Genomic DNA, 40,853 nt, shown 5'->3' with positions numbered 1-40,853 from the left:
GGCAGAACCTGATGTTCTGCGAAGACGCCGCCCGCCGCCTGCACAGCGCCCTGTTGCTACAGCCCGAACTCAGCGCCTTCCAGCTGCGCGTGGTGCATGCGGAAAGTCTGCACGCCCATGATGCGGTGGCCTCCAGTCGCTGGAACTGGAGCCCGGCATGATCCACTGCCACAACCTGCAATGGGGCCCTGCCGGCCACCCGCTGACCCCGCCATTGAATCTGCACCTGGCGCGCGCCAGCCTGACGGGCGTGATCGGCGCTAACGGCTGCGGCAAAAGCAGCCTGCTTAAGGTGATTGCCGGCATCCAGCAGCCGCTGCGTGGCGATATCGAACTCGCAGTGCCGCGCCTGGGCGGGGTGGCTTATCTGGTGCAACAGCAGGCGCTGGACCGGCAATTCCCGATTAAATTGCACGATTTGGTCAGCGCCGGCTTATGGCGCAGCCCGCTCAATCGCCAGCAGCGTCAGGCATGCCTGCAGCAAGCCCTGGCCGACTGGGGCCTGCTGGATTTGCAACAGCACAGCCTGCAAGCGCTGTCCGGCGGCGAATTGCAGCGCGCCCTGCTCGCCCGCCTGAGCCTGACCGATGCGCAGGTTCTCTTGCTCGATGAGCCGGAGGCTGCCCTGGATAAACAGGGCCTGAGCCTGCTTTGGCAGCACATCCAACGCTGGCAGGAACAGGGCCGCACGCAGATCGTGGTCAGCCACGCCATCAGCAACATGAGCCAGCACCTGGATAACGCCCTGCTGGTATCGCGCAGCGGCTGCATTTTTGCGCCGACCCACGAGCTGATGGGCCAGCGCTCGCCTCTGGAGCAGGTGGCGTGAGCCTGGAGCTGCTCTGGAACCCCTTTGTCGAGTTCGCCTTTATGCGCCGTGCGCTGATTGGCGGTGTGGCGCTGGCCGTGAGTGCCGCACCACTGGGGGTATTTCTGGTGTTGCGGCGTTTGAGCCTGATGGGTGATGCCATCGCCCACGGCATTTTGCCCGGCGCCGCCGTGGGTTTCTGGCTATTTGGCCTGAGCCTGCCGGCGCTGACCTTCGGCGGCTTGGTCGCGGGCCTGGGCATGGCGGGCCTAGCGGCATGGATAACCCGGCGCACCGGCCTGGGTGAAGACGCCAGCCTGGCCGCCATTTACCCGATTTCCCTGGCCAGCGGCGTATTGCTACTGGGCTTGGCCGGCAACAAACTCGATCTGCTGCACCTGCTGTTCGGCTCGGTGCTGGCCGTGGACCCGCCAACCCTGAATGGCATGCTGCTGGTCTCCATCGGCAGCCTAATGCTACTCGCCCTGATCTACCGCTGGTTGCTGCTGGACAGCCTCGATCCGCTGTTTCTCGCCGGCGTCAGCCGCTTCGGGCCGTTGGCCTACGGGCTGTTTCTCGGCCTGGTGGTGCTCAACCTGGTGGTCGGCTTTCAGGCCATCGGTGCGCTGATGGTGGTTGGCCTGATGATGCTGCCGGCCGCCGCCGCACGCTTCTGGAGCCGTCATCTGCCGCGCATGTTGCTGCTGGCCGCACTTATCGGCGCGCTCTGCGTCTGGCTCGGCCTGCTGCTGTCCTACTACGCCAACCTGCCCAGCGGCCCGTGCATCGTGCTGCTCGCCGGCCTGGCCTATATCTGCTCCGTACTGCTCGGGCCGCTGAATGGCCTGCTGCGCCGCCAAGCCGGTTTATCTGCCGCCCATTGAGGAACCACCATGCGCACCCTGATTGCCCTGCTGACCTTGAGTTTTGCCCTCCTCGCACACGCCGAGGACAAACTCAAGGTTGTTACCAGTTTTAGCATTTTGGCCGATATTACCCAGCAAATAGCCGGAGATAAGCTAGAAGTTCGCAACCTGGTCGGTGCCGATGCCGACGCGCACGTCTACCAGCCCAGCGCGGAAGACGCCAAAGCAGTGTTCGCGGCCGACCTGATTATCGCCAATGGCCTGGGCTTCGAGCCCTGGCTGGCGCGCCTGATGGCCAGCAGCGAGGCGCCCGGCACACGCATCGACGCCAGCGCCGGAGTGCTGCCGCTGATGCTCGATGAAGACGGCGAAAAGGTCCCCGACCCGCATGCCTGGCAGAACCTGGCCAATGCCGAAATCTATGTGCAGAACATCGCCAAAGCCCTGGGCCAGGCCGACCCGCAAAATGCCGCGCATTACAACGCCGGGCGCGATGCCTACCTGGCGCAGATCCGTAGCCTGCTGGTCGAAGCCCGCGCCGGCCTGGGCCTGCTGCCGCCTACGCAGCGCAATATCGTCACCAGCCATGACGCCTTCGCCTACCTGGGCCAGGCCTACGGCCTGAAATTTGTCGCGCCGCAGGGCTTGAGCACGGCGGACGAGCCATCGGCAGCGGAAGTGGCCGCACTGATCCGGCAGATCCGCGCCGAGGGCATCAAGGCGGTGTTTGTGGAAAACATCCGCGACCCACGGCTGATCCAGCAGATCGCCAACGAGGCCGGCGCCAAGGTCGGCGGCACCCTCTACTCCGATGCCCTGGCCAGCGAGGGGTCGGCCAGCACCTACCTGGGCATGTTCAAGCACAACCTCGACACCCTGCTGGCCGCGCTCAAGCCATAAACCTCTGGCTGCATGGGAACAGGCCAGGCTGGGCGACAGTCGTCCGCTAAACAACCCATTGAAGCGTTATCCTGCACGCCCACACCACCAAGGAAGCCCATGAGCCTTAGCAAACGCGAGCAAAGCCGGATCGAACGGACACTGGTCGCGACCCTCACCGACGCCTGCGAAGCCGCCAAGGCAGAAATTGTCGGCTTGCAATGGCTGACCCATGACGTCGATTACCAGCGCTTCCCCGACAGCCTGCGGGTGATCTGGGTCTTCGCCAGCCAGGCCGACCAGGACGCCGCCATCGCCAAGGGGCAGGATCGCCTGATGCAGGCACTCACCGCTGCCGCCTTGCAGGCAGCGGCGATTGCACTCGACACACCGGCGGCCCATGTGCATTTCGACAACGAACAACAGTGCCTGCGAATCGACGGCGGCAACTGGCAACAACGCCTGGCGCGCCAGCGTTCGAGCAAGCGCTAAAGCATGGCCAAGGAGATCGAGAACCCCTGCACGTCGCTCTGTCAGTTGAGCGGCGACCTGTGCCTGAGCTGTGGACGCAGCAAGACCGAGATCAAGCAGTGGAAGCGCATGAAGCGCCCGGAGAAGATGGCCGCCGTACAACGCGCCAGCCAACGCCTGAAAAGTCTGAATAAGAGAAACCCCTGACCTCGCGCGGTAATCCACAGCGACTCAATCACCTTGAGCAAGACATAGCCGCGACACGGTATGCGGCCGCAGAACCGAGCATAAAAGCCGCGGGGCAACGTTCATCTTTACCGAAGCCAGCCAGGTGGCCCAGGGGTTTTTTGCCAGCCAGGGATTTTCTGCGGAGCAGGCACAGACGGTGACGCGCGGCGCTGTTATTTTGCCGCTCATGCTGATGCACAAAACCCTGGAGCGGCGATGAATACCCTGACGATAATCGTACTGGCCGCCGTGGTGCTGGCCGCCTGCGCCCTGGCGCTGTGGAGCTGGTACAACCAGCGCAAGCTGGAGAAGCTGGATGAACGGATCAACCGGCAGAGCGAGCTCATCGAACAGCTCGACAGCGTGCTGGACAACCCACAGCTCAGCGAAGCCGAGCAGTTGGCGAAAAGCGAGGCCTTGCTGGCCAAGCTGCAGGAAACTCGCAAGCCTTAGGGCCGCAAATCTGTAGGCATGGCCGGCTCCTACAAACCGATGGCTAAGGGCGCTCCACGACAAATGATCTGTGACCCGACACCAGTGCCGAGGATTGGTCGCGAGCAGACGACGCGATTCCACCCTTGGGAGGAGCCAGCTTGCGGCGATCTGGCGACATTTGCAGATCAAAAGCAGCGCCAGCCCCACCCAGAATCCCGCCCCTTGCATAGCCACGCCTTGAACAGCAGGCCGTTAAAACGCGCTGTGTTGTTTACCGCCTGCGAACAGCACTAGCGGGCTTCCTACAGCCGTAGGAGCGGCCTTGGCCGCGATGTTTTTCTAGTGACCTGAATCGCGGGCAAGGCCGTTTCGACAAGGGCCGAGCATTACGCACTCAACATAGCCGTGGCGATCCAGCCATCGGGTCATCCTCGCAGCCGCTAAACCCTAGCCGGCACAGCCGGTAACGTCAGCAGGGCGGACAGCACCCGGCAATCGCCGTATCCTCTAGTGCCTGTTACTGCGAGGCCACCCATGCAGATCGAGTTACTGGAGATCCGCGACCACCTGCAGCGTTTTCCGCCCTTCGATGCGCTGCCCGACGACAGCCTCGACGCCATCGCCCGCCAGGTCGAGGTGGCCTACTTCAAGGCCGGCACAGACATCCTCCTGTACGGCGCGGCCATCCATGAACTGCACTACGTGCGCAGCGGCGCGGTGGAAATCTACCGGCGCAGCGGCGAGCTGTACAACCGCCTGAGCGAGGGCGATATCTTCGGCCAGGCCGGCCTGCTGCGCAGCAACAAGGTGCGCTTTCCGGCACGAGCGATTGAAGACAGCCTGATCTACTTTATCCCCGCCACCCTGTTCGCCCAGCTGTGCGAAGCGCACGACGGCTTTGCCGAGTTCGTCGAGGCCGAAGGCCAGTCGCGGCTCAAGTCGGCGGTGGAAAGCCAGGGCCAGGCCAGCGAACTGGTTCAGCTCAAGGTCAGCAAGCTGATCTCGCGCCAGCCGGTCTGCGTCAGTCTGGACACCCCGGTGCAACAGGCGGCCCAGCTGATGACCGAGCAAAGCGTGTCCTCCCTGGTGATTGTCGACGGCGACGCCGCCAGCGCCGCCATGGTCGGCATCCTCACCGACCGCGACCTGCGCACCCGCGTGCTCGCCGCGGGACTTGCGAGCAGTACGCCGGTGAGTCAGGTGATGTCGCCCAATCCCGTCACTATCCAGGCCGATGACAGCGTGTTCGCCGCCATGTTGTCCATGCTGCGCCACAACATCCACCACTTGCCGGTGGTACAGCGGCGCCGACCCATCGGCCTGATCAGCCTGAGCGATATCATTCGCCACGAGTCACAGAGCAGCCTGTACCTGGTCAACTCGATCTTCAACCAGCCCGATGTCGCCGGCCTGCAAAGCCTGCTGCCCGACCTGCGCGGCACCTTCGTGCGCATGGTCAACCAGCAGGCCACCGCGCATATGGTCGGCAGCGCCATGGCCGGCATCGGCCGCGCCTTTACCCAGCGCCTGCTGGAACTGGCCGAGCAAAAACTCGGCCCGCCGCCGGTGCCCTACTGCTTTATGGTCGCCGGCTCCATGGCCCGCGATGAACAGTTGCTGGTCAGCGATCAGGACAACGCCTTGGTGCTCGATGACCGCTTCGACCCGGCGCAGCACGACGCCTACTTCGCCGCCCTCGCGCAATTCGTCAGCGACGGCCTGGCCGCCTGCGGTTACAGCTACTGCAAGGGCGGCATCATGGCCAGCAACGCCCAGTGGCGGCAGCCGCTGAGCGTCTGGCGCGGCTACTTCAGCCAGTGGATCGACAACCCCAAGGCGCAAACCCTGCTGCACAGCTGCATCTTCTTCGACCTCGACGGCGTGTATGGCGAGATCGAACTGGTGGAAAACCTCAAAGACCTGCTCGCGCAGAAAGCCAGCAGCAACCCCGCCTTCCTCGCCGCCCTGGCGCGCAACGCGCTCAATCGCACGCCGCCGCTGGGCTTCTTCCGCACCTTTGTGATGGAAACCGACGGCCAGCAGAAGCACATCATCAACCTCAAAGGCCGTGGCACCGCGCCGCTCACCGACCTGATCCGCGTGCATGCCCTGGCCTGCGGCAGCAAGGCGCAGAACTCCCTGGAGCGCCTCGACGCCATCGGCAAAACCAAACTGCTGCAGCCCGAAGCCCTTAGCCAGCTGCGCTACGCCCTGGAATTTCTCAGCCTGGTACGTGCCCGCCACCAGGCCATGGCGGCGGCCGACGGCGCGCAGCCGAACAACTACATCGAGCCGAAAAAAGTCTCCGCCAGTGATCGGCACAACCTCAAGGAAGCCTTTGGCGTGCTCAGCAACGCGCAGAAATTCCTGCGCTTTCGCTACCCCGCGCAACCGAGCAAAAACCTGTGACGGCGCCCGCCACGCCACTGGACTGGGCCGCTCGTTTTAGCCAACTCGCCGCCAACGCCCGCGACCCGCGCCTGCACGCCTTCTACCAGGCCGGCTGCGTAAGCGCCGACACCCCGCTGGAGCAGGTGCCGCTGCTGGCCCTGGACGTGGAAACCACCGGCCTGGATGCCAACCAGCACGCCATCGTCAGCCTCGGCCTGCTGCCCTTTAGCCTGCAACGCATCCGCTGCGGCGCGGCGCGTTACTGGGTGGTCAAACCGGCCAGCGAGCTGAGCGGCGCATCGGTGACCTTCCACCACATCACCCACTCGGACATCCGCCACGCGCCGCGCCTGGGGCAGATCCTCGACGAGCTGCTGACCGCCATGGCCGGCAAGGTGATGGTGGTGCACTACCGCCACATCGAGCGCAGCTTTCTCGACCAGGCGCTGCGTCAGCAGCTGGGTGAGGGGTTACAGTTCCCGGTGATCGACACCATGCAGCTGGAGGCGCGCCTGTATCCCAAGCGCCAACCGGGCTGGCTGGGCCGCTTGTTGGGCCGCCAGCCGCTGTCGATCCGGTTGGCCGACAGCCGCCTGCGCTACAACCTGCCGCTGTACCAGGCGCACCATGCGTTGACCGATGCGCTGGCGACCGCCGAGCTGCTGCAGGCGCAGGTGGCGACGTGCTATGCGGCGGATACGCCGGTGGGGGAGTTGTGGAGTTGAGGGGCGCTATCCCTGCCGGTGTTCGGCATTGCATCGCGGGGCTGATATTTCTGGCACCGTAGGATGGGTTGAGCATCGCGATACCCATCATTACCCGGCTATTACATAGGTGCTCGGCACACCACCGTATGCGCTGATGTTTCGTGTTGCGCCCCCTCGGGCGCCTCACTTTTCTTTGCCCGTGCAAAGAAAAGTAAGCAAAAGAAACACGCCCCTGCATCCGGGTTTCGCTTCGCTCAACTTCCCTCCCTCCGGTGCCGCTCCGGGGGCCGGCTTACAAGGGCCATCCCTGGCCCTTTAAGCCTCTCGCCGCATCCCTGCGGCTCGTCCCCCTACACAACACCTCCGCTCGGCCTCCTGACGGGGATTTGGTGCGCGGCTGATGTTTCTGTACTGACTGGGAAAGGCAAAAGCGAGGCCTGATTGCGTAATGGACAGCCTCGGCTCGAATGAATTAGCTTCTGGCTCAGGCATGCCAGCATTTCGCCAGTAGCTGGGGCTTACCGTCCGCCATGTCGCGTTTACCTATACTGGTGCTTTCGCGTTGCTGCGAACACCTTTAAGGCAAGCGCAGACTTAACCGACGACCAAGAAGTTTATTCGACAGATCTCACGACATGCGTGTCGCAAAATTAATAGTTAGGTTTAAGGCATATCCATGGAATTAAAACAGAACCCATTTTCGTTTTATGACTTTCTAGGCTATTTCACGCCTGGAGCACTGTTTCTGTATTCCTGCCTTGCAGCCTATCAGCACGCACAATCGCAATCCGCATCTTTAGAAAGTATCGCAAACTCCATCGGTCTAGAAAAAGCGGAAGCCTACGTACCTTTTGTATTACTGGCTTACACTTTCGGCCACATATTAAGTTTCATATCATCTGTTACCATTGAGAGATACTCTTTATGGGCAATGGGTTATCCATCTAAATATCTATTAGGTGTCAAGGGCTCCGGTTATTTTTCATTCTCAAGCAATAAAAACCTTCGCCTAGCAATTCGACTGTTAGTTTTCGTAATAATACTGCCAGTGTCACTAATGGACTTCTTCATTGGAAAATTTCTTGGCCTCAGAGAACTATATGCCAAACCACTTGATGCAATGTTGGCAAATTTAATAAAGGACAAAATCTATGCCCTAATGAAATCAAAGGGCGGACTAAAGGCACCAGAAAAACATGGAAAGGCAAGTGATACCGACTTCTTTCATTACGCCTATCACTACGCAGTCGAGCATGCTCCGAATCATTTACCGAAAATGCAAAATTACGTCGCCCTGTATGGTTTCTTAAGAACATTGACCCTGCTTTCTATTTTGTTCTTCTGGGCAATGGTTTGGCACGCAATAGAGCAAAGAACTCCACCGCTAACAGCCAGCGCTACACTCTTGCTCTTGTCAATGCTCTGCTATCTACTGTTTATGGCTTTTGTTAAATTCTATCGCCGATTTTCATTAGAAGCCTTAATGGCAGCCTCAGTTGTATATCAAGAAAAAACCTAATTATTTGTTAAAACCGTTCGCTTTGCGAGAGGGAAAATATGACTGATTTCCACGAAAAATCTCTCGACCACGCTTGGCGCTATTTTGAATTACATGCAAATCAGCGCATGACTGTATTTAACTTCTTTCTTGTCGCCACAGGGTTAATATCTGCAGGAATAGCAGCATCATTGCAAAGCGATAAGAACTTAACTTTGCTTGGCGTTTTCCTTGGCATTCTATTAGCATTTATCTCGTTCATATTCTGGAAGCTTGACCAACGAGTTTGCTCGCTCATGAAAAGTGCAGAGTTAGCCATGGCGTCACTAGAGTCCGTATTTCCAATAGACACCGTACATCTGTTTAAGGGTGAGTCCGCACTAACTAATGAGGCGTGCTCAACTGGCAATTCGTGGATACGCCACTGGACTTATGGCCAATCATTCAGAGTAACCTTTTGGACAACCGGTATATTTGGCGCATCGTCTGCACTATTTTCAATATTTAGTTTGCTTGGCTTATTGCAGTGAAATTTTTCATTTAGCGTAAAGTTAACAAATTTATTTCACGATATCAAACAAACACACATGCTCTTTTCCGCTCGTTTTTAGTTATTTCCAGCTCAGATACATCGCACTTCCAGCCGCGCGCCAAATCCCCCGTCAGAAGGCCGAGCGCAGGCACTGCGTAGGGGGACGAGCCGCATGGATGCGGCGAGAGGCGTAATGGGCCAGGGATGGCCCATGTACGCCGGCCCCCGGAGCAGTGCCGGAGGGAGGGAAGTCGAGCGCAGCGAGACCCGGATGCCGGGGTGCCCTTCTTTTTGGTTACTTTTTCTTGGGCAAGCAAGAAAAAGTGACGCGCCCGAGGGGGCGCAACACAAGCCATCAGCGCACACGGTGCAATGCCGAACACCGATGGCAAAGCAAAGCATCGCGGCCATGGGCCGCTCCTACAGGCGCCAGCCCATACAAACCCCGGGCATAAAAAAGCGCGCCCGAAGGCGCGCTCTTGTACTACCCAAAAGCAATGGTCAGCGCGGTTCGCTTATCAAGCCTTTGACGATGGAAATACAGCCCAGCAACAGCACGATGGTAAACGGCAACCCCGTCGACACCGCCATGGCCTGCAGGGCCACCAGGCCGCCGCCGAGCAGCAGGGCGATGGCGATGATGCCTTCGATAATCACCCAGAACACCCGCTGCGGCACGGGCGCGTTGACCTTGCCGCCGGCGGTGATGGTGTCGATCACCAGGGAACCGGAGTCCGACGAGGTGACGAAGAACACGATCACCAGCACGATGCCGATAAACGAGCTGATCTCGGCCAACGGCAGTTCCGCCAGCATGGCGAACAGCTTCAGCTCCAGGGCGGCGTCCTGCACGCCGGTAAAGCCATCACCAACCAGCTGACTGATACCGGTGCCACCGAAAGCGGTCATCCACAGCACCGACACCAGCGACGGCACCAGCAGCACGGCGATCAAAAACTCGCGCACGGTACGGCCACGGCTGACGCGGGCGATAAACATGCCCACGAACGGCGACCAGCTGATCCACCAGGCCCAGTAGAAGGCCGTCCAGCCTTGGCTGAAGTTGGCGTCTTCACGGGCAATCGGGTTGGACAGCGCCGGCAGGTGCTGCAGGTACGCGCCGAGGTTGTCGAAGAAGCCGGTGAGGATGGCCAGCGTCGGCCCGGCGATGATCACGAACAGCAGCAGCAAGATGGCCAGGCCCATGTTCAGCTCGGACAGGCGTTTGACCCCTTTATCCAGGCCAGCCAGCACCGACAGCAGGGCGATGGCGGTAATGCCGATAATCAGCAGCACCTTGCTGGTGTCCGTGGCAGCGATGCCAAACAGTTTGTCCAGGCCGGCTGCTGCCTGTTCCGCACCCAGGCCCAGGGAGGTGGCCAGGCCAAACAGGGTAGCGAACACCGCGAGGATGTCGATCACATGCCCCGGCCAGCCCCACACGCGCTCACCGAGAATCGGGTAAAAAATCGAGCGGATCGACAGCGGCAGGCCCTTGTTGAAGGAGAACAGCGCCAGCGCCAGGGCGACGATGGCGTAGATCGCCCAGGGGTGCAGGCCCCAGTGGAAGATGGTCGCGGCCATGCCCAAACGCGCCGCGGCTTCGGCATCACCGGCAGCTGCGCCCAGTGGGGCCCAGTCGGTACGCACACCGTCCGCACCGACGCTGACCCCGCCCATGGCGGATGAGAAGTGCGACATCGGCTCGGCCACGCCGTAGAACATCAGGCCGATGCCCATACCGGCGGCGAACAACATGGAGAACCAGCCGACGTAACTGTAGTCCGCCGTGGCATCCATGCCGCCGAGGCGTACCTTGCCCAGCGGCGAGATGATCAGGCCGAGGCAGAGCAGCACGAAGATGTTTGCCGAACCGAGGAAGAACCAGGCCAGGTTGCTGGTAAGCCAGCCACGCATGGCGCTGAATAAGGGCTCGACCTGGTTTTGCAGGGCCAGGGTTAGCACCACAAACAGCACGATGGTCAGTGCCGAGATGCTGAAAACCTTGCCGTGGATGTCGAGGGGAAACAAAAACTGTCCCTTGATATTGTCCTGACCGATGACGTAGTCGGTGTCGATCAGATTGGCCTCGCCCGAAGGGGCGGGGATGCCGTCCAGAATTGCCGCTTCTGGTTGCGGGGTCGTGTCAGACGAAGGGTCTTTTCCCATATGGAATGCTCCTTTGGCGTGTGGCACGCATTACGCGCACGAGGACGGATTGCCCTACTCGTACAGCCGCCCGAACCGGCGACTGCGGGGCATAGGGTAACAGCCATAGCCCCTGCGTGCAGGCGCAAGGCCAGTATTGGCGGCCATTGCAGCCCGCGACGCGGTGGTTATTTGGTCTATTGGGTCAGATTTTCTCGGCACTTTGCCTCCCGCAAGGCGAGGCAATTAGCTATGGTTGGCCTACGGCCTGCTCGGGGTCGCTGTTCGAGATATCGCTGATGAGAGCATTGCTGACGCTGCTGGCCTGCCTGCCTTTTACCCTGGCCTCGCTGACACAGGCCGAGACCTTCAAGGTCGGGGTCGAGCTGCAGCCCTACTTGCCTTACTCCAACGTGCAGGATGGCCAATACCTGGGCTATGGCCGCGACCTGCTCGACGCCTTTGCGGCGCACCAGGGCCATGAATTTATCTACCAGCCGCTGCCGGTGCGGCGCCTGCTCAACGACTTCCTCAACGGCCGGGTGGATTTCAAATACCCGGACAACCCGCGCTGGAACGCCGACCTGAAACAAGGCCACAGCCTGAATTACAGCCAGGCAGCGGCGGCGGCCATCGACGGCGTACTGGTCAAGCCGCAGTTTCTCGGCAAGGGTAAAGAGCGCCTACGTCGCCTCGGTACGCAGCGCGGCTTTACCCCCTGGCCGTATCTGGATGAGATCAAGGCCGGCAAGATTCTGCTGATCCAGGCCAATCAGATCGACTCGCTGCTGGCCATGGCCATGAGCGACCGGGTCGACGGCGTTTACCTCAACCCGCAAGTGGTGCGTCACCAGCTGTACAACAACGCGGAAAACGGTCTGGTATTCGACCCCAGCCTGCCTTATCAGGATGACCACTACTTCCTCTCGAGCATCCAGCACCCCGAGGTGATCGCGCAGTTCGACGCCTTCCTCAGCAGCCAGGCCGCGCTGGTGCAAACGCTAAAAGAACGCCACGGCATCAGCGACCCGCTTAACGGCTATTAGGGCTGCGGCACTGCCCCCTGGCCGGCCAAACCACGGTGCTGGTTACGTCGCTCACTTAACACCCGTGAGCGGCGCTTCTTGGCCCAGATAACGATGCCGGTCAGCGACAGCATGGCCACTGCCAACCCCAGCAGCGAGACCAGAATGCGCCCCGGCATGCCGAGAATCCGCCCGGAATGCAGGGGGAACTGCGCCTGCATAAAAATATCCCCGGCACTGCCTGTGCCTGGAATCTGCGTGCCTGCCAGCGCGCCGCTCTGGCCGTCCAGGTACAACCAGGGATTGCCCAAGCCGCCGTCGCCGTGATCGTTTTCGGCGGTGTAGAAGCCCACGCCGTAGACATCGAATTCCGGCGAATAGAACACCCCGCCCGGCGGTTTATCCAATCCCAGCCGCGTCGCTTCGGCGGCTGCCAGGCTGACGGCCTCGGCGCGGCTGATGCCCGGTTGCTGCTGCTGATCGAGGCTGACCGGGGTACGGCTGGCGAACGGGCTGGGGGTCAGCGGCGAAAACAGCTCAACCAGCGGCCGGGTTACCTGCACGTTGAGGTTCATCGACACCGAGGTGACCGCCAGTATCAGCAGCAAGCCCCAGATCCACACCCCGCCGGAGCGGTGCAGGTCGAAATTGAGCTTGTAGCCGCCCTGCTGCCAGCGAAAGGCGAAGGACTTGCGCCAGGCGCGCCAGCTGGGAAACGACAGCCACAGGGCGATAAAGCAATCCAGGGTCCAGACGATGGCGACAATACCGAACAACAGAATGCCCAGCTCCATGCCGAAACCGTCGGGGATATGCAGGCTGTAGTGCAGCTTGTAGAGGAACGGCATGAGGTTTTCACGGCTCAGCGACACCGCGCCCCACATGCGCCGCCCCTGCTCCTCGCCAGTCACCGGGTCGAGCACAACCTGGTTGAAATCAAGCTCATAGGCCTTGCCAGTGACCGGATCGAGGCGCGGGTTGACGCTGACGCCGAAGGCGTGACCGGGCTCGGTATACAGCGGCATAAAGCCGACTTGCAGACGCGGATCACGCGCCTCCAGCTGCGCCGCCAGGGCTTGCGGCGTTTGCACCGACCCCTCGCTGCGGGCCTCGAACAGCTGTGGATTAAGCCATTCGTCGATCTCGTGATCCCAGGAAATTACCGCCCCGGTCAGCCCGGAGACAAACAGGAACACGGCAATAAACAGGCCGAACCAACGGTGCAGAACTACAAAAGCGGAACGCATGGCTTTTCTCGTCAAGGTACAGCCAGATGCCGGTAGCCTCGCGGCACCGGCACCGGCGCTTTTTAGTATTTCCAGCTGACTGTCATGCTGGCGTTACGCGGCGCACCGTAATACGCCTGAGTCCAGTAGAGGCTGCTCAGGTACTTCTCGTCGGTGAGGTTGTTGAGGTTGGCCGAAACGCTCCAGTTCGGATCGATGTCGTAACTGGCCATCAGGTTGACCAGGGCATAGGCGTCCTGCTCGGCGCTGCCGTTGTGGATATCGTCCTGCCAATTGAGGCTGGCACCGACCTTGACCCGCTCAAGCTGCGGAATACGGTAGGTGAGAGACGAGCGCAGCATATGCTTGGGCGCATAAGTGCGGCCGTGCTTGTGTTGTTCGTCCTGGATATCGACGAAGGTGTAACCGGCCATCGCCTGCAGGCCGGACAGCAGCTCGCCGGAGACTTCCACCTCATAGCCTTCGCTGAGGTAATTGGCGGCGTTGAACACCTGCTGGCCAGCGACGAAACCACCCGACTCCGGAACATTCGCCTGCTGGGTACGGAACGTTGCGACAGTCAGGTTGAGCTTGCCATCAAGCAATTCGCCCTTGATACCGGCTTCATAGCTCTTGCCTTGCAGGGGCTCCAGGCGGTCGCCATTACGGTCAAGCTTAGCCTGAGGGTCAAAGATTTCGGTGTAACTGACGTACAACGAGTATTGCTCGTTGAGGTCGTAAACCAGGCCGGCATAAGGCGTGATATCACGGTCTTCACGGGAGCGCGGGCGGTTATAGCTTTCCCCCTCGCTCTCATGATCGATCGCCCGAGCGCCGAGAATCAGCGTTAGAGGCTCGGCAAGGCTCAGACGCGCCGCCGAGTACAGGCTTTTCTGCGTGTCTGTAAAGGCGCTGCCGCCAATGGCGGCGTCGAACGCCGGCTCAGGATAGTCACCATTCCAATCTTGCAATGGGGGAAGCGCGGTACCGATGCCCTGGCCATAGTGGGATACATCCTGCAACTTGGATTTCGCCCAGGAGCCACCGAGCACCAGCTCATGTTCACGCCCGCCGAGTGCAAAAGGCCCACTGAGATTAAGGTCAACAATCGACTGAGTGTTCTTGTCCTCGTACAACGAGGGATAGGAAAACAAGCCCAGACCCGTGCTGCGATCCGGCGTGCCGTACACGTAGAACAGCTTGGCATCCCCCTCTTTCTCTACCCGGGTGAGCGTGCCCTTGGCCTGCCAGCCATTGGCGAAACGATGGCTTAATTCAGCGAAGGTGCGCTGCTCCTGGTTGTCCCAATAGGACCAGTCGCTGGCAGTGCTGGTGGAGCGGGAAAACTTAGTTGGCGAGCCGTCTGTGTAGGTCAACGGTAGCGCGCCCCACATCGGGCTATTGGCATCGCTCTCCTGCAGGGTATGACCGAGGCTGAACAGCGTGCTGTCACTGAGATCGAAATCGACCACAGCGTGGAAGATGTTCTTTTCCCGCGAATAGCGATCCAGATAGGAATTCTTATTCTCGTGGGCATAGACCGCACGGCCACGGATATTGCCCGCGTCGGTCAGCGCGCCAGACACATCGGCGTCGATACGCCGCTTATCCCAAGAGCCTCCCGTCAGGTCAACGCGCGCCTGGGGTGCCAGGGTCGGTCGTTTGCGCACGAAGTTGACGGTGGCGGACGGATTGCCGGTGCCGCTCATCAAGCCATTAGCGCCCCGTACCACCTCGATGCGTTCAAAAGGTGCAGTGTCGATGCTGCCATCGAGGTTCCCATAAACGAAGGGCATGCCGATGCCGTCGTACTGGAAATTAGTGATGTCAAAACCGCGGGCAGTGAAGTAGGTGCGGTCGGTCTCCACCTCTTCCACCGAGACCCCGGTGGTGTACTTCAGCGCGTCATTGACGCTGTCGAGCTTGAAATCTTCCAGCTGCGCGCCAGTGATGGTGGAAATCGATTGCGGCGTCTGCCGTGGGGTCAGTTCCAGCTTGGTGGCGGCGCTGCTCGGCTGCGCCTTATAGCTGTCGGGCTGGGCATCGTCGGTACTGCCGACGACGGTCTGGGCATCGAGTTGCACCGCCGTGTCTGTAGCGGCCAGGGCGTGATTGAAACTGCAGGCGGCGGCAATGGCCACGGCTAGACGGGTCTTTCTGGACAACACAAGGACTCTCCCCAATGCGAAAATCGAATGCCCTGCAGGGGCGTCCGTGCTTGCAGGAGGTGCTTAGCAGCATGCGCAGCGGTAATCGAAACACGCCGACGCAAATGCTAATAATTATCGATTGAATTTTCGCAGCAATTTGCCGCCCTCGTCAACGCTATTGAGGTTTATTATCGTTTGGTAGTCATTCACACTTCCCTGCTGCTTGCGCAGACTGGTATCTGCCTGCCACCAATCACTGCGGCCGCAGCCCGCCGCAATCGGCCGCCACCCAGCGCGCATGGCTCTGCATGCTGCTGTTCTGGCCATCGAAGGTGCCGTTGAGCGTTGAGGTGAATTCCTTGTCGCTGAGAAAACGCGTCTCCCCTTCGCCCATACCGTTGGGGCAGCTGAAGCGGAATTTCCACCGCTCGGCGCTGCGTTCGGTGACTTGATTGCTGCAGCCGGACTCGGGGTCTTGCAGGGGGATCTGCTGGGCCTTGATCTGCGCCGCGCTCATGCAGATGCGCACACCCTGATCGCCCAGTTGCACGCCCTGCTGGGCCAGCATCTGCTCCATCATCTGGCGTTGCTCGGGCGGCAGATTTTTCATCTGTTCGAGCATTTGCGCCATCCCCGGCACCGCCTGGCCGCCGACCTGCATAGAGTGCGAGCTGATTTCCCAGAGACCGGGCTGGATATCCAGCGCGCTTGCCAGGGCGGGCAGCAGGCAAAGGCTGAGTACCAGGGGTTTGCCAAGGACGCGGCGCATGGGCGGCTCCTGCAATAAGTCGGCGACCCTGCAAGCGTAGACCGCTGCATACAGCTGTGCGCCTGATGGGTTACGCCGCGCCGGAGCGTGCGGCAGAACCCCTGAATCTGCCGCGCGGCTAACCCATCCTACGGGGTGACTTCCTCCTGATAGATGCGCAGGCCGCGCGCCTGGTAGTTGGCCAATGCGCTGGGGTGATCCAGGCTACAGGTATGCACCCAGACCTTGGTGGTGCCCGGCCAGGCCCAGGCGCACTGCAGCGCGTGAGTGAGCAATGGGCCGCCAAAGCCCTGGCCGAAGAAGGCCTCGGCCAGGCCGAAATAGAGAATCTCCACCGCGCCGTCGGCATCGCGCAGCAGCTCGTAATACCCGGCGATGGCGCCCTGGTGATAGGCCACCCAGGTGCGGTGATTGGGCTGTTCGATCAGCGCGCGCCACTGCGCGTCCGTCCAGCTGAGTTTGTCGGTCCACTGCCAGGGCTCGCCGACCAGCTGGTAGAGAAAGCGGTTGAGCTGAAACTGCTTGTGCTGGCATTCCACCACGCTCAGCTCGGCCGGCAGTGGCTTGGCAAGAATCTGCTCGGGGTGCTGCATAGCCAGGTAATAGGTGATGGTGCGCATAACAGCCTGCCTGTCAGTCAATCTGCTGAAACTAACCGTTACGGCAAATGAACAAAACCCCCACCGGCTGCGCCAAATGGGGGTTCTCCTCTACAACAACCAGGGCTTGTGGCCCGGGAGCAGACGCAGCCTTAGCCGTCGTCCTGGCCTGCCGCCGCAGCGGCCGGGGAGCGTTGCTCACAGCTCCAGAGTTCCAACGCCGGCTGGCTCGCTTGTGGCGGGCCGAGCCATTCACTCATGGAGTGGCAACGCTGGTTGAAACACAGTTGATAATCCCCTGCCTCGGGGGTTCGCCCCAAACGCAGTGGCTGCAAGGGCGGTAGCTGACGCTGGTAATGCCAGCTGCCCTCGCGCAGTTCGGCGCCGTGTGGAATCTCCATACCGGCCCCGGAACCCTTGACCCGCGCCTCGCCGAGCAGCAACCCCGCAGGCGTGACGCGGTAATCCTCTTCCCAACGAATCTTCTCAATCGTGTGCGTCCAGGCCAGGGTAAAGCTGGCCGTGGGCACTTCTGCCCATACCGCGCCGGCCAAGCCCAGGCACAAGCCGATCACGCCGTGGCCACCTGAGCACGATGGGCACGCCAGACATGCTGGGCAATAAACAGCGCCGCCAGGGCGAAGCCGATTTCGTCGCTCATCGGTGTGGCCAGAATCAGGCTGGCGCCGGCAGCAAAGCCCAGCGCGCGCTCCCACCAGCTCAGCTTGGCCTGCAGGTAACCGGTAAACACCACGCCCCAGATGCCGATGGCCAACAGCGCCTTGAGTACCACATAGAGGGTGGCCAACAGGCTATCGCCCTGCAGCATCAGCGCCGGCTCATACACCGCCATAAAGGGCACAACAAAGCCGGCCACGGCGATGCGAATCGCCCACAGGCTGATCTTCAGGCCGCTCTCCTTGGCAATCGGTGCTGCGGCGAAACAGGCCAGCGCTACCGGCGGGGTGAGGTCGGCCATGATGCCGAAATAGAACACGAACATATGCGAGACGATCAGCGGCACGCCCAGCTCCAGCAGCGCCGGCGCGGCAATCGAGCTGGTGATGATGTAGTTGGGAATGGTCGGGATACCCATGCCCAGCACCAGGCAGGTGAGCATGGTGAGAATCAGCGAGAGGAACAGGTTGTCCTGGCCAATGGCGAGGATATAGCCGGCAAAGGTGGACGCCACCCCGGTCAGCGACACCACACCGATGATCACCCCCACCAGGGCGCAGGCGATGCCCACCGGCACCGCATGCCGTGCACCTTCCACCAGCGCGTGCAGGCAGATGGTCAGGGTGTCGCGGCCGCCTTTGATAAACCAGCACAGCGCCACCAACAGCGCGACCACGCCGAACACCACGCCGATGCCGAGCTGGAAGAAGCCGGCGCAGAGCACGCCCAGGGCAATCCAGAAGGCGAAGCGCATGACCTTGGATGACACCCGCAGGATGATCGCCGAGCCGAGAATCACAATCGCGGTCAGGGCCAGACCGACCATCCCGGAGAACAGCGGCGTGCGCCCGGAGAACAGCAGGTAGATCAGGATAAACAGCGGAATCAGCAGGTACCAGCGCTGCTTCACCGCGGCCCAGGGGTTCGGGCACTGGTCCTTCGGCAGGCCTTGCAGGTTGGCGCGCTTGGCTTCCAGGTGGACCATCCAGAACACCGAGCCGAAGTACAGCAGCGCCGGAATCAGCGCGGCCTTGGCCACCTCGAAGAACGGCACGTTGATCGTCTCGGCCATGATAAAGGCCACCGCGCCCATGATCGGCGGCATGATCTGGCTGCCCATCGACGAGGTCGCTTCCACGCCGCCAGCAAACGCCGGCTTGTAGCCGAAGCGCTTCATCAGCGGGATGGTGAACTGGCCGGTGGTGACCACATTGGCCACCCCCGAGCCGGTAATAGTGCCCATCAGCGCCGACGACACCACCGAGACCTTGGCCGGGCCACCGAGCTTGTGGCCGAACAGGCCCATGGCGAAATCGGTGAACAGCTTGATCATCCCGGCCTGTTCAAGGAAGGCGCCGAACAGGATAAACAGGAAGATATAGGTGGCCGATACATAGGTCGGCGTGCCGTACAGCCCCTCGGTGCCGAAGGCCAGCTGGTTGACCAGCTGATCGATGGCGTAGCCACGGTGCATCAGGTCGCCCGGCAGGTACTGACCGAACAGGCCGTAGGCGAGAAACAGCGCGCAGATAAAGGGCAGGGCGATGCCCATCACCCGCCGTGCGGCCTCGAATACCAGCACGATCAGCACCAGGCCGACGAGCATGTCGCTGCTGCTCAGGTCACCGGAACGCTGAATCAGATCGGCTTCGAAATACCACTGGTAGAGCGCCGTGGCCATGCCGGCCAGGCCCAGTAGCCAGGCCATTGGCTGCCAGGGCTGGCCCTTGCCACGGGCGGGAAAGCAGAGAAACACCACCAGCAGCAGAAAGCCCACATGCACGGCACGCAGAATCTGGCTGGAGACCGGGTGGAAGGCCGCGGTGATGATCTGGAACGTCGAGAACAGCAGCGCGACATAAAACAGCGCTTTCGGCCAATCGCTGGGACTGCCGGCGAGGCCCTGGTTTTGCTCACTCATAAAGGTCACACCCTGGTTACAACGTCGATAGCACAAGAGTCGCCAACAAAACCTGCCGTGTTCTGCACGCCGGTTTTATTCGCAGCTCTAAAAAATAGAGGGGTTGGGTAGGATGGGTTGAGCGCAGCGATACCCATGCTGTATGGGCACTCGCCTTCGGCATCGCTTGATGGGTTACGCCGCTACGCGGCCCATCCTACGACTTTCACCAGGCCCAAACCGTGCTGCATGGGTATCGCGATGCTCAACCCATCCTACGTGGCCAACCCTTCAGCAGCCTTACAGTGCGCCGGCTTCCTGGTAGAAGCGCTCGGCACCCGGATGCAGCGGGATCGGCAGGCCCTTGGCAGCGCCTTCCAGCTGGATGTCCTTGGCCGCCGAGTGGGCGTTGCCCAGGCGCTCGAGGTTGTCGAACATCAGTTTGGTCATCTGGTAGGCCACTTCCTCGGACACCCCGTCGTGGCTGACCAGGATATTGTTGATGGCCACGGTCGCTACATCGCTGTCCTGACCGTCGTAGGTGCCGGCTGGGATCGCGGCAGCCTGGTAGGCGGCGTTGTCGATCTTCGCGGTGATCTCCGCCGGGATGGCGACGAAGGTGATCGGCAGGGTCGCGGCCAGGTCGCGAATCGCCGCCATGCCCAGGCCCGAAGACTGCAGGGTGGCATCCAGCTGACGGTTCTTGATCAGCTCGACCGACTCGGCGTACGGCAGAAACTCCACCTTGCCCATGTCTTCATAGCTCAGGCCAGCGGCCTTGAAGATCGCGCGAGCGTTGAGTTCGGTGCCGGATTTCGGCGCACCGACGGAGATGCGCTTGCCCTTCAGGTCCGCCAGGGTGGTGATGCCGGATTCCTTGCTGGCGACGATCTGGATGTAGTTCGGGTAGGTGCCGGCAATCGCCCGCAGCTTTTTCAGCGGCGCCTTGAAGCCGGCGTCTTCCACGCCATTCCAGGCATCGGCCACGGAGTCGCCTAGGGCCAGGGCCAGCTCACCACGACCGGCTTGCAGCAGGTTGAGGTTTTCCACCGAGGCTTTGGTCGCTTGTACCGAGGTCTTCGAACCTTCGATGCCGTTGCTGTACAGCTGCGACAGGCCCACACCAATCGGGTAGTACACACCGCTGGTGCCGCCGGTAAGGATATTGATAAAGGTCGGTGCGGCGAGTACCGCAGTGCTCGCGGTAAAGGCTGCGGCAGCAGCAAACAGGCTGAAACGTTTGGTCATTCGCATGGAAGCATCTCCGTCGTTGTTATGGCTTTATGCAGAGGTTTTCACTGTAGACGCTGCGCGCCACCTGAATGGCAATGCAGCGCCGGGACTAACGCAATGGCGAAAAGGCGCAGAGGCTCGCGCGCGGCCTGAGCCGAGCGCACAAGAGATGGGTGGTTGATGCCGGACGCGGCAAGCGCGCAGATGCTGCTGGGCAGTGCATGGGGTTCACCTCTTGTCTTTCTTATAGAGGCCAAGGCAATCGAGTGCCTGGCTGACAAGAGCTATAGCAGATGCCGTGCCAGCGAGGGAAAAGCCCGGACTAGAGCCTTTACTCCAAGCAGCACTGCCAGCCTGGCGGCTGTAGTGAGCGGAAATCCGCCAGTGAAAAAACTCAGATAAGCGAAATTCCGCCGACTAACTCTCACTCGTCATCAGCACTGCCGGCCGGCCGATAGCTGCTGCGCTGCAAACCGTGGCGCTGCATCTTCTCGTTAAGGGTGCGGCGCGGCAGCTGCAGCAGCGCCATCACCTCGGCGATATTGCCCTGGCAGTGCTGCAGGGCACGGTGCAGGCATTGCGCCTCGAAGGCCTCCATCTGCTCGGCCAGCGATTGCACCGGCAACCCCTCGCCACGCTCCACTTCGCCACTCAAGCCCAGCGCATGGCGTTCGGCGGCGTTGATCAGCTCGCGCACGTTGCCCGGCCAATCGTGCGCGAGTAGCCGGGTCAGCTCGCTGGGCGCCAGGCTCGGCATCTCGCGGCCATGGCGTTGCGCGGCCTGGTTGGCGAAGTGCTCGAACAGCAGCGGTATGTCTTCACGGCGTTCGCGCAACGGCGGAATACGCAAGGTGGCGACATTCAGCCGGTAGTAGAGGTCTTCGCGGAAACGCCCGGCCTTGACCTCATCGAGCAGGTCCGGCTTGACCGCACTGATCACCCGCAGGTCGACCTGAATGCTGCGGTTGGAACCCAGGCGCTCCAGGGTTTTCTCCTGCAATACGCGCAGCAGTTTGACCTGCTGGGCCAGCGGCAGGCTTTCCACCTCGTCGAGAAACAGCGTGCCGCCGTCGGCATGTTCGATGCGACCGATGCGCTTGCCCTGGGCGCCGGTAAAGGCGCCACTTTCATGGCCGAACAGCTCGCTCTCGAACAGCTGCTCGGGAATCGCCGCACAGTTCAGCGCGACAAAGGGCTTGCCGGCGCGGTTGCTAAAATCATGCAGACAGCGGGCAACGCGCTCCTTGCCGCTGCCGGTGTCGCCGCGCAGGAGGATATTCACCGAGGTGCCGGCCAGTTCGAGGATCTGCCGGCGCAGGGTTTCCATCGGCTTTGATACGCCGAGCAGCTGCGCCTCGATATGGTCCTTGCGGGCGAACTGCTGACGCAGCTGGCGGTTCTCACAAACCAGGCGGCGCTTGTCCAGGGCGCGGCGCACGCTGTCGAGCAGGCGTTCGGGGGTAAAGGGCTTTTCGATAAAGTCATAGGCGCCCTGGCGCAGCGCCTGCACCGCCATCGGCACATCGCCATGCCCGGTGATGAGAATCACCGGCAGGTCGCGGTCACGCTCCAGCACGCTGTCGAGCAGCTGCAAGCCATCGGTGCCGGGCATGCGCACGTCGCTGATGATGATGCCGGGGTAATCACGCTCGACCAGCGCCAGCGCGGCCTGCGCCGTGGCGCAGCTGTGCACGCTGAAGCCGGACAGCTCCAGCCACTGCTGCACCGCCTCGCGGATCGCCGCCTCATCGTCGACGACTATTACCTGCCCGCTCATATCACCTCCTGATCAATCGGCGGCAGTGTAGCCCGGATAAAATCCGGGAAATAACCCGCACTACGCATTCGGCGCTGCCGGCAGGCGCAGGTTAAAGATCGCGCCCTGCTCGCCATTGGCCGCCTCCAGGCTGCCGCCCAGTTCGCGAACGATACCGTAAGACACCGCTAAGCCAAGTCCCAACCCAGCGCCCACCGGCTTGGTGGTAAAGAACGGCTCAAACACATGGCCCAACGCCTCGCTGGCAATGCCGCCGCCGCTGTCGGCGATGCTCAGCAGGCACTGCTCGGCCTGGCGTTCGATACGGATCTGCAGCTGCCGCACGGTGCTGTCCGCCATGGCATCCAGCGCGTTGTTCAGCAGATTGAGCAACACCTGCTCCAGGCGAATGGCATCGCCCAGCACCCGCGCCTCGGTGTCGATCTCGCTGTGCAGCTGCACCTGTTCGCTGCGCAGGCGTGGCGCCAGCAGTTGCAGGGCCTGCTCCAGCACATCGCTCAAACGCAGACGCTCGCTGAGGCCCGCCGGGCTTTTGCGGGCAAAGGTTTTCAGGTGGCCGGTGAGCCCGGCAATGCGTTGCAACAGGCTATCGATACGTTGCAGCCCTTCGCGCACATCGTCCTGGCGGCCGCTGTCGAGCAACAGGCGCAGGCTGCCCAGCTGCATCTGCATGGCGGTCAGCGGCTGGTTGATTTCATGGGCCATGGCCGCCGACATCTGCCCCAGCGCGGCCATTTTCGCCGCATGCACCAGGCCTTCCTGGGCCTCGCGCAGCTCGGCGGTACGCAGCGCCACTTCACGCTCCAGGCGCTCACGAATACCAGCCTGCAACCGCTGAGTCTTTTGCCGCTGGGCCAGGTAGAGCAGCAGAAACGCCAGGGTCATCCACACCCCGGCGGCGGCCAGGCGGTAGCTACGCACGCTGTCGACCAGGGTTTTCGGTTCGTGCAGCAGGTGCAGGGTCCAGCCTTCGTCGTCGAGGGGCTGGCGCTGCCAGAGGTAGTCACGCGAGCCATCCGGGCCCTCGACCCGGCGCCACTGGCTGGCGCTGTCGATCTGCCGGCGCAGCGTGCTGGGTAGCGGTTGCAGCGCCTGTTCGGCGTACTTGCGCACCTCCACCAGCTCGGCGCGGGCCTGTTCGCTCAGGCTGTCGAGGGCGAGAAAACGCCAGGCCGGGCGGTTGCTGAGGATCACCACCGAGTAGCTGTCCGCCACCAGCAGCACGCCGGGCTGGCTGGCCCATTCGCGCTGCAACTCTTCCAGCTCCAGCTTGACCACCAGCACGCCGAGCACCGTGCCGTCGTCATCGCGCACCGCATGGGAGAGGAAATAACCGGGGATGCCGGTGGTCACCCCCACGGCAAAATAACGCCCAGAGGACTGGCGCACGGCATCCTGAAAATACGGGCGGAAGGCGTAGTTGTTGCCGACAAAACTGCTCCAGTCACGCCAGTTACTGGCCACCAGGGTTTCGCCTTTATCATTGAGCAGGTACAGCACGTTGGAGCCAGCGGCGCTGTTGAGTTGTTCCAACCGTTCATTGAGTGTGCTGCGCAGCAGGCTGTCGGTCGGCGCGCGCAGCAGCGACTTGATATCACTGTCCAGCGCCAGCACTTCGGGCACCGAGCGGAAGCGCTCGACCAGGGTATGGATCGACTGCGCATACAGCTGCAGCTGACCCCGGGCTTCGATGCTGCGCTCCTGCCAGGCGCGCTGCTCGGCATAACGCCCGGCCAGCCAGATGCTCGCCAGCAGGCCGAGCAGAATCAGCAGGACGATCAGGGCAACGCGGTAACGCAGCAGAAAGGCAGACATGCGCGGCTCGCAACGGGGTGGAGCCGGCATGGTAAGACAAAGCACCGCGCCGTGCAGAGCGCAGCAGCCGACTGTTTGAACAAGCGTCCCCGGCCGCTATAGTCTCGGCTTGGCTACACGGCGATTACGCCAGGGACGCATGATGAGCACTGAGCAACAGGCCACCACCCCACGCTTCTGGCGCGACCCGGCGCTGCCCTTTGTGGAAACGCGCGAAGCCCTCGATGGCCGCCTGCTGTGCTACGCCAAGCATTCCCATGAGTGCTTTTCGATTGGCACCATCACCCGGGGCCGCAGCACCTACCTCAATGAAAAGGCGCGTGAGCAGGTCGCCGCCGGCACGCTGGTGCTGATGAACCCAGGTGACGTGCATGCCTGCAACCCCGTGGATGGGCAGCCCTGGTCGTATCGCATGTTCTACATCGACAGCGCCTGGCTGAGCGAGCTGCAACAGCAGCTGGGCTTCAGCCACAACCAGCCACTGCAGCCCTTCTCCGCCATCCTCAGCCGCGACTCTGCGTTGTTCAACGGCCTCAACCAGCTGTACGACCTGCTCAACGATGCATCGGTCGATCACCTGCGCAAAGAGTGCGCTCTGCTCGACTATTTCAGCACCCTGCAACAGCGCCTGGCCCCCGCGCCGGCTCCGATCCGCGAGGACAACCCGCGCATTCGTCTGGCGGCAGAATTTATCCGTGCGCACTGCACCCAGACGCTCAAGCTGGAAGACATCTGCAGCGCCGCCGAGCTATCGCCCTCGTACCTGATTCGCAGTTTCCGCCAGCACTACGGCATGACCCCGCATGCCTACCTACTCAACTGCCGCGTGCAAGTGGCCCAGGCCGGGCTGAAGCGTGGCGAGTCGATTGCCGAGGTGGCGCTGGACGCCGGCTTTGCCGATCAGGCGCACTTGCAGCGCACCTTCAAACAGCTGCTCGCCGCCACCCCCGGACAATACCGCCGCGCCTGATCAGACCAGCAGATAAACCGCCGACAGCACCAGCAGCAAGGCCAGGCCGCGATTGAACCGGCGCAGGTACAGCGGATTCTCCAGATACTGGCGCAGGTAAACCCCGGCCAGTGCCCAGCAACTGATCGACAAATAACAGATCACGAAATACAGCGCCGCGAACTGCGCAACCCGCCACAGATCGCCATCCGCCGCATAGGCGCCCATCCCCGCCATCGAGGCCAGCCAGGCCTTGGGGTTGAGCCACTGCATCAGCGCGCCCTTGAACAGCGACGGGCGCTGCTGGGCGTCATTGTCACTGAGCTGCCCGTCAGCCCGGGCCAGACCGTAGGCCATGTACAGCAGAAAGGCGACGCCAAACCAGGCCACCCCGTGCGTCAGCGCCGGCCACTGCTGCAACAGCTGCTGCAAGCCCAGGCCCATGGCCAGCAACAGCGCGGTAAAGCCGAACGTCGCCCCCGTGACATGGCGCATGCTGCTACGCAGCCCATGGCTCGCGCCAGCACTGAGGGCGAGCAGATTGACCGGGCCGGGAGAAATCGAGGCAGCGAGAGCAAAACCCGCCATGGAGTAAAACAGCGTATTCATCACACACCTGTCAGCACAACCAAAGGAGGTGCCAGGCTGACAGGCAAGCGGCGCAGGGTATTGAAGGAAACTGCCCTGTCATAGTCTTCCCGACAGGGCAGAACAATCAGCGCGAGAGGTGATCCACCCGCTGCAGCAGCCCGTCCGTCAGCCACTGGCGCAACCAGCTCACCGCCTGCACCGGTGCCTGCTCGCCCAAATTCGCCAGCTCGCCGCACAGCTCGGCGAAGCTCCAGCCGTGCGCGGTCATGCCCTGCAACGCAGCGGCTTCATCGGCCGCCAGGCTGCGGTAGCGGGTGATCAGCTGATCGCGCCAGACCACACAGGTCTCTGTCGCAACCAGGGGCTGGCTGCCGGGGAAATCACCCTGCTCCTTGCACGCGCGCCAGAGCGCCAGGCTGTTATGCCGGCACGCCAGCCACTGCACGCTCGGCAGCAGACGGACCTGCAGGGTCGGCCAGTCTTCGGCCGGCAGTTCGGCCATCTGCGTCAGGCTCAGGGGCTGGCCTTCCGCTGCATCGAAGGCCAGGGTAAAGGCCCACTCCAGTCGCGCCAGCTCACTGAGTGGTGCGGCCTGAGCGGGCACCAGATAGCCATCGACAAAGTCTGCCAACTGCGCGCCGAGCCAGCGCAGGCTGTAGTGCTGCGAGGGGTGCGCGGCGAGATAGGCCAGGGCCAGGGCATCGAATTCCTCGTCACCGAGCCAGCCGTGTAGCGCCGGGTAATCACCGCGCAAGGCTTCCAGCAGGCGTGCGCGGTAGGCGTTGTGGTAAATCGCCAGGCCCTGTTCGGCACTCAGCGCCGCGCTGCCCAACAGGCTGGCCTGCAGCGCCGGGTTGGCCTGGGCATCGGGGTTGAGCAGGTAGGCCTGGACCTGCGCCTGCCAGTCACTCAGGCGCATTGCGCTGTGCCTTGCAGCGCCTGGGCGGCAAACCGGCGGGCAGTGTTCAACTCGTCGAGCAGTACATCCAGATCGGGAAAATGATCGTCGCGCTCCAGCAGCGTGGACACCGGGCCGAGGTGCTGCAGGGTGCGTTGATAGAGCTGCCAGACCGGATCACTGACCGGCTGATCATGGGTGTCGATCAGGTAGCTGCCGTAATCGCTGTGGCCGGCCAGGTGCAGCTGACGGATGCGCTGCTTGGGCAGGCTGCTGATAAAGGTCCAGGCATCGAAGCCATGGTTGCGCGCACTGACGTAAACGTTGTTGACGTCCAGCAACAGCTCGCAGCCGCTCAACTCGCTGAGCGCGGCGAGGAACTGCCATTCGCTGAATTGATCATCGGCGCAGCGCAGGTAGCTGGAGACGTTTTCCAGCACCAGCGGTCGCTCGATCACGTCCTGCACCTGACGCACCCGCGCGGCCACATGCTGCAGGCTCTCCTCGGTATAAGGCAGCGGCAGCAGGTCGTGCAGCTGGTGGGCATTGCCACGGCTCCAGCACAGGTGATCGGAGATCCACGCCGGATTTACCCGCGCGGCCAGCTGTTTGAGGCTGTTTAGATAATCCAGATCCAACTGATGCGGGCCGCCAATCGACAGCGACACGCCATGCATCACCAGCGGGTAGTGCTCGCCGATGGCATCCAGGTAGTAGAGGGCCTTGCCGCCCTCCACCAGATAATTTTCCGAGACGATTTCGAACCAGTCGATCGCCGGCCGTTGTTCGAGAATGGCTTGGTAGTAGGTGCTGCGCAGGCCCAGGCCAAAGCCCAGATTGCCGCGTTGAGCATTCATTGCTGACTCCTTGCTCGGTGATGCGGGGCAACCGCACGGCGGCCGCCCCGGCTCACTTACTCGCCGACAGTGCCTTTGGCGGCATTGCACTCAGCCAGGGTCATCGACTTGAAGCCTTGACCTTTGCAAGCGCCCTGGCCTTTGCAGCTGTTTTCGGCGGTCTTGCAGTCATTCTGGCCTTTGCAGGACGTGACGCCGTAGCAATGTACTTTGGCTTCTTCGGCCACGGCTACGGTGCTTGAGAGAGCGGCAAACAGGCTGGCAGCAGCGAAGGCGATAGCAGCACCAGTAGCAGCGGTGGATTTCATGGTCATGTGCGTATCCTCGGGTGATCTGGGTTGGCCGGGCAAAAGGATTTTCGCGTGCCGGCATTCAACTAGAGCCGCGAGACAAGCGCGCGTTACAGGCCGCATGAAAATATTTGCCGACGCTGCCTTAGCCCTGATCAATGCGCAGTTCAGGCACCGCGCGGCCGGCCACCAGACGCTCATCGACCAGACGGATCAGCTCGGCTTCATCGCGCACGCGGAACCACTCGCCGGCCGGGTAGAGGCTGGCCGTCGGCCCCAGATCGCAGGGGAACTGGCACTGCGTACGGGTGATATGCACCCCGCCTGCGCACTCCAGCTTGCCGGCGGCCTTGAGCCGTTGCCGCAGGGTTTTCCACAGTTCCAGCGCGCCACGCCGGGTGCAGCGCGGGCCGTTGCACAGCAGCAGGCGCTGGGCGTGCGGCGGAATCTGCGACCAGGCGTGATGCTCCGCTATCGGCCTCACACCGACGCAGGGCAGGTGCAATTCAGCGCGCTCGATCAACGCGCAGGCCGCTTCCACCGGCAAGCCTTCGGCCAGGCCAATCGCACTGGCGACAAACAGCTGCTCGGGGTTGGCCTGCTGGCACAGTTCGCTGCGCAGCCAATCGAGGTGCGGGCTGCTGCTCGCAGGCTCCAGGTCGATCACCAGCAGCGGCCGTTCAGCTTCGGCCACACGCTGCCAGAGCGGCGCATAGCCTGCGCTGGTGTCGACGATATCGGCCAGCGCCGCCGCACCACGCAGCTCGGCCAAACGCCGGCGAAACAGCTCGGCAAACGCGCCCTCGGTCAGGTCAGGGCCGACAAACAGAATGCGGGCGTAAGGCGAAACGGGCGTGGTCATGGCGGCCTCCAAAGCGGGGCGGCAGTCTAACAGGCGAGGTTTTCCGTTGGGCAACCCAGCCATCCCGTAGGGTGGGTTAGGCGCATAGAACAGATCGTAAACCAGCGGCATTGTCCGATGCGCCGTAACCCACCGTGGCAGGCTCAACCGCTATTCGATGGGTTGCGCGCTGCTCAGGACTCATTGGCTGTCCGCCTGACCGTCGATTGGCAGCACCTCGACCAGCGCTTCGAGGCTGACAAACTCACGCGCCACCGCCGGCAACTCGGGCCGGCGCAGCAACAGCACCGGCAATCCCAACTCCCGCGCCACCTGCAGTTTCGGCTCGGTGGACTGGCTGCCGCTGTTTTTGCTGATCAGCACATCGCTGCCCAGGCGGGCGAATAGAGCGCGTTCCTCGTCCAGCGCAAACGGCCCGCGGGCGCCGATAATCTCGGCACGCGGCACGCCTTGCTGGGCCGTCAGACAGCGCACGGTCCAATGCTGATGCGGGGGAATCTCGTGCAAATGCTCCAGTGGCTCGCGGCCGAGGGTAAACAGCGGGCGGCGGAAATTCTTCAGGGCTTCGACCAAACCAGCCCAGTTATCCACTTCGCGCCAGTCATCGCCCTCGCCGGCCTGCCAACCGGGGCGGCGCAGGGCCCAGCAGGCAACCCCGCTCAGCTCGGCGGCGCGGGCGGCATTGGTGCTGATCTGCGCGGCATAGGGGTGGGTCAGATCGAGCAGCAGTTCGATGCCCTGCTCGCGGATAAACCGCGCCAAACCCTCCGCTCCGCCAAAACCGCCGACGCGCACCTGACAGGCCAGGTCATCCGGCACCCGGCCCAGCCCGGCCAGGCTGTAGATCGCGTCTGGCCCCAGACGCCGTGCCAGACGTAACGCCTCGCGGGTGCCGCCCAATAGCAGAATGCGCGGGCTCACGGCTTGCGCACCGCCAGCATTGTGATCGGCAAGGCGCTGCGCCAGGTGTCGAAGCCGCCCAACGGCTGCGCCTGGGCCACGGCGATACGAGTCAGCTCGCCGCCCACCTGTTCGCGCCAGGCCACCAGCGCCGTTTCGCTTTGCAGGGTCACGGCATTGGCCAGCAAACGCCCGCCCGGCTTGAGGCTGGCCCAGCACTGCTCCAGCACGCCGGGGACGGTCACCCCGCCGCCGATAAAGATCGCATCCGGTGCGGCCAGTCCGCTCAGTGCTTCGGGCGCACGGCCGGCGACCAGTTGCAGGCCCGGTACGCCGAGGGCATCGCGGTTGTGCTGGATATGTGCCTGACGACCGGCATCGGCCTCAATGGCCAGCGCCCGGCAGCTGGGGTGCGCGCGCATCCATTCGATGCCGATGGAGCCGCAACCCGCGCCGACATCCCAGAGCAGCTCGCCCGGTTGCGGGGCCAGGCGCGCCAGGGTGATGGCGCGCACGTCGCGCTTGGTCAGCTGGCCGTCGTGCTGATAGGCGTCATCCGGCAAACCTGGCGTGAGCGGCAGCAAGCGCGCCTCGGCGCCCGCCACACAGTCAATTGCCAGCAGATTGAGGTCGACGACGCGTGGCAACGCCCAGTCACTGGCCAGGCCATCAATCCGCCGCTCCTGAACACCGCCCAGATGCTCCAGCAGGGTCAAACGGCTGGGGCCAAAACCGCGTTCACGTAGCAACTCGGCCACGGCCGCCGGGCTGTCGCCGTCATTGCTCAACAGCAGTAACCGCGCGCCAGGGAAAATCTGCGCCTGCAGCGCCGCCAACGGCCGCGCCACCAGCGACAGCACCGTCACCTCCTGCAACGGCCAACCCATACGAGCAGCGGCCAGGGACACCGAAGAAGGAGACGAAAACACCCGCAATTCCTCGGCTGGCAGCTGCCGCGCCAGGCTCGCACCCACGCCATAGAACAACGGGTCACCACTGGCCAGCACACACACCGGCATACCGCGCCGCGCCAGTAACGGCTCCAGGCTAAAGGGGCTCGGCCACAGCTCATGCTGCCCCGGTAGATCGCTGGGCAACAGCGCCAACTGCCGTGGGCTGCCAACAATCCACTGCGCCTCGCCCAGCGCCTGGCGCGCCGCCTCACCCAGGCCGGCATAGCCGTCTTCACCAATGCCCATCAGGGTTAACCAGGCCGTCATGCGCTTTCCTCAAACCGTCATCATCGCGCCGCCCGACCAGCTGGCTGTCGTGCCTGCGCGCAAAGCGGGCATAATAGCGCCTTCGTCGGTGCCCGCCGTCATTGTGCATAGGGCCTAAGAGGGAATCCGGAGCGATCCACTGATCGTGACCGAGCTGCCCCCGCAACTGTAAACAGCGAGTCTGCCGCATCTGCGCCACTGGGAAACCGGGAAGGCCGCAGCAGATGATGACCTGTTAGCCAGGAGACCTGCCGACGACGCTAGTCGCGAGTGCCAACATCGGGCGGGGTGTACCGATGCCATGAAATCCCCTGTGGGCGGATTTCGCTGGTTCGGTCGCCGCGTCTTTGTTGCTGGTGAAACCGTTGCGCGACCTTGCCACCACTGTCGAGATACCTGCCCCACGCCCCGAAAAACCGGGATCGGCGTGCCCCGGCCTGCTGCGTATCGTTCCGGCGCTGGACGGCGGCATCTGCCGGGTCAAGCTGGCCGGCGGCGTGCTTAGCAGCCAACAGGCACGGGCCATCGCCGAGGCCGCCAAGCGCTGCGCCAGCGGCGTGCTGGAGCTGACCAACCGCAGCAATCTGCAGATTCGCGGCGTATTGCCCGGCCAGCAGGCCGAGTTGATTGAACGCCTGCTGGCTGCCGACCTGGGCCCGAGCAACCCGGCCGCCGACGATGTGCGCAACCTGCTGCTCAGCCCCGCCGCCGGCCTCGATCCGCAGGCCCTGCTCGATACCCGCCCGCTGGCCGCCGCGCTGCTTGAGCTGCTGCAAACCACCCCGGGGCTGCATGGGCTGTCGGCCAAGTTCGCCATTCAGCTGGACGGCGGCGAAGCCCTGGCGATGCTCGAACACCCCCACGATATCTGGCTAAGCGCCCTGCCCGGATCGCCGGCACGATTAGCCTTTGGCCTGGCGGGTTGCCCGGGTGACCGGCCGCTGGGTGTGATCGACGCAAAGCAAGCCGTGCCGCTGGTGGAGCAACTGCTCAGGTTGTTCCTCGATCTGGCCGGCAGCGAGCACAGCCGGATGCGCCAACTGTTAAGCGCGATTCCCGCCAGCCAACTGCTGCAACAGCTGAAAACGCGCCTGCCCTTTGCCGTGCAAGCGCCGCCGACCGATTGGCAACGCAAACCAGTCAACCCACGCGCGCCGATGGGCATTTATCCACAGCAGCAAAGCGGCCTGTGCATGATTGCCGCCGCCGCGCGCCTGGGCCGAATCGACGCGTTGCAACTCAACGCCCTGGCGGCTCTGGCCGAGCAATATGGTGATGCCAGCCTGCGTCTGACGCCCTGGCAGGGTCTGTTGCTGCCGAATATCCCCGAACACTCGGCAGACAACCTGCTGCACGCGCTGGCCGAGCTGGGCTTGCTGATCGATGCCCATGAGCCGCTTAGCCAGCTGATCGCCTGTACCGGCTCCAGCGCCTGCGGCAAGGGCCTGAGCGACAGCAAGGCCGATGCCCTGCGCCTGGCCGAGCGCCTGCGCGTCAGCGGCGCGCGGCCACAGGTGCATCTGAGCGCCTGCCCACGCTCCTGCGCCGCCGCGCACACCGCGCCCTTTACCCTGCTGGCCAGCAGCGCCGGGCATTACCAGCTTTATCAACGCACGCCCGAGGCGGCCGGTTTCGGTCAACTGCTGGCCAGCGCCATGACTATCGACGAAGCCGGCGACTGGTTCGCCGCCCACTGCGCAACAGGAAACAGTGATGCTTGAGTACATCCGCGACGGCCAGGAAATCTACCGCCAATCCTTCGCCACCATCCGCGCCGAGGCTGACCTGTCGGCGATCCCCGCCGATCTGGAAAAACTCGCGGTGCGGGTTATCCACGCCTGCGGCATGGTCGATGTGGTGCAGGATTTGCGCTTCTCCCCCGGCGCCGGGGCTGCCGGCCGCGCTGCGCTGGCCAAGGGCGCGGCGATTCTCTGCGATGCGCGCATGGTCGCCGAAGGCATCACCCGCCCGCGCCTGGCCGCCAATAACCCGGTGATCTGCACCCTGCATAACGAGGGCGTGATTGAGCAGGCCCGCGCACTGGGCAATACCCGCTCGGCAGTCGCCTTGGAACATTGGCGCGAGCACCTGCAAGGCAGCGTGGTGGTGATCGGCAATGCGCCCACTGCGCTGTTTTACCTGCTGGAAATGCTCGACGCCGGCGCGCCGAAGCCGGCGCTGATTATCGGCATGCCGGTGGGCTTTATCGGCGCGGCGGAATCCAAGGACGCCCTGGCTGAAGGCAGCCACGGCGTGCCCTATGTGATAGTGCGCGGCCGCCGCGGCGGCAGCGCCATGGCGGTGGCGGCGGTCAACGCCCTGGCCACGGAGGTGGAGTGATGAGTGTGGAAAAAGGCCGCCTGCTCGGCATCGGCGTCGGCCCCGGCGACCCGGAGCTGATCACCCTCAAGGCCCTGCGCCTGCTGCAATCGGCCGATGTGGTCGGCTACTTCGTGGCCAAGGCCAAAGCCAACAAGGGCCAGGGCGGCAACGCCTTCGGCATTATCGAGCAGCACCTCAGCGACGCGCAGCAGCGCCTGCCGCTGGTGTACCCGGTGACCACGGAGAAACTCGCCGCGCCGCTCAGCTATGAAGATGTGATCAGCGACTTCTACGACACCTGCGCGGTGCAGATCGCCGCCCGGCTCGACGCCGGCCAGGATGTGGCGGTGATCTGCGAAGGCGACCCGTTCTTCTACGGCTCCTATATGTACCTGCACGACCGCCTGGCCGCGCAGTACCAGGTGGAAGTGGTGCCCGGCGTGTGCTCCATGCTCGGCTGCGCCTCGGTGCTCGGCACCCCGCTGGTGTACCGCAACCAGAGCTTGAGCGTGCTATCCGGCGTGCTGCCGGAAGCTGAACTTAAGCAGCGTCTAAAAGATGCAGAGGCCGCCGTGGTGATGAAGCTGGGGCGCAACTTCGAGAAAGTCCGCCGCGTGCTGCAGGAGCTGGGCATCGACGGCCGCGCCCATTACGTCGAGCGCGCGACCATGGGCAACCAACGCATCGTGCCGCTGGATGAAGTAGAGCCGATGTCCTCGCCCTACTTCTCGATGATCGTGATCCCCGGCGAGAAATGGCGCGGTTAACCGGCAGCTCGAACCCACTGTAGGAGCGGGCTTGCCCGCGATACGCAAGCGGCCACGGCGCTAATCGCCACGCTTAAACGATTGATCGCGGCCAAGGCCGCTTCTACGCCAACCACGGAACAGCTTATGACCGCCGCCCCCGCCATCCTTATTCTCGGCCCCTCTGCCCTGCCCTGCGCGCGGCGTATCCAGGCGCTCTATCCCCAGGCCGAGATTCATGGCCTGAGTGGCCGGGTCGATGGCGTTGAGCGGGGTTATGACGACTTCGGCGACACCCTGCGCGCGCTCTACCGCGCCGGTACGCCGCTGATCGTGCTGTGCGCCGCCGGCATAGTGATTCGCAGCCTGGCCAGCGTGCTCGGCGAGAAAGACCGCGAGCCGCCGGTGCTGGCCGTGGCCGAGGATGGCAGCGCGGTGGTGCCGCTGCTCGGCGGCCTCGGCGGGGTCAACCGTATGGCGCGGGAGCTTGCCGCGCACTTGCAGGTCGCCGCGGCGATCACCACCAGCGGTGAACTGCGTTTCGGCACCTGTCTGCTGGAGCCGCCGGCCGGCTATGTGCTGGCCGATCTGGAACAGGGCAAGGGCTTTGTCAGCGACCTGCTCGGCGGCCAGGCCGTGCGCATCGAAGGCGACGCGCCCTGGCTGGCCCAGGCCAAGCTGCCGGTGGATAACAGCGCCGCGCGGGTGATCCATATCAGTCCGCATAGCCGCGCGGCCAATGCCGACGAACTGCTGATCCATCCGCAACAAGTGGCCGTCTGGGTTGAACGCGCCAGCGCCGAGTTGCTTCGCGAGCTGCAGCAGGCGCTGCACACCAGCAATCTGGCACCGCAAAGCCTGGCCTGCCTGCTGGCCGCGCCGCAGCTGATGGCCAATGCCGAACTGCACAGCGCCGCCACGCAACTCAAAGTGCCGCTGCGCTTTATCGACGACGCCAGCCAACTGCCGCCGCTGCACAGCCAGCACGCCAGCCTGCGCCTGCTGCTGGCCGCAGTACCCATCGACGCCAACCAACTCGGCCGTCCCCGTGGCCGCCTGAGCGTGATCGGCCTCGGCCCCGGTGCCGCCGAATTTATGCTGCCCGCCGCGCGCCAGGCGCTGGACGAAGCGCAGGACCTGCTCGGCTACGAAACCTATATCAAGATGGCCGGCCCGCTGCGCCCGGAGCAGGTGCGCCACTGCACCGATAACCGCGAGGAAATGCAGCGCGCCCGCCATGCCTTCGAACTGGCCGCCAGCGGCCGGCGCGTGGTGGTGGTGTCGTCCGGCGACCCCGGCGTCTTCGCCATGGCCGCCGCCGTGCTGGAAGCCCTGCACGAATCGAGCGACGCCGAATGGCAGCGGGTCGACTTGCAGGTGTTCCCCGGTGTTTCCGCCGCCCTGGCCACCGCCGCCAAGGCCGGCGCACCGCTGGGCCATGACTTCTGCCTGATCTCCCTGTCGGACAACCTCAAGCCCTGGGCCATTATCGAAAAGCGCCTGGCCCACGCCGCCGCCGCCGACCTGGTAATGGCCTTCTACAACCCGATCTCCAAAGCCCGCCCCTGGCAGCTCGGCGCTGCCCTGGAAATCATCCGCCAACAACGCACGCCAGACACCCTGGTGGTGCTCGGCCGCAATATCGGCCGCCCCGGCGAAACCCTGCGCACCCTCAGCCTCGGCGAACTCACGCCAGAGATGGTCGATATGCGCACCCTGGTGATTATCGGCTCCAGCCAAACCTGCCGCTTCCCCCGCGCCGATGGGGGCGAGTGGGTCTATACGCCGCGCAGTTATCCACAGCTGTAACGAACGTAGGATGGGTTGAGCCTGCGATACCCATCAGGGATTTAACGGTTCACAGATGATGAGCTGGGCACAGCATGGGTATCGCTACGCTTAACCCATCCTACGACCTCGCAGGCAGACGTCAGCACAAAAGATGATGGCTATCTGACATAATCGCGCCGCGATGGCCTATAAGCCTCGTTCTAGAAAGCTATTCACACTTACCCTGAAAAGGATTTCCCATGCAAAACCGCTTCAAGCTGTTTATCGCCGCACTCGGCATCGCTGTTCTTTCCGGTTGCGCTTCCGTGCCGATGGATACCCCGTCGGCAGACGCCGCCCTAAAGTCCTTCCCCACACCGCCTGCTGATCAAGCCGGTCTGTACATTTATCGCGACAGCTTCGCTGGTCAAGGGCTGAAGAAGACCGTTAAGGTCGATGGAGAAATAATCGGCGAAACAGCCAACCGCACTTACTTCTACCGCCTCATCAGCCCGGGTAACCGGGTTATCGCCACCGAATCCGAATTCAGCGATAACGCCATCAATCTGCTGGCCGTCGCTGGGCAGAACTACTACGTGCGTCAGTCGATCAAGATGGGTGTGTTCGTGGGGGGTGCCAAGCTGGAAGTCGTCCCGGAAGCAACCGCTCAAGCACATCTGCAGAAGTGCGAACTGGCGAAGTAATCGATACCCTCAGTACCTGGTGGCCTGCGGGTTAGCTCATTGAAGCGACCTTGCAGGCTGCTCGTCTGAACACCCTCAGTGCTCGTTCTTGCGCAATAAATAGCTATCCATAATCCAGCCATGCTGCTCACGCAGCTCGGCACGGCGGCTACGGATGGTGTCGGCGACCTCACTTAGCGGCCCAGCGATCAGCACTTCATCCGGGGTGCCGATATAGGCACCCCAGTAGATGTGCATAGCCTGGTCGACAAAGCGCTGGTAAGTGTCCTGGGCGTCGAGCATCACCAGCACGCTGTCCAAGCCCTCGGGGAAACCGCCTTCGGCCAGGCGGCGCGCCGGGGTGATCTGGAAGGCCTGGCCGATGCTGTTAAAGCAGACCTTATGCTTGGCCGCCAGGGCTTGTAGGCTGGTGATGCCGGGGATCACTTCGTACGCAATCTGTTCGCTGCTGTTGGCCACTATCTGTTCGACGATGCGCAGGGTGCTGTCGTACAGCGCCGGGTCGCCCCAGACCAGAAAAGCCCCGGTTTCGCCGTCGCGCATCTGCTCGCGGAGCATGCCTTCGAACACCTGCTGTTTGTCCTGATTGAGATCCACCACGCTGCCGCGATAGTCCGGCACATCGCGCACCCGCTCCGGGCAGTCGGCGCTGGCGAAGCGGTAGTCGCGGCCCTGGATAAAGCGCTCGCAGATGGTCTTGCGCAGGCCGATCAGGCTGTCCTTGGCGCTGCCCTTGTCCATCAGGAAGAACACATCCGTGCGGTTCAGCGCGTTGATCGCCTGCACCGTCAGGTAGTCCGGATCGCCGGCGCCGATGCCGATAATCAACAGGGTTTTCATAAGGCTGTCTCCAGGCTGCCGGCCAGTGTCGGCAGCGAATCTATATGTCGGTAGTCGGCGCCCAGCTCATCCGCCAGCTGGCGCGCACGGCCGAGGCGGATCGGTGCGCTTTCGATATCCACCAGCAGCGCCGGGCAGGCGCTCGGGGTGAGCGCCGGCCAGTCGCGCAGGCGGCCATCGGTGATGATCAACACACGCTGGCGCTCGGCCGGGTGCAAGCGCTGCCGCCGCGCCTGCCACTCGGCGGCCTGTTGCAAAGCATCTAACAGCGGCGTACCGCCGCCTGCGCCCAACTCGCTGAGCCACTGTTGCAAGGCCTGGGAGGCTTTTTGCCCCTGCCACAACCATTGCGCCTGGTGGCCGGTAGCGTGCAGCAGGGCCAGGCGTGCACGCTGGCGGCGTGCCTGCTCGAACACTTCGCTGAGCAAACCCTTGGCCTTGCTCAGCGCGCCATGGCGGCGAGTCGAGGCCGAGGCATCGACTATCAGCAGCCAGAGTTCAGCGGGTTTGCTGCTGCGCGGGCGCAGCACGAGATCCTGTCGAGTACGTGGACGGCCTTTCAGCAGGCTCGCCGGCCAGTCGATACGCCCCGTCGCGCCACTGCGACTGGCGCCATTACGACCACCGCCTAATTTGCCGGGAGCGGCCCGGGCATCCGCGCCTGGGGCTGTGCGCGGGCGGATGCCTAGGGCTTTTTTGCGAAGCCTGGCGGTTCACGCCGCACGCCTGGGCTTTGCGCCTGGGCGGGTAATTCACCCCACTGGCCTTCGCCTTGCGGCGCTTGTGGCTGTTCGCTGGGCGCGCTGTTGCTGGGCTGAGATTGAGGCTGCGGCGGTTGCGCGGCAGGCGGAGGGTTATGCCGGCGACGATGGCGCAGGACGAAATCGGCCACCGCATCGATATCCAGCGCCTCGATATGTTCGGCACCGCGCCAGGCGGCATGCGCACGGGCGGCACGTAGCCAGACCAGATCGGCGCGCAGGCCATCGACGGCGGCGGCGAAGCAGCGCTGGCTGATCTGTTCCAGGGCGGCGTCATCCAGCGGAATCGCCGCCAACCGCGCACGGGCGCTCTGGCAGCGTTCACGCAGTTCATCCTGCTGCGCCTGCCAGCGCTGCAGAAACGCCTGCGGGTCGGCATCAAAGGCCAGACGACGACGGACGATCTCAGCGCGCTGCGCCGGTTGCGGCTGGGCGTCCAGGGCCAGGTTAAGGCCGAAGCGGTCGAGCAACTGCGGCCGCAGTTCGCCCTCCTCACCATTCATGGTGCCGATCAGCACAAAACGCGCGGCATGCCGATGGGAGATGCCGTCGCGCTCGATATGGTTGACCCCGCTGGCGGCGGCATCCAGCAGCAGATCGACCAGATGATCGGGCAGCAGATTGACCTCATCGACATACAGCACGCCGCCATTGGCCTTGGCCAGCAAGCCGGGGGAAAACTGCGCGCGGCCCTCGCCCAGGGCGGCGTCGAGGTCGAGGGTGCCGACGATGCGCTCCTCGCTCGCGCCCAGCGGCAGGGTGACAAAGGTGCCACTGGCCAGCAGATCGGCCAGGCCACGGGCCAGGGTCGACTTGGCCATACCGCGCGGCCCTTCGATCAGCACACCGCCAATCGCCGGGTCGATGGCCGCCAAGCACAGCGCCAGTTTCAGGTCATCGGCGGCGACCACGGCGGCGAGGGGGAAGTGCTGTTCGGTCATGGGCGTGATCCGTTCGGGCAAACGTAGGGTGGGTTAGCGGCGCAGAACGCCTGACTTGCAACCACGCAGGAAGATAGCGCGCCGCGTAACCCACCAAGCGGTGGATAGAGTTGCGCCGATGGTGGGTTACGCCGCACCGGCTTCAGCGGTTTGACCAATCCATGCGACAAGCGGCTAACCCACCCTACGGGAACGCGTCGATTCATGCTTCCTCGCTATCGATAAGCAGGTTTTCCAGGGCTTCGCGGTACTCGCCGGGGTGCTGCCAGAGGCCGCGTTGCTGGGCTTCGAGCAGGCGTTCGAGGATGTCCTGCAAGGCACCGGGGTTGTGCTGCTGGATAAAGTCGCGGGTGCTTTTGTCGAGCAGATAGGCATCGGTGAGCAGCGCGTACTGATGGTCATCAACCAGCTCGCTAGTCGCGTCGAAGGCGAACAGGTAGTCGATAGTCGCCGCCAGTTCGAACGCGCCCTTGTAGCCGTGGCGCTTCATGCCGTCGATCCACTTGGGATTGGCCGCGCGGGCGCGCACCACGCGATTGAGCTCTTCCTTCAGGGTGCGGATGCGCGGCGTATCGGGCTGGCTGTTGTCGCCGTGGTAGCTGGCCACCTTGGCGCCACGCAGGGTTTCCACCGCCGCGAGCATGCCGCCCTGAAACTGGTAGTAGTCGTTGGAATCGAGAATGTCGTGCTCGCGGTTGTCTTGGTTGTGCAGCACCGCCTGCATCTGCTCCAGGCGCTCGGCGAACTGCGCGCGCGCCGGGGTGCCTTCGCTCTGGCTACCGTAGGCGTAGCCGCCCCAATTCAGGTAGACCTCGGCCAGGTCCTCGCGGGTTTGCCACAGCCGTTCTTCGATGGCGTTCTGCACGCCCGCGCCATAGGCACCGGGCTTGGAACCAAAGACCCGCCAGCCGGCTTGCTTGCGCGCCTCAAACTCATCCAGGCCGCTGTCCTGCAGGGTCAGGGATTCGCGCCAGACCCGCGCCGACAGCGGGTTCATCTCTTCCGGCTCATCGAGATCGACCACCGCCTGCACGGCGTCATCGAACAGGCGGATCAGGTTGCTAAAGGCATCGCGGAAGAAGCCGGACACGCGCAGGGTCACATCCACCCGCGGGCGGCCGAGTTGCGCCAGCGGCAGCACCTCGAAACGCTCGACGCGCTGGCTGCCGGCCTGCCATACGGGGCGCACGCCCATCAGCGCCAGGGCCTGGGCCATATCGTCGCCGCCGGTGCGCATGGTCGCCGTGCCCCACATCGACAGGCCAAGCTGACGCAGGTGGTCGCCGTGGTCCTGCAGATGCCGTTCCAGCAAACGGTCCGCCGCCTGCACGCCGATACGCCAGGCGGTCGGCGTGGGCAGGTTGCGTACATCGACGCTGTAGAAATTGCGCCCGGTGGGTAGTACATCGAGTCGGCCGCGACTCGGCGCGCCACTCGGCCCGGCCGGAACGAAGCGCCCGCTTAGCGCCGCCAGCAGGCCGTGCATTTCTGCATCGCCGCAGGCATCCAGCAGCGGCGCGATCTGCTCACGCAGGCGCTGTAGTACCTGAGCGCTTGCCGCACCAACGGATGCAACATCCGCCGCGCCAATCAGCTGCAAGGCCAGCAGCTCCAACCGTTCACGGGTATCACCGGCACTGCGCCAAGACTCATCGGTGACGCTCTGCAGCACGGCCGGTCGCGGACCTAACCAGGGCGCAGCCATCTCGCAGTCGAGCGGATCAAAGTCCAGCTCCAGGTCGCGGGCCAGGGCGCGCAGCAGGCTGGCGTTGCCACCCTGGCCATCACCACGGGGAATACGCAGCAGCGCCAGCAAGGTGTCGCGGCGCAGGCTGCCGGCCGGCGATTCGCCAAATACATGCAGGCCATCGCGGATCTGCGATTCCTTTAAATCGCACAAATAGGCATCCAGCTGCGGCAGCCAGCTATTGGGGTCGGCATTGAGTTGCAGGCCCAGCTCGCGGTCGAGGCTGGCCTCGCGCACCTTGAGCAGAATCTCGCCGCGCAGTTCGGCGGCGCGGCGCAGGTCGAGCTGGCTGGCTTCGTAGTATTCATCGGCCAGGCGCT

The 40,853-nt window shown here is 63.3% G+C and carries 39 protein-coding genes and 1 riboswitch; of the genes, 18 read left to right on the top strand and 21 right to left on the bottom strand.

The genetic code is table 11. The features are described 5' to 3' along the window. From WA145_RS05750 to WA145_RS05700, 11 genes are all read left to right on the top strand, one after another. A partial coding sequence (locus WA145_RS05750) for a GTP cyclohydrolase, FolE2/MptA family (RefSeq protein WP_422580650.1) occupies nt 1-161 on the top strand: 161 nt, incomplete at its 5' end. Then, complete coding sequence (locus WA145_RS05745; RefSeq protein WP_422580647.1) at nt 158-829, top strand: metal ABC transporter ATP-binding protein; 672 nt, start codon at nt 158-160, stop codon at nt 827-829. The genes WA145_RS05750 and WA145_RS05745, both read left to right, overlap by 4 nt. Nucleotides 830-870: 41 nt before the next feature. Further along, nucleotides 871-1,692 (top strand): metal ABC transporter permease, encoded by an 822-nt coding sequence (locus WA145_RS05740; protein WP_422580649.1) that lies wholly within the window; start codon nt 871-873, stop codon nt 1,690-1,692. Nucleotides 1,693-1,701: 9 nt separating this feature from the next. Further along, nucleotides 1,702-2,574, top strand: coding sequence for a metal ABC transporter substrate-binding protein (locus WA145_RS05735; RefSeq protein WP_422580646.1), 873 nt, complete (start codon nt 1,702-1,704; stop codon nt 2,572-2,574). A 99-nt stretch (nt 2,575-2,673) separates the two neighbouring features. After that, entirely contained in the window at nt 2,674-3,045 is a 372-nt protein-coding gene (locus WA145_RS05730) for a hypothetical protein (protein ID WP_422580645.1), read from the top strand. 3 nt (nt 3,046-3,048) lie between these two features. Beyond that, nucleotides 3,049-3,231 (top strand): DUF1289 domain-containing protein, encoded by a 183-nt coding sequence (locus tag WA145_RS05725; protein WP_422580644.1) that lies wholly within the window; start codon nt 3,049-3,051, stop codon nt 3,229-3,231. A 237-nt stretch (nt 3,232-3,468) separates the two neighbouring features. Then, nucleotides 3,469-3,705, top strand: a complete 237-nt coding sequence (locus WA145_RS05720; RefSeq protein ID WP_422580643.1) for a hypothetical protein — start codon at nt 3,469-3,471, stop codon at nt 3,703-3,705. Nucleotides 3,706-4,221: 516 nt separating this feature from the next. Next, on the top strand, nt 4,222-6,096 hold the full coding sequence (locus tag WA145_RS05715) for a DUF294 nucleotidyltransferase-like domain-containing protein (protein ID WP_422580642.1): 1,875 nt from the start codon (nt 4,222-4,224) through the stop codon (nt 6,094-6,096). Next, nucleotides 6,093-6,803 carry a 3'-5' exonuclease gene (locus tag WA145_RS05710; RefSeq protein ID WP_422580641.1) on the top strand — a complete coding sequence of 237 codons (711 nt, stop codon included), beginning with the start codon at nt 6,093-6,095 and terminating at the stop codon, nt 6,801-6,803. The genes WA145_RS05715 and WA145_RS05710 overlap by 4 nt, the downstream gene beginning before the upstream one ends. A gap of 658 nt (nt 6,804-7,461) precedes the next feature. After that, on the top strand, nt 7,462-8,304 hold the full coding sequence (locus WA145_RS05705; protein WP_422580640.1) for a hypothetical protein: 843 nt from the start codon (nt 7,462-7,464) through the stop codon (nt 8,302-8,304). Nucleotides 8,305-8,342: 38 nt separating this feature from the next. Next, the gene (locus tag WA145_RS05700) at nt 8,343-8,813 is read left to right on the top strand and encodes a hypothetical protein (RefSeq protein ID WP_422580639.1); all 471 of its coding nucleotides are present in this window, start codon (nt 8,343-8,345) and stop codon (nt 8,811-8,813) included. 503 nt (nt 8,814-9,316) lie between these two features. Here WA145_RS05700 and WA145_RS05695 read toward each other — a convergent pair. Beyond that, nucleotides 9,317-10,984 (bottom strand): BCCT family transporter, encoded by a 1,668-nt coding sequence (locus tag WA145_RS05695; RefSeq protein WP_422580638.1) that lies wholly within the window; start codon nt 10,982-10,984, stop codon nt 9,317-9,319. A gap of 278 nt (nt 10,985-11,262) precedes the next feature. On the opposite strand from WA145_RS05695, the gene WA145_RS05690 reads away from it, so the two are divergent. Beyond that, nucleotides 11,263-12,009 carry a substrate-binding periplasmic protein gene (locus tag WA145_RS05690; RefSeq protein ID WP_422580637.1) on the top strand — a complete coding sequence of 249 codons (747 nt, stop codon included), beginning with the start codon at nt 11,263-11,265 and terminating at the stop codon, nt 12,007-12,009. On the opposite strand, the gene WA145_RS05685 is transcribed toward WA145_RS05690, so the two are convergent. From WA145_RS05685 to WA145_RS05645, 9 genes are all read right to left on the bottom strand, one after another. Continuing rightward, entirely contained in the window at nt 12,006-13,235 is a 1,230-nt protein-coding gene (locus tag WA145_RS05685; protein WP_422580636.1) for a PepSY-associated TM helix domain-containing protein, read from the bottom strand. The genes WA145_RS05690 and WA145_RS05685 overlap by 4 nt on opposite strands. A gap of 62 nt (nt 13,236-13,297) precedes the next feature. Continuing rightward, the gene (locus tag WA145_RS05680; RefSeq protein WP_422580635.1) at nt 13,298-15,382 is read right to left on the bottom strand and encodes a TonB-dependent siderophore receptor; all 2,085 of its coding nucleotides are present in this window, start codon (nt 15,380-15,382) and stop codon (nt 13,298-13,300) included. A gap of 235 nt (nt 15,383-15,617) precedes the next feature. Then, nucleotides 15,618-16,133: a DUF3617 domain-containing protein gene (locus tag WA145_RS05675; RefSeq protein ID WP_422580634.1), complete on the bottom strand. Its 516-nt coding sequence runs from the start codon at nt 16,131-16,133 to the stop codon at nt 15,618-15,620. Nucleotides 16,134-16,261: 128 nt separating this feature from the next. Then, a complete protein-coding gene (locus WA145_RS05670; RefSeq protein ID WP_422580633.1) occupies nt 16,262-16,753 on the bottom strand; it encodes a GNAT family N-acetyltransferase in 492 nt (163 codons plus the stop codon). A gap of 131 nt (nt 16,754-16,884) precedes the next feature. Then, nucleotides 16,885-17,307: a DUF1850 domain-containing protein gene (locus WA145_RS05665; RefSeq protein WP_422580632.1), complete on the bottom strand. Its 423-nt coding sequence runs from the start codon at nt 17,305-17,307 to the stop codon at nt 16,885-16,887. After that, a complete protein-coding gene (locus WA145_RS05660; protein ID WP_422580631.1) occupies nt 17,304-19,331 on the bottom strand; it encodes a TRAP transporter permease in 2,028 nt (675 codons plus the stop codon). Before WA145_RS05660 ends, WA145_RS05665 begins: the two co-directional genes overlap by 4 nt. Before the next feature lie 279 nt (nt 19,332-19,610). Beyond that, the gene (locus tag WA145_RS05655) at nt 19,611-20,564 is read right to left on the bottom strand and encodes a TAXI family TRAP transporter solute-binding subunit (RefSeq protein ID WP_422580630.1); all 954 of its coding nucleotides are present in this window, start codon (nt 20,562-20,564) and stop codon (nt 19,611-19,613) included. A gap of 403 nt (nt 20,565-20,967) precedes the next feature. Continuing rightward, nucleotides 20,968-22,320, bottom strand: coding sequence for a sigma-54-dependent transcriptional regulator (locus WA145_RS05650; RefSeq protein ID WP_422580629.1), 1,353 nt, complete (start codon nt 22,318-22,320; stop codon nt 20,968-20,970). Nucleotides 22,321-22,380: 60 nt separating this feature from the next. Beyond that, nucleotides 22,381-24,135, bottom strand: coding sequence for a sensor histidine kinase (locus WA145_RS05645; protein ID WP_422580628.1), 1,755 nt, complete (start codon nt 24,133-24,135; stop codon nt 22,381-22,383). A 142-nt stretch (nt 24,136-24,277) separates the two neighbouring features. On the opposite strand from WA145_RS05645, the gene WA145_RS05640 reads away from it, so the two are divergent. Next, entirely contained in the window at nt 24,278-25,105 is an 828-nt protein-coding gene (locus WA145_RS05640) for an AraC family transcriptional regulator (protein WP_422580627.1), read from the top strand. On the opposite strand, the gene WA145_RS05635 is transcribed toward WA145_RS05640, so the two are convergent. From WA145_RS05635 to cbiE, 7 genes are all read right to left on the bottom strand, one after another. Further along, a complete protein-coding gene (locus WA145_RS05635) occupies nt 25,106-25,693 on the bottom strand; it encodes a LysE family translocator (RefSeq protein ID WP_422580626.1) in 588 nt (195 codons plus the stop codon). Nucleotides 25,694-25,799: 106 nt separating this feature from the next. Beyond that, on the bottom strand, nt 25,800-26,594 hold the full coding sequence (locus WA145_RS05630) for a DNA-binding domain-containing protein (protein WP_422580625.1): 795 nt from the start codon (nt 26,592-26,594) through the stop codon (nt 25,800-25,802). Then, on the bottom strand, nt 26,585-27,430 hold the full coding sequence (locus tag WA145_RS05625; protein WP_422580624.1) for a DUF692 domain-containing protein: 846 nt from the start codon (nt 27,428-27,430) through the stop codon (nt 26,585-26,587). Before WA145_RS05625 ends, WA145_RS05630 begins: the two co-directional genes overlap by 10 nt. Before the next feature lie 56 nt (nt 27,431-27,486). After that, nucleotides 27,487-27,744: a hypothetical protein gene (locus tag WA145_RS05620; protein ID WP_422580623.1), complete on the bottom strand. Its 258-nt coding sequence runs from the start codon at nt 27,742-27,744 to the stop codon at nt 27,487-27,489. Nucleotides 27,745-27,865: 121 nt separating this feature from the next. Beyond that, nucleotides 27,866-28,582, bottom strand: coding sequence for a (2Fe-2S) ferredoxin domain-containing protein (locus WA145_RS05615; protein WP_422580622.1), 717 nt, complete (start codon nt 28,580-28,582; stop codon nt 27,866-27,868). A 180-nt stretch (nt 28,583-28,762) separates the two neighbouring features. Then, nucleotides 28,763-29,503, bottom strand: coding sequence for a cobalt-precorrin-6A reductase (locus WA145_RS05610; protein WP_422580621.1), 741 nt, complete (start codon nt 29,501-29,503; stop codon nt 28,763-28,765). Then, nucleotides 29,500-30,702 carry a precorrin-6y C5,15-methyltransferase (decarboxylating) subunit CbiE gene (gene cbiE, locus WA145_RS05605; protein WP_422580620.1) on the bottom strand — a complete coding sequence of 401 codons (1,203 nt, stop codon included), beginning with the start codon at nt 30,700-30,702 and terminating at the stop codon, nt 29,500-29,502. Before cbiE ends, WA145_RS05610 begins: the two co-directional genes overlap by 4 nt. A gap of 69 nt (nt 30,703-30,771) precedes the next feature. Then, nucleotides 30,772-30,972, top strand: a riboswitch (cobalamin riboswitch). Nucleotides 30,973-31,067: 95 nt separating this feature from the next. Between cbiE and cobG the strand changes: the two genes are divergently transcribed. From cobG to WA145_RS05580, 5 genes are all read left to right on the top strand, one after another. After that, complete coding sequence (cobG, locus tag WA145_RS05600; protein ID WP_422580619.1) at nt 31,068-32,423, top strand: precorrin-3B synthase; 1,356 nt, start codon at nt 31,068-31,070, stop codon at nt 32,421-32,423. Further along, nucleotides 32,416-33,042 (top strand): precorrin-8X methylmutase, encoded by a 627-nt coding sequence (locus tag WA145_RS05595; RefSeq protein ID WP_422580618.1) that lies wholly within the window; start codon nt 32,416-32,418, stop codon nt 33,040-33,042. Before cobG ends, WA145_RS05595 begins: the two co-directional genes overlap by 8 nt. Next, the gene (locus WA145_RS05590) at nt 33,039-33,791 is read left to right on the top strand and encodes a precorrin-2 C(20)-methyltransferase (RefSeq protein WP_422580617.1); all 753 of its coding nucleotides are present in this window, start codon (nt 33,039-33,041) and stop codon (nt 33,789-33,791) included. Before WA145_RS05595 ends, WA145_RS05590 begins: the two co-directional genes overlap by 4 nt. A 126-nt stretch (nt 33,792-33,917) precedes the next feature. After that, nucleotides 33,918-35,579: a precorrin-3B C(17)-methyltransferase gene (gene cobJ / locus WA145_RS05585; protein WP_422580616.1), complete on the top strand. Its 1,662-nt coding sequence runs from the start codon at nt 33,918-33,920 to the stop codon at nt 35,577-35,579. Between the two features lie 221 nt (nt 35,580-35,800). Continuing rightward, the gene (locus WA145_RS05580) at nt 35,801-36,244 is read left to right on the top strand and encodes a DUF2846 domain-containing protein (RefSeq protein ID WP_422580615.1); all 444 of its coding nucleotides are present in this window, start codon (nt 35,801-35,803) and stop codon (nt 36,242-36,244) included. 75 nt (nt 36,245-36,319) lie between these two features. Here WA145_RS05580 and cobF read toward each other — a convergent pair whose 3' ends face one another. From cobF to cobN, 4 genes are all read right to left on the bottom strand, one after another. Next, complete coding sequence (gene cobF / locus WA145_RS05575) at nt 36,320-37,084, bottom strand: precorrin-6A synthase (deacetylating) (protein ID WP_422580614.1); 765 nt, start codon at nt 37,082-37,084, stop codon at nt 36,320-36,322. Further along, nucleotides 37,081-37,767: a vWA domain-containing protein gene (locus WA145_RS05570; RefSeq protein ID WP_422580648.1), complete on the bottom strand. Its 687-nt coding sequence runs from the start codon at nt 37,765-37,767 to the stop codon at nt 37,081-37,083. Before WA145_RS05570 ends, cobF begins: the two co-directional genes overlap by 4 nt. A 2-nt stretch (nt 37,768-37,769) precedes the next feature. Continuing rightward, a complete protein-coding gene (locus WA145_RS05565) occupies nt 37,770-38,786 on the bottom strand; it encodes an ATP-binding protein (RefSeq protein WP_422580613.1) in 1,017 nt (338 codons plus the stop codon). 202 nt (nt 38,787-38,988) lie between these two features. After that, nucleotides 38,989-40,853, bottom strand: a 1,865-nt coding sequence (gene cobN / locus WA145_RS05560; protein WP_422580612.1) for a cobaltochelatase subunit CobN, incomplete at its 5' end; no start/stop codon positions are given.

It is taken from the genome of Pseudomonas sp. (genome assembly GCF_049301935.1).
Classification (GTDB): domain Bacteria; phylum Pseudomonadota; class Gammaproteobacteria; order Pseudomonadales; family Pseudomonadaceae; genus Aquipseudomonas.
The sequence above is the reverse complement of the archived record's forward strand: the minus strand, read 5'-3'. Positions and strand labels throughout refer to the sequence as shown.

Excerpts from the sequence above, each read along its gene's own strand:
- WA145_RS05745 (WP_422580647.1), top strand. The coding sequence starts at position 158 with ATGATCCACTGCCACAACCTGCAATGGGGCCCTGCCGGCCACCCGCTG.
- WA145_RS05740 (WP_422580649.1), top strand. The coding sequence starts at position 871 with ATGCGCCGTGCGCTGATTGGCGGTGTGGCGCTGGCCGTGAGTGCCGCA.
- WA145_RS05735 (WP_422580646.1), top strand. The coding sequence starts at position 1,702 with ATGCGCACCCTGATTGCCCTGCTGACCTTGAGTTTTGCCCTCCTCGCA.
- WA145_RS05730 (WP_422580645.1), top strand. The coding sequence starts at position 2,674 with ATGAGCCTTAGCAAACGCGAGCAAAGCCGGATCGAACGGACACTGGTC.
- WA145_RS05725 (WP_422580644.1), top strand. The coding sequence starts at position 3,049 with ATGGCCAAGGAGATCGAGAACCCCTGCACGTCGCTCTGTCAGTTGAGC.
- WA145_RS05720 (WP_422580643.1), top strand. The coding sequence starts at position 3,469 with ATGAATACCCTGACGATAATCGTACTGGCCGCCGTGGTGCTGGCCGCC.
- WA145_RS05715 (WP_422580642.1), top strand. The coding sequence starts at position 4,222 with ATGCAGATCGAGTTACTGGAGATCCGCGACCACCTGCAGCGTTTTCCG.
- WA145_RS05705 (WP_422580640.1), top strand. The coding sequence starts at position 7,462 with ATGGAATTAAAACAGAACCCATTTTCGTTTTATGACTTTCTAGGCTAT.
- WA145_RS05700 (WP_422580639.1), top strand. The coding sequence starts at position 8,343 with ATGACTGATTTCCACGAAAAATCTCTCGACCACGCTTGGCGCTATTTT.
- WA145_RS05695 (WP_422580638.1), bottom strand. The coding sequence starts at position 10,984 with ATGGGAAAAGACCCTTCGTCTGACACGACCCCGCAACCAGAAGCGGCA.
- WA145_RS05690 (WP_422580637.1), top strand. The coding sequence starts at position 11,263 with ATGAGAGCATTGCTGACGCTGCTGGCCTGCCTGCCTTTTACCCTGGCC.
- WA145_RS05685 (WP_422580636.1), bottom strand. The coding sequence starts at position 13,235 with ATGCGTTCCGCTTTTGTAGTTCTGCACCGTTGGTTCGGCCTGTTTATT.
- WA145_RS05675 (WP_422580634.1), bottom strand. The coding sequence starts at position 16,133 with ATGCGCCGCGTCCTTGGCAAACCCCTGGTACTCAGCCTTTGCCTGCTG.
- WA145_RS05670 (WP_422580633.1), bottom strand. The coding sequence starts at position 16,753 with ATGCGCACCATCACCTATTACCTGGCTATGCAGCACCCCGAGCAGATT.
- WA145_RS05660 (WP_422580631.1), bottom strand. The coding sequence starts at position 19,331 with ATGAGTGAGCAAAACCAGGGCCTCGCCGGCAGTCCCAGCGATTGGCCG.
- WA145_RS05655 (WP_422580630.1), bottom strand. The coding sequence starts at position 20,564 with ATGCGAATGACCAAACGTTTCAGCCTGTTTGCTGCTGCCGCAGCCTTT.
- WA145_RS05650 (WP_422580629.1), bottom strand. The coding sequence starts at position 22,320 with ATGAGCGGGCAGGTAATAGTCGTCGACGATGAGGCGGCGATCCGCGAG.
- WA145_RS05645 (WP_422580628.1), bottom strand. The coding sequence starts at position 24,135 with ATGTCTGCCTTTCTGCTGCGTTACCGCGTTGCCCTGATCGTCCTGCTG.
- WA145_RS05640 (WP_422580627.1), top strand. The coding sequence starts at position 24,278 with ATGAGCACTGAGCAACAGGCCACCACCCCACGCTTCTGGCGCGACCCG.
- WA145_RS05635 (WP_422580626.1), bottom strand. The coding sequence starts at position 25,693 with ATGAATACGCTGTTTTACTCCATGGCGGGTTTTGCTCTCGCTGCCTCG.
- WA145_RS05630 (WP_422580625.1), bottom strand. The coding sequence starts at position 26,594 with ATGCGCCTGAGTGACTGGCAGGCGCAGGTCCAGGCCTACCTGCTCAAC.
- WA145_RS05625 (WP_422580624.1), bottom strand. The coding sequence starts at position 27,430 with ATGAATGCTCAACGCGGCAATCTGGGCTTTGGCCTGGGCCTGCGCAGC.
- WA145_RS05620 (WP_422580623.1), bottom strand. The coding sequence starts at position 27,744 with ATGACCATGAAATCCACCGCTGCTACTGGTGCTGCTATCGCCTTCGCT.
- WA145_RS05615 (WP_422580622.1), bottom strand. The coding sequence starts at position 28,582 with ATGACCACGCCCGTTTCGCCTTACGCCCGCATTCTGTTTGTCGGCCCT.
- cbiE (WP_422580620.1), bottom strand. The coding sequence starts at position 30,702 with ATGACGGCCTGGTTAACCCTGATGGGCATTGGTGAAGACGGCTATGCC.
- WA145_RS05595 (WP_422580618.1), top strand. The coding sequence starts at position 32,416 with ATGCTTGAGTACATCCGCGACGGCCAGGAAATCTACCGCCAATCCTTC.
- cobJ (WP_422580616.1), top strand. The coding sequence starts at position 33,918 with ATGACCGCCGCCCCCGCCATCCTTATTCTCGGCCCCTCTGCCCTGCCC.
- WA145_RS05580 (WP_422580615.1), top strand. The coding sequence starts at position 35,801 with ATGCAAAACCGCTTCAAGCTGTTTATCGCCGCACTCGGCATCGCTGTT.
- cobF (WP_422580614.1), bottom strand. The coding sequence starts at position 37,084 with ATGAAAACCCTGTTGATTATCGGCATCGGCGCCGGCGATCCGGACTAC.
- WA145_RS05565 (WP_422580613.1), bottom strand. The coding sequence starts at position 38,786 with ATGACCGAACAGCACTTCCCCCTCGCCGCCGTGGTCGCCGCCGATGAC.